The sequence below is a fragment of the Paenibacillus hubeiensis genome, assembly GCF_032334105.1.
Taxonomy (GTDB): domain Bacteria; phylum Bacillota; class Bacilli; order Paenibacillales; family Paenibacillaceae; genus Paenibacillus; species Paenibacillus hubeiensis.
The window spans coordinates 1-57671 of sequence record NZ_JAVYAE020000017.1 but is presented as its reverse complement, the minus strand read 5'-3'; the positions used below and the strand labels follow the sequence as shown (position 1 = coordinate 57671).

At 52.0% G+C, this 57671-nt stretch carries 49 protein-coding genes and 1 riboswitch; of the genes, 34 read left to right on the top strand and 15 right to left on the bottom strand.

Features of this window, described 5'->3' with window-relative positions:
* The first annotated feature begins 79 nt into the window (after window positions 1-79).
* Both RSX24_RS27915 and RSX24_RS27910 read left to right on the top strand, forming a co-directional pair.
* Window positions 80-499 (top strand): hypothetical protein, encoded by a 420-nt coding sequence (locus tag RSX24_RS27915; RefSeq protein WP_343262401.1) that lies wholly within the window; start codon window positions 80-82, stop codon window positions 497-499.
* A gap of 31 nt (window positions 500-530) precedes the next feature.
* Entirely contained in the window at window positions 531-845 is a 315-nt protein-coding gene (locus RSX24_RS27910) for a hypothetical protein (RefSeq protein WP_343262400.1), read from the top strand.
* A gap of 96 nt (window positions 846-941) precedes the next feature.
* Here RSX24_RS27910 and acnA read toward each other — a convergent pair whose 3' ends face one another.
* Entirely contained in the window at window positions 942-3656 is a 2715-nt protein-coding gene (gene acnA / locus RSX24_RS27905; RefSeq protein WP_236420804.1) for an aconitate hydratase AcnA, read from the bottom strand.
* A 362-nt stretch (window positions 3657-4018) separates the two neighbouring features.
* Between acnA and RSX24_RS27900 the strand changes: the two genes are divergently transcribed.
* From RSX24_RS27900 to RSX24_RS27835, 14 genes are all read left to right on the top strand, one after another.
* Complete coding sequence (locus RSX24_RS27900; RefSeq protein ID WP_236420805.1) at window positions 4019-5020, top strand: amidase domain-containing protein; 1002 nt, start codon at window positions 4019-4021, stop codon at window positions 5018-5020.
* 354 nt (window positions 5021-5374) lie between these two features.
* Window positions 5375-6475: a D-alanine--D-alanine ligase gene (locus RSX24_RS27895; protein WP_236420806.1), complete on the top strand. Its 1101-nt coding sequence runs from the start codon at window positions 5375-5377 to the stop codon at window positions 6473-6475.
* 26 nt (window positions 6476-6501) lie between these two features.
* Window positions 6502-6825 carry a hypothetical protein gene (locus tag RSX24_RS27890; RefSeq protein ID WP_236420807.1) on the top strand — a complete coding sequence of 108 codons (324 nt, stop codon included), beginning with the start codon at window positions 6502-6504 and terminating at the stop codon, window positions 6823-6825.
* A 147-nt stretch (window positions 6826-6972) separates the two neighbouring features.
* The gene (gene uvsE / locus RSX24_RS27885; RefSeq protein ID WP_236420808.1) at window positions 6973-7974 is read left to right on the top strand and encodes a UV DNA damage repair endonuclease UvsE; all 1002 of its coding nucleotides are present in this window, start codon (window positions 6973-6975) and stop codon (window positions 7972-7974) included.
* A 107-nt stretch (window positions 7975-8081) separates the two neighbouring features.
* Window positions 8082-8945, top strand: a complete 864-nt coding sequence (locus RSX24_RS27880; RefSeq protein WP_438286895.1) for an inositol monophosphatase family protein — start codon at window positions 8082-8084, stop codon at window positions 8943-8945.
* 32 nt (window positions 8946-8977) lie between these two features.
* On the top strand, window positions 8978-9262 hold the full coding sequence (locus tag RSX24_RS27875; RefSeq protein ID WP_343262399.1) for a hypothetical protein: 285 nt from the start codon (window positions 8978-8980) through the stop codon (window positions 9260-9262).
* A gap of 183 nt (window positions 9263-9445) precedes the next feature.
* The gene (locus RSX24_RS27870; protein WP_343262398.1) at window positions 9446-10759 is read left to right on the top strand and encodes an SGNH/GDSL hydrolase family protein; all 1314 of its coding nucleotides are present in this window, start codon (window positions 9446-9448) and stop codon (window positions 10757-10759) included.
* Window positions 10760-10992: 233 nt separating this feature from the next.
* On the top strand, window positions 10993-12777 hold the full coding sequence (locus RSX24_RS27865) for a sensor histidine kinase (RefSeq protein WP_343262397.1): 1785 nt from the start codon (window positions 10993-10995) through the stop codon (window positions 12775-12777).
* The gene (locus RSX24_RS27860; RefSeq protein ID WP_339276013.1) at window positions 12752-14305 is read left to right on the top strand and encodes a response regulator; all 1554 of its coding nucleotides are present in this window, start codon (window positions 12752-12754) and stop codon (window positions 14303-14305) included. Before RSX24_RS27865 ends, RSX24_RS27860 begins: the two co-directional genes overlap by 26 nt.
* Before the next feature lie 222 nt (window positions 14306-14527).
* On the top strand, window positions 14528-15820 hold the full coding sequence (locus RSX24_RS27855) for an ABC transporter substrate-binding protein (RefSeq protein WP_236420814.1): 1293 nt from the start codon (window positions 14528-14530) through the stop codon (window positions 15818-15820).
* Between the two features lie 141 nt (window positions 15821-15961).
* Window positions 15962-16867, top strand: a complete 906-nt coding sequence (locus RSX24_RS27850) for a carbohydrate ABC transporter permease (RefSeq protein WP_236420815.1) — start codon at window positions 15962-15964, stop codon at window positions 16865-16867.
* 2 nt (window positions 16868-16869) lie between these two features.
* Window positions 16870-17709, top strand: coding sequence for a carbohydrate ABC transporter permease (locus RSX24_RS27845; RefSeq protein WP_236420816.1), 840 nt, complete (start codon window positions 16870-16872; stop codon window positions 17707-17709).
* Between the two features lie 75 nt (window positions 17710-17784).
* Window positions 17785-18966, top strand: coding sequence for a rhamnogalacturonan acetylesterase (locus tag RSX24_RS27840; RefSeq protein WP_343262441.1), 1182 nt, complete (start codon window positions 17785-17787; stop codon window positions 18964-18966).
* Window positions 18967-19008: 42 nt separating this feature from the next.
* Entirely contained in the window at window positions 19009-19404 is a 396-nt protein-coding gene (locus RSX24_RS27835; RefSeq protein WP_343262396.1) for a sensory rhodopsin transducer, read from the top strand.
* 68 nt (window positions 19405-19472) lie between these two features.
* Here RSX24_RS27835 and RSX24_RS27830 read toward each other — a convergent pair whose 3' ends face one another.
* The 5 genes from RSX24_RS27830 to RSX24_RS27810 form a co-directional block, all read right to left on the bottom strand.
* Window positions 19473-20675 carry a Ger(x)C family spore germination protein gene (locus RSX24_RS27830; RefSeq protein WP_343262395.1) on the bottom strand — a complete coding sequence of 401 codons (1203 nt, stop codon included), beginning with the start codon at window positions 20673-20675 and terminating at the stop codon, window positions 19473-19475.
* Window positions 20672-22153 (bottom strand): spore germination protein, encoded by a 1482-nt coding sequence (locus RSX24_RS27825; protein ID WP_343262394.1) that lies wholly within the window; start codon window positions 22151-22153, stop codon window positions 20672-20674. The genes RSX24_RS27830 and RSX24_RS27825 overlap by 4 nt, the downstream gene beginning before the upstream one ends.
* Window positions 22122-22577 (bottom strand): hypothetical protein, encoded by a 456-nt coding sequence (locus RSX24_RS27820; protein ID WP_343262393.1) that lies wholly within the window; start codon window positions 22575-22577, stop codon window positions 22122-22124. The genes RSX24_RS27825 and RSX24_RS27820 overlap by 32 nt, the downstream gene beginning before the upstream one ends.
* Window positions 22578-22607: 30 nt before the next feature.
* A complete protein-coding gene (locus RSX24_RS27815) occupies window positions 22608-23240 on the bottom strand; it encodes a GerAB/ArcD/ProY family transporter (protein WP_343262392.1) in 633 nt (210 codons plus the stop codon).
* A 370-nt stretch (window positions 23241-23610) separates the two neighbouring features.
* On the bottom strand, window positions 23611-24582 hold the full coding sequence (locus tag RSX24_RS27810) for a DMT family transporter (protein ID WP_343262391.1): 972 nt from the start codon (window positions 24580-24582) through the stop codon (window positions 23611-23613).
* Between the two features lie 175 nt (window positions 24583-24757).
* On the opposite strand from RSX24_RS27810, the gene RSX24_RS27805 reads away from it, so the two are divergent.
* Window positions 24758-26152, top strand: coding sequence for an aminotransferase-like domain-containing protein (locus RSX24_RS27805; RefSeq protein ID WP_343262390.1), 1395 nt, complete (start codon window positions 24758-24760; stop codon window positions 26150-26152).
* A gap of 117 nt (window positions 26153-26269) precedes the next feature.
* Here the strand turns inward: RSX24_RS27805 and RSX24_RS27800 are convergent, their stop codons facing one another.
* Both RSX24_RS27800 and RSX24_RS27795 read right to left on the bottom strand, forming a co-directional pair.
* Complete coding sequence (locus RSX24_RS27800) at window positions 26270-27589, bottom strand: glutamate-1-semialdehyde 2,1-aminomutase (protein ID WP_343262389.1); 1320 nt, start codon at window positions 27587-27589, stop codon at window positions 26270-26272.
* Between the two features lie 300 nt (window positions 27590-27889).
* A complete protein-coding gene (locus RSX24_RS27795; protein ID WP_236420824.1) occupies window positions 27890-28933 on the bottom strand; it encodes an LCP family protein in 1044 nt (347 codons plus the stop codon).
* 210 nt (window positions 28934-29143) lie between these two features.
* Between RSX24_RS27795 and RSX24_RS27790 the strand changes: the two genes are divergently transcribed.
* From RSX24_RS27790 to bcp, 4 genes are read left to right on the top strand one after another with little or no spacing between them, the layout of a single operon-like run.
* Window positions 29144-30190: an ABC transporter ATP-binding protein gene (locus tag RSX24_RS27790; RefSeq protein WP_343262388.1), complete on the top strand. Its 1047-nt coding sequence runs from the start codon at window positions 29144-29146 to the stop codon at window positions 30188-30190.
* 1 nt (window position 30191) lies between these two features.
* Complete coding sequence (locus RSX24_RS27785; protein WP_236420826.1) at window positions 30192-30986, top strand: ABC transporter permease; 795 nt, start codon at window positions 30192-30194, stop codon at window positions 30984-30986.
* Window positions 30987-30990: 4 nt separating this feature from the next.
* Complete coding sequence (locus RSX24_RS27780) at window positions 30991-31776, top strand: ABC transporter permease (protein ID WP_236420827.1); 786 nt, start codon at window positions 30991-30993, stop codon at window positions 31774-31776.
* A 42-nt stretch (window positions 31777-31818) separates the two neighbouring features.
* On the top strand, window positions 31819-32283 hold the full coding sequence (bcp, locus tag RSX24_RS27775) for a thioredoxin-dependent thiol peroxidase (protein ID WP_339276025.1): 465 nt from the start codon (window positions 31819-31821) through the stop codon (window positions 32281-32283).
* Between the two features lie 107 nt (window positions 32284-32390).
* Here bcp and RSX24_RS27770 read toward each other — a convergent pair whose 3' ends face one another.
* From RSX24_RS27770 to RSX24_RS27750, 5 genes are read right to left on the bottom strand one after another with little or no spacing between them, the layout of a single operon-like run.
* On the bottom strand, window positions 32391-33518 hold the full coding sequence (locus tag RSX24_RS27770; RefSeq protein ID WP_343262387.1) for a GerAB/ArcD/ProY family transporter: 1128 nt from the start codon (window positions 33516-33518) through the stop codon (window positions 32391-32393).
* 43 nt (window positions 33519-33561) lie between these two features.
* Entirely contained in the window at window positions 33562-34656 is a 1095-nt protein-coding gene (locus RSX24_RS27765; protein WP_343262386.1) for a GerAB/ArcD/ProY family transporter, read from the bottom strand.
* A gap of 17 nt (window positions 34657-34673) precedes the next feature.
* Entirely contained in the window at window positions 34674-34910 is a 237-nt protein-coding gene (locus tag RSX24_RS27760) for a hypothetical protein (RefSeq protein WP_236420831.1), read from the bottom strand.
* Window positions 34911-34916: 6 nt separating this feature from the next.
* On the bottom strand, window positions 34917-36122 hold the full coding sequence (locus RSX24_RS27755; RefSeq protein ID WP_343262385.1) for a Ger(x)C family spore germination protein: 1206 nt from the start codon (window positions 36120-36122) through the stop codon (window positions 34917-34919).
* A gap of 20 nt (window positions 36123-36142) precedes the next feature.
* Entirely contained in the window at window positions 36143-37660 is a 1518-nt protein-coding gene (locus RSX24_RS27750) for a spore germination protein (protein WP_343262384.1), read from the bottom strand.
* A gap of 173 nt (window positions 37661-37833) precedes the next feature.
* Between RSX24_RS27750 and RSX24_RS27745 the strand changes: the two genes are divergently transcribed.
* Entirely contained in the window at window positions 37834-39084 is a 1251-nt protein-coding gene (locus RSX24_RS27745; RefSeq protein WP_343262383.1) for an MFS transporter, read from the top strand.
* Between the two features lie 59 nt (window positions 39085-39143).
* Here RSX24_RS27745 and RSX24_RS27740 read toward each other — a convergent pair whose 3' ends face one another.
* Window positions 39144-39800: a DedA family protein gene (locus tag RSX24_RS27740; protein WP_343262382.1), complete on the bottom strand. Its 657-nt coding sequence runs from the start codon at window positions 39798-39800 to the stop codon at window positions 39144-39146.
* Between the two features lie 336 nt (window positions 39801-40136).
* Here RSX24_RS27740 and RSX24_RS27735 point away from each other — a divergent pair, with 336 nt between their 5' ends.
* The 6 genes from RSX24_RS27735 (at window position 40137) to RSX24_RS27710 (ending at window position 48943) form a co-directional block, all read left to right on the top strand.
* Entirely contained in the window at window positions 40137-41345 is a 1209-nt protein-coding gene (locus tag RSX24_RS27735; protein ID WP_339276032.1) for a polysaccharide deacetylase family protein, read from the top strand.
* A gap of 93 nt (window positions 41346-41438) precedes the next feature.
* The gene (locus tag RSX24_RS27730; RefSeq protein WP_339276034.1) at window positions 41439-42431 is read left to right on the top strand and encodes an AAA family ATPase; all 993 of its coding nucleotides are present in this window, start codon (window positions 41439-41441) and stop codon (window positions 42429-42431) included.
* Entirely contained in the window at window positions 42428-43744 is a 1317-nt protein-coding gene (locus tag RSX24_RS27725) for a DUF58 domain-containing protein (protein ID WP_343262381.1), read from the top strand. The genes RSX24_RS27730 and RSX24_RS27725 overlap by 4 nt, the downstream gene beginning before the upstream one ends.
* Entirely contained in the window at window positions 43731-46058 is a 2328-nt protein-coding gene (locus RSX24_RS27720) for a DUF4129 domain-containing transglutaminase family protein (RefSeq protein WP_343262380.1), read from the top strand. Before RSX24_RS27725 ends, RSX24_RS27720 begins: the two co-directional genes overlap by 14 nt.
* A gap of 435 nt (window positions 46059-46493) precedes the next feature.
* Entirely contained in the window at window positions 46494-48032 is a 1539-nt protein-coding gene (gene guaA, locus RSX24_RS27715; RefSeq protein WP_236420840.1) for a glutamine-hydrolyzing GMP synthase, read from the top strand.
* A gap of 242 nt (window positions 48033-48274) precedes the next feature.
* Window positions 48275-48943 (top strand): hypothetical protein, encoded by a 669-nt coding sequence (locus RSX24_RS27710; RefSeq protein ID WP_343262379.1) that lies wholly within the window; start codon window positions 48275-48277, stop codon window positions 48941-48943.
* A 183-nt stretch (window positions 48944-49126) separates the two neighbouring features.
* Here the strand turns inward: RSX24_RS27710 and RSX24_RS27705 are convergent, their stop codons facing one another.
* Window positions 49127-50050 (bottom strand): ArsR/SmtB family transcription factor, encoded by a 924-nt coding sequence (locus RSX24_RS27705; RefSeq protein ID WP_236420842.1) that lies wholly within the window; start codon window positions 50048-50050, stop codon window positions 49127-49129.
* Between the two features lie 327 nt (window positions 50051-50377).
* On the opposite strand from RSX24_RS27705, the gene RSX24_RS27700 reads away from it, so the two are divergent.
* The 6 genes from RSX24_RS27700 (at window position 50378) to RSX24_RS27675 (ending at window position 57142) form a co-directional block, all read left to right on the top strand.
* Entirely contained in the window at window positions 50378-51361 is a 984-nt protein-coding gene (locus RSX24_RS27700) for a glycoside hydrolase family 43 protein (protein ID WP_343262378.1), read from the top strand.
* A gap of 317 nt (window positions 51362-51678) precedes the next feature.
* Window positions 51679-52893 (top strand): extracellular solute-binding protein, encoded by a 1215-nt coding sequence (locus RSX24_RS27695; protein ID WP_438286899.1) that lies wholly within the window; start codon window positions 51679-51681, stop codon window positions 52891-52893.
* Between the two features lie 112 nt (window positions 52894-53005).
* A complete protein-coding gene (locus RSX24_RS27690; RefSeq protein WP_236420845.1) occupies window positions 53006-53881 on the top strand; it encodes a carbohydrate ABC transporter permease in 876 nt (291 codons plus the stop codon).
* 45 nt (window positions 53882-53926) lie between these two features.
* Window positions 53927-54772 carry a carbohydrate ABC transporter permease gene (locus tag RSX24_RS27685; RefSeq protein WP_236420846.1) on the top strand — a complete coding sequence of 282 codons (846 nt, stop codon included), beginning with the start codon at window positions 53927-53929 and terminating at the stop codon, window positions 54770-54772.
* A gap of 167 nt (window positions 54773-54939) precedes the next feature.
* A riboswitch (purine riboswitch) is annotated at window positions 54940-55039 on the top strand.
* A 177-nt stretch (window positions 55040-55216) separates the two neighbouring features.
* The gene (locus tag RSX24_RS27680; RefSeq protein WP_236420847.1) at window positions 55217-56593 is read left to right on the top strand and encodes an NCS2 family permease; all 1377 of its coding nucleotides are present in this window, start codon (window positions 55217-55219) and stop codon (window positions 56591-56593) included.
* A gap of 192 nt (window positions 56594-56785) precedes the next feature.
* A complete protein-coding gene (locus RSX24_RS27675; protein WP_343262377.1) occupies window positions 56786-57142 on the top strand; it encodes an aldo-keto reductase family protein in 357 nt (118 codons plus the stop codon).
* The last annotated feature ends 529 nt before the right edge of the window (window positions 57143-57671 follow it).

The window sequence follows — 57671 nt, the reverse complement described above, 5'->3', positions numbered from 1 at the left end:
GCGTTTCAACATGATACATATTTATTTTTATCTGCCACCATTAGTAGGATCGTGGACAGAAGGGGAGTGATTGTTAGGAATGGCATCCAAAGGAGAAGCATTGTATTTGGTGGCACAACGTTGCGCCACGAAGATGAGAAATATCATCAGCATTGAACATGAAATTGCGGCAGCTGCGGGAGGTACGCCGGATAAAGAGACGGTGGATCGATTGGAAAATGAAAAAGATCAACTATTGCAATCCTCAACACTTGAAGAGTTAGTGGCCATGAGAACAGTAATGATTGTTGGGGAGTCCGAGAGAGGAAGACGTTTGTTCCCGGGAACGGACAACATCGAAATTATCCATCTGCCGATCGAATTATCAGAACATGAGCTTATGGAAAAATATTCACGCTATCTCGCATTCAAAACGAGGGAAGAGTTGTTTTACGTGCTTTCGCGGCGTACGGATATATCCATTTGTTTCCGAGAGGGCATGGACATATTGAAATTGTGATTACGCCAGATCAGCAGGGGAGGCCGACAAAGTGATCCTGAAAATTATCGTATATGGCATGCATTCGTACTACTATCATGTACCAGAACAATATGCGGAATATATCCCGGATTGGATATCTGAATTTCACAGTTTTCTAAATACCTTGGAATACAAGCATCAGTTCTCTGAGTATACGGAGATGGTTGAAGAGGACGGTAGCATTTCTTTTGCAGGATTCGTCCGAGTATATGGAGCCGAAGATTTTGTGGACTGGGCAAACGTTGAGAAGATCAATCAAAGAGGTTTATATTCCATAGAAGCTCCACCAAATGATGAGCATGTCGATTGGACCTTTCATTTTTGACTCGTCAAAGAAACATAAATAAGCTCCCCACTTCGTATGGTTGTACGAAATGGGGAGCTTTGTAATATTCATTACAAGCATGAATTTTTTACAGCATTAACCTTTTTTCATCATTTGACGCAGCACTGTTTGCAGGATGCCGCCGTTATGGTAGTAATCCACGTCAACCATGCTGTCGAGACGGGCAATTACGGTGAAGTGGAACTGGGTTCCGTCTTCGCGGGTTACGTTAACCGTCAGCTCTTCACCTGGTTTCACGTCATTGCTCAGGCCCGTGATGTCATATGTCTCACGTCCGTTCAGACCGAGGCTGGACCAGCTTTGGCCTTCTTGGAATTGCAGCGGCATTACGCCCATGCCCACCAGGTTGCTGCGGTGGATGCGCTCAAAGCTCTCGGCGATGACGGCTTTGACGCCGAGCAGGAAGGTACCTTTTGCCGCCCAGTCGCGGGAGCTTCCTGTACCGTACTCTTTACCTGCGATAACGATCAGGTTCTGTCCTTCGTCCTGATACTTCATGGAAGCATCGTAGATGGACATTTCCTCATCCGTAGGCAGGTATTTCGTAATACCGCCTTCCGTGCCAGGAGCAACCTGGTTGCGGATCCGGATGTTGGCGAACGTACCACGCATCATGACTTCATGGTTACCACGGCGGGAGCCGTAGGAGTTGAAGTCTTTGCGTTCCACGCCATGGTCTTTCAGATACAGTCCGGCCGGGCTGGATGGAGCGATATTCCCCGCAGGGGAGATGTGGTCCGTCGTTACGGAGTCACCGAGCAATGCCATAACGCGTGCGGAACGGATATCCGAAATGTCGGTCAGCGTATCGCCAAGATTTTGGAAGAACGGCGGGTTCTGGATGTACGTGGAGTTCGGGTCCCACTCGTACAATTCGCCTTCCGGTACGGAAATTCGGTTCCAGCGCTCGTTTGCCGTAAATACGTTCTCGTATTTGCTGCGGAACATATCGGCGTTCAGAGAGCTTGCGATCGCATCCTTGATTTCCTGGGAGCTAGGCCACAGGTCTTTCAGGAAGACCGGCTCGTTGTTTGTATCATAACCGATCGGATCGGTTTCGAAATCGATGTTCACCGTTCCGGCCAATGCGTAAGCTACAACAAGCGGCGGCGAAGCCAGATAGTTGGCTTTGACTTGAGCGTGAACGCGTCCTTCGAAGTTACGGTTACCGGACAATACCGCCGCTACCGTCATGTCGTTCTCGGCGATCGCTTCGCTGACTTCGTCCGGAAGCGGACCGGAGTTCCCGATGCAAGTTGCGCAGCCGTATCCGGCAACGTTGAATCCGAGCTTATCGAGGTACTCGATCAGGCCCGCTTTTTCCAGATACTCCGTTACGACGAGGGAGCCTGGCGTCAAGCTGCTTTTTACGTAACCTGGTTTGGTCAGGCCGCGTTCAACCGCTTTTTTCGCCAGCAATCCTGCACCGAGCATAACGCTAGGGTTGGATGTGTTCGTGCAGCTTGTGATCGCCGCGATAACCACCGCACCTGTAGTCAGCTCGCTGGAAGAACCGTCCGGATGTTTCACAGGTACCTTTTGCGCGATCTTCTCTTCGGTCAGGCCATATCCGCCTTTGTCGATCGGCGTGCGGATGATGCTGTTGAAGCCTTCCTTCATTTGAGTCAGCTCAATGCGGTCTTGCGGACGCTTAGGTCCGGCAAGGCTCGGCACGACGGAGGCAAGGTCGAGCTCGATGACATCGGTAAACACAGGATCAGCCGTGCTGTCCGTGCGGAACATGCCTTGAGCTTTGTAGTATGCTTCCACGAGTTCAACCTGTTCGTCGGAACGGCCCGTGCTGCGCAGGTAGTTCAGCGTTTCGCTGTCAACCGGGAAGAAACCGATCGTTGCGCCGTATTCCGGTGCCATGTTGGCTACCGTGGCACGGTCTGCAAGACTGATGTTGGCAAGACCAGGTCCGTAGAACTCGACGAATTTGCCGACAACGCCTTTTTTACGCAGCATTTGCGTTACGGTCAGTGCCAGATCCGTTGCCGTTGCGCCTTCGCTCAGGCTGCCTGTCAGTTTGAACCCGATAACGTCAGGTGTTACAAAGTAGAGCGGTTGGCCCAGCATGCCTGCCTCGGCCTCGATTCCGCCGACACCCCAACCAACAACGCCAAGCCCGTTGATCATGGTGGTGTGGGAATCCGTACCTACGAGGGAGTCAGGGAATACAAGCGTTTCGCCATCAACCGTTTTCGTTGCAGCTACGGATGCGAGATACTCCAGGTTGACCTGGTGAACGATCCCTGTGGATGGTGGGACGGCACGGAAGTTGTTGAATGCCGTTTGCGCCCAACGCAGGAAACGGTAACGCTCTTCGTTGCGCTCGAACTCGACTTTAATGTTGTAGTCCAGCGCGTCGTTCGTACCGAAAGCGTCAACCATGACGGAGTGGTCGATGACGAGGTCAACCGGAACGAGCGGGTTGATTTGTTTAGGGTCTCCGCCTGCTTTTTTCACGGTGTCGCGCATGGCTGCAAGATCCACGACCACCGGCACGCCGGTGAAGTCCTGCAGGACGATCCGTGCAGGGATGAAAGGGATTTCCTTATTATTGTCACGGCCTTCTGCCCAGCCGGTCAATTGTTTGACATGGTCTTCGGTAATGGCACGTCCATCGAATTGGCGAACGGCTGCTTCGAGCAGCACTTTAATGGAGAAAGGCAGCTTGGAAAGATCGCCGTGGCCATTTTCCTGAAGAGCATCGAGACTGTAGTAGCGGTAAGATTTGCCTCCGACCTCAAGACTGCGGGCGGCGGAGAAATGATTCTTGGCTGACATACATGTACCTCCTTCAAATGTGCGATGCGATGAAGTTGAACGTTCATTCAGCGGAAACAGGCCTTCATCCATCCATGCTTCCGGTTGGTAGTTTCATTAGATGAAACACAATTTCAAAATCGTAACTTTAGTTCTAAGTATACCGTTTTCACCTCTCCACGTAAAGGGCTTTTTGCCCGCAGCATCAGGTCCGCAAAAAGAATGTATGCGTTTTCCGCATGGAGGCTGGGAGCTTTGCCCATCGATGAATTCGCATTGATCCAAACATACAACGACACGTCCTTTCATATAGATGGAAGAAAGTATGTGTGCAAGCCGGGCGGTGCATATCCCGGAGCAGAACAGCCAAAGGGGGGCTAGGCTTGGAACGCGAATGGAAGAGTGCTTTATATGCTTACGTGAACGAATACAACCGCTGCGAGATCGATCACCGTGCCTTGAAAGGCGAGCAGGTCGTGATTGACGCGATATTTAGGGCGGAACGCGAAGAACGCATGGCCAGGCTGGAGGATTGGTATCGGACGCGCCGTGCCGTTCCTCTTCGCGGCGAAACCAGCGCCAAACTGGTGCGCACGGTGTCCGAGAGCCCGGAGGAGTCCGTGGTGGATGTGCAGCTGTACGTCAGGCTGTTTTATGCCAAAGAAGGCATTACCCATCGGGATGAACGGATCGAAAGGGAGAGGCTGACCTTTCAGCGGCATAACGGCAAGTGGGTAATTGCCCGCGTCGAACGGGAAGTTTCGGAACGCCATCCTGTCGGGGATAAGGTACCCTACCATCATGCCGATTTGCAGTCGCTCAATCTCCCCTTATTGAATCGGGAGGTGCTGGGACAAGGCAGAGGGGGCGTAACCAAACAGCGGGAGTATCGGAGGGATCTGGCCGTAGCCTATGCCGACCAATGGTGGAATTCAATCAATCCGGCTTATGAAGAGTTCGAGGTGGATTGCACCAATTATGTGTCCCAATGTCTCTTTGCAGGGGGAGCACCCATCAACTATACTGGTAAAAGGGAATCGGGCTGGTGGTACAAGGGCTATGTCAACGGCTCGGAAATGTGGAGCTACAGTTGGGCGGTATCGAACGCTTTGGAACGATATTTGACCCATAGCACGCGGGGGTTGACCGCAACGGTGGTCGAACGTCCCGAACAGCTGCAGCTCGGGGACGTCGTCCTTTATGATTGGGACGGCGACGGCCGTTACCAGCACAGCACCATCGTCACCGCATTTGACGCGGGCGGCATGCCGCTGGTCAATGCGCATACGGTTGCCAGCCGCCACCGTTTCTGGGATTACCGGGATTCCTACGCCTGGACCGAACGCACGACGTATCGGCTTTTCCATATTGACAGCGTATTTTAAGCAGGGAAAAGATGCTGCGGGTGCGGTGACGGAAACATCCAGGTCCGTTTAAAATTTCTATTATATAGGTTGAACTAGACATTTACACGATAACGGAGAGGGCAGAAAGAATCTGGAGAAGCGAAGCGGTCTAAAAGCTTTCTGAAAGAAAGCTGCATCGGAAGCATAGGCTTATCACCGGATTTTCCCTTTGAAAAAAGGGGATCAAAAAAATCTGGGGATAACAGTGATCGGAAGATGGTTCTGACCACGTAGTGACTCCGTGTAAAAATCATCGGTTCAACTTATATAGAATAACAACGATGCAGGGAATGCAAACTTAACGCATCGCGCACAGACAATCGGAGGTTACGCATGAGCATGGATAAATTGACAGTTGGCGTCGTTTACGGCGGAAAATCGGGAGAGCACGAGGTTTCGCTGCAGACGGCGTTTGCTGTAACGAACGCGTTTGATTATGAAAAATACGAGTTGGTTCCTTTCTATATTTCGAAGCAGGGATCATGGAAAAAAGGACCGGTGATGCACGCGCCTTTCAAACAAATCGAGGATCTGAAGCTGGAGGAGGCTGCGGGAGGAACGAAAGAAGCGCTGAACGCGCTGTTCGGACGCCTTTACGGAGGAGATGAGACTATAGACGTCATGTTCCCGCTGCTTCACGGAACGTATGGCGAAGACGGCACGATCCAGGGCATGTTCGAAATGGCGGATATGCCTTATGTGGGGGCTGGCGTGCTCGCTTCGGCGGGCGGCATGGACAAAGTGGTCATGAAAAAGCTGTTTGCGCAAGCCGGCATTGACCAATGTGCCTTTACCTATTTTAATGCAACGCAATGGAAACAGTCCGAGCATGAGATGATGCTGCAGGTCGAAGACCAGCTGGGTTATCCGTGCTTCGTCAAACCGGCGAACCTGGGTTCCAGCGTGGGCATCTCCAAAGCGCGCAGCCGCGATGAGCTGAAACAGGCGGTCGAACTTGCGCTGCGTTATGATACCAAAGTGGTGATCGAAGAGTTCGTAGATGCGCGCGAGGTAGAAGTCAGCGTGCTCGGAAATGACGAACCGATGGCATCCGTGCCAGGGGAAATCGTCTCTTCCGGCGAATATTATGACTATGCCGCCAAATACATCGACGGACAATCGCAGATGCTGATCCCGGCTCCGCTGGATCCGGAAGCTGCCGATCGTGTCCGCGAAGCGGCACTGCAGGCGTTCCGCGCCATCGAAGGCAGCGGCATCACCCGCGCGGACTTTTTCATCCGCCGATCGGACGGGGCGCTGCTGATCAATGAAGTCAACACCATGCCCGGATTCACGCCGTATAGCATGTATCCACTGTTATGGCGGGAGACCGGCGTTTCCTACGCCGAGCTGCTGGACCGCATGATCGAGCTTGCCCTTGAACGTTACAAGAACAGACAGGCGCTCCAATTCGAGAGCGGCGTGAACGCATAACCTCAACCGAAAAGGAGAAATGTGGGATGGGCTTCCAGACAGAATTCAATTCCGTATGCAAATTCAAAAGCGAGCAGGAGCTGTTCGAGCTGCTGGAATACGGCCGCGGCAAAATGGTGAAGCAGGGCTTCCGGGTATTTCCCACCGGACAGAAGGTCATCGCCTATACCCCCGATAACGTGGCCGTAGCCATCGTCAAAATTTTGGCTTCCATTGCCGAAATCAACTTTCAGGGCCAGGAAGTGACGGAAGTCGAAATGCAGCTGATCCGCAAACTGACCGAAGAGGAATCGCGTATCCAGACGGCACTTGCCGACGAGATGTTTTTCGGGGAGCACGCTCAGGACTAGCCGCAGATGAACTCCGTTTTTTCATCACCGTAAAAGGGAGAGATTAGCGTCCTCGTTTTAGGGTAAAACTTGGAGGTATACAGAGGAGGCATTGACGGCCTTCCATACCATGAGTTATTTACCCCTGAACGAGAGGAAGGACGCTGCATGCTTGTACGTTTTGGATATGTGGCCATGTCCGTCATCGTCGAGAATGCGTCCCCTTCCCGCACGATGACGATGGCCAGCTTCAACAAAATCGGGGACCGGGAAGCGGCGATTCGCAAACTGGAGCGCATTGCGGCCGAGAACCTTCACAATACGCTGCGTTTGCTCAGACACAACAAGGCAAGCCGTATTCATGTTTACCGCTTCTCCTCCAAGCTGATCCCGCTGGCCACCCATGAGGATTTGAGCGACTGGGACCCGTTTCCGGCGCTGACGCATGAGTTCTCTGCCATTGGAGAGTTTGTGAAGGAGAACGGCATGCGCGTATCCTTTCATCCGGATCATTTTACGGTGCTGAGCACGCCGCGCAAGGAAGTGCTTCGCAACTCCGTTCGCGATCTGCGCCATCATGTTCGGATGTTTGAGGCCATGGGATTGGATGCAACCGCCAAAAACAACATCCATATCGGCGGCGCTTACGGGGACAAACTTGCGTCGGCCGAGCGCTTTAAGCAGCATTTCATGGAGTTGGACCCGGACATCCGGCAGAGGATCACGCTTGAGAACGACGATAAAACGTTCAATGCTCCCGAGACACTTGCCGTTTGCCAAACGCTGGGCGTACCTATGGTGCTCGACATTCATCATCAATGGGTGAACAACCAGGGCGAGAAGCCTTGGGAGCTGTGGCCAGGCGTGTTGGAGACGTGGCAGACGCCGCTGGCTCAAGCAGATGCCCCGGCGGACCGGCCTTTGCCTCCCAAAATCCACGTGTCGAGTCCCAAGAGCGAGAGGGACCCGCGCGGCCATGCCGATGGCGTGGAGTTGGAGCCTTTGCTGACGTTTTTGCGCCATATTGCCGCACATACCCCTGCCCTTGACGTCATGATTGAAGCCAAACGCAAGGATGAAGCGCTGCTTCAACTGATGCAGAAGCTGGCAGCCCTTCAGGAAGAGGGGATCGAGTGGGTGGACGAGTCTACCGTCATCATACGTCCATAACGCGAAAAGAGGCCTGGGCGGCAAGAAACTTTGCGAACTGCGGGGCGTATACTTTTAACAAGACTATTATAGGTTTGCAGATTGATATAGAAAGTAGAGTGAACGCTTTGAATGAGAAGGAAAAAACGCCTTATGTCGTGACAAGCAAGAGCTATACTGCTGTGGCGATCAACGCCGCATCCAAGGCCGGAGAATGGATCAAGAGCCGTCTTGGCACGGTTGCCGAGCCTGGCACCAAATATTCACCGCAGGACTTGGTGACAGAGGTGGATAAAGGCGCAGAGCAGATGATTCGCCGGCTGATCCTGACGCACTTTCCCGATCATGCCATCTTGGGCGAGGAAGGTGTTGAACCGGGACCGGAGGCTTCGGCCAAAGCATTGAAAGAAGCGCAGGAGGAAGAATACCTGTGGATCGTCGACCCGGTGGACGGCACGACCAATTTCGTGCATGGTTTCCCGTTCTATTCGGTATCCATCGCCTTGGCCCATCGCGGAGAAGTGATCGTGGGAGTGATCTATGATCCCTCCCGTGACGAAATGTTTGTGGCGGAAAAAGGAAAAGGAGCCTACGTTCACGGTAACCGCATGAAAGTGTCGAATGAGCAGAACCTGGCCCAAAGTCTGATTGCCGTCGGCTTCCCGGCAGATCCTACATTTGCGCTGCCGCTGAACATGGCGGCAGTGCAGGCTCTTGCGCCTCAGGTACGCAACCTGCGCGCCGGCGGATCGGCCGCCCTGCATTTGGCATACGTTGCTGCAGGTCGTCTCAGCGCGTACACCGAAGTGGGGCTGAAACCGTGGGACATCGCGGCGGGGGCACTGCTCGTGGAAGAGTCCGGCGGCCGTGTGAGCGATACGATCGGAACGCCGTACCAGTTGTCCGTGAGTCATGTCGTGGCCAGCAATGGCGCCATTCACGATGCATTGACCGACGTGCTGAAGAAAGCACGCGCCACCGGTTTGGAATAATTAGACCGAATAAGAGAAAGGAGCGAAGAGCCATGGATGAATCCAAGGAGCTGGAGCAGCGATTGCGCGAGATGTTAACCGAAGGGGAGATGGAGGATTCCGACGATACGCGTGAGCGCGAGCGTCAGGTGCTTCCTCCCAAATATGAGGTTCGCATTCAGTTGGAACATGATCCGATCGTGGAAGAAACGTTGAAATATCGGAGCATTGCACGCGAAGTGGATGACCGCTACGATCGTTACCTGGAACGTGCGGATGGCAGCAAACGAAATTCCGCTCATAAAACCACATCGGGGGAGCCCAAGAAGGGTTCTTGAGCCTGGTTTAAAATGAAGCAACATGAAGGACAGACTTTCTCTTATGGGAAAGTCTGTTCTTTGGCGTGTTAAGCTTTTGGCGACAGGACTATTAAATAATGATAGAATCGATATATTGGAAAATGGGGCCATGATGGCCTCAACCTGGCACGTCTTTATTCTGAAAAGGAGTGGGATCCGAGAATGAAACATACACGTACATGGAGATACACGGCCGCCGGTATTACAGCGAGCATGCTGGCAGGGGTGCTGCTCTTCTCCTCTTCTTCCGCACCGGCATACGCTGCCGCTGCCAATGGGAACGGGAATGCATCCGGGCAGGCAGTAAGCGCAAAAAGCAGCACTGCTGCGGTCGCAGAAACTTTCCGCATCGTCACATTAGGGGATTCCATTACGGTAGGGTACGAACCTAATTTGAAAGACCTTCCATACGGTTACGTGGAACGTCTGCAAGAGCAAGGGTTGCTTCACGGACGTACGCAGACCGACAATTTCGGCATTGCCGGACTGAAGAGCACTGGACTGAAAAACTTCGTTGCCGCGATTCGCGCTGGCCAAACGATCACTTCGGAGGCGATTCAACCGAGCTTGGCTGATCCGCGCGCAGGACAGATCGGAGCCAACGTTTCTGCCATTCGCGAGAGTCTGGCACAAGCGGATCTCGTGGCCATTACGATTGGCGGCAATGACGTTTCCGAGCTGCTCGGAACGGCGGATAAGCTTGGCAACGAGGAATTGGAGGCCAAAGTAAAGGAGCTGCTTGCCGCGTATACCAGCAATGTGAATGCGGTAATTCAGGATATCCATGCGCTTAACCCGGATGTTCGCATCGTAATCGCGGATCAGTATCAGCCGATGCCCGAAATCGGGGGCAAAGCGTTGTATGCCAAACTGATGGAGGCGGCTGCCGGTTTTACGACGACCATTGATGGGATTGCGGCCCAATCCGTCAGCGATGGCATCGATGTCAAGGTGGCTCACGTCGCGAAGGAATTCGTCGGCGGTGAAGGCACGATGACACATATGATCAAAGATCGCGATTTCCATCCGAACCAGTTTGGCTATGAAGCCATTGCCAAAGTGTTCGCCGAAACGATCTGGGGCGATTACACCAAGCTGACCGCCCCGACGTCGGGTCAACCGATGAACATTATCGTGAGCGGCAAACTGCTGGATACCCCGTACAAACCGATCAATCGCGACGGCAAAAACTATGTGGCGATCCAGGATATTGTGAATGCCGTGGGAGCCGCTACCGTGTGGGACAACAAAACGTCAACCGCAACGATTACATATGGCGAACGTAAGGTGGCCGTAAAAATCGGCGCGAGCACCGTTCAGGTTAACGGAGCGGCCGTTGCGGTGGATACGCCTGCATTCCTGAACAAGGTAGGCAAGGAGTCCAAAACGTACGTGCCGCTGGCGATGGTTGCCGAAGGTCTTGGTTTTAACGTGCAATACGTAGCGAAGTTGAAAACGGTATTTGTGAACCCATAATCGGCCTCAGAGCAGGAAAATCCATGTTGATCTTAGAATCGACATGGATTTTTTGCTGTTGGTCTATTTTTCGACCACACAGAGAATAACGCGTTTTTGTACGCCAGACTCAAAAAGTTGATTATTTATGTCTTGTCATTCGCTCATGGATGTGTAAATATGAAAATAAATTACAGTAAAGCGGAAAACATGCCAGATCACTGCACCCTTCTCCAATCAAAGGAGCGCTTTGAATGAGACAAATGAAGAACGCTTTCACGGCACTGCCCATTCACCACAAAACGATTCTTCTCATCGGATGTTTGATGCTGGTCAGCTTCACCTTCTATGTATCCGTCCTGAGTTACGTATTCAACATTTATGACCGCCAGATCTACGAGAAATCGTCCCAGGTCCTGAACATGTCTTCGGTGGGGATCGAAAACCAGCTGCGCGAAATCGCCAATCTGTCCTTCAAAGTGATGTCGGATGAACAACTGCAGCAGTACCTTCTGCAACTGGACAAGGCGGATACCGTGTATGCCCGAAATACGCTGCGCAAAAAAATTACGAACCGGCTCGTCGCGTATGCGGGTTCGGAGAAATACGTCTATTCCATGCTGTTTATCGATAACGATAACAATATCATGGCGGCAGGAAACCGGGAGGGCATCTCCAAAGATATGCAAACGGAGCTTGTCAGCCTTGGGGACAAACACGCCGGCTCCAATGCCTGGTACACGGGGGGAGATCGCCAGGCGAGACTGCTGTCCGTACGACAGGTGAAGTCATTCACCGGCGGGTTTACGCTGGAGAAGCTGGGCACCCTGATCATTCGCGTGCGGTTGGACCGGATCGTGCAGGACCAGATGCAGCACCCGGCCGAAGACTCGCAGCTCATGATCACGGACGGCAAAGAGGCCATATATCCGACGGAATCCACGGTGAGCGAGGAAGAAATCGCCGCCGAGCTTAACCGCACGCAGCCCTACGGCATCGCGACGTTCGAGCAGGGAAGGCATTTTGTGGCCCGCGCGAACTCTTCCTATACGAACTGGGTGTATTTGTACATGACCCCGTACGATCAGATGTTCAAGCAGATCCAATTTATTAAACAGCTGGTTACCGTCATTTTTATCGTGATTATGCTGACTGCATTGTTGGTCGGCGCGAAATTTTCCCGAAGCATTACCCAACCGATCGCCCAGCTGATTAAAAAAATGCGGAACATCGAAAAAGGCGATCTGGATAAACTGGAGGAAGCCGCTCTGGGAAACGTCCCCTTGTCGCCTCAAAACGAGGTCGGGCTTCTGCACCGAACGTTCAAAATGATGCTGCAGCGCATCCGGGAACTGATCGAGGAGAATTATGCGAAGCAGCTGGTCATTCGCGAAACGGAATTGAAAGCGCTTCAGGCGCAGATCAATCCCCATTTTTTGTACAACACGCTGGAGTCCATCAACTGGATGGCAAAGGTGCAGAAACAGACGCAAATTTCCGAAATGGTCGAAGCGCTCGGCTTTTTGCTGCGCAGCTCGGTCAACATGTCGGAGAAGTGGATTGCCCTGGAGAAGGAGCTGGACATCGTTCGCAGCTACGTGACGATCCAGCAAACGCGATTTGAGGAAAGGCTCGATTTCGACATGGATATTGCACCCGAGGTGACCACGGCCCGGATCCCGAAGCTGACGCTGCAGCCACTGGTGGAAAACGCGATCCATTATGCGCTTGAGCCGAGCATTGATCCATGCCAAATCCGGATCAGGGCCAGGGCTGAAGGGGATAAGGTCGTGATCGAGGTGCAGGATGACGGACTGGGCATGACGCCGGAATTCATGGAACGGCTGCAGGAAGGACGAATCAAAACGAGAGGGCAGGGCATCGGATTATCCAACATTCAGGAACGGATCAGGCTGACCTTCGGGGACGAAGGCGAGATGATCGTGAGCAGCAGACCCGGCTCGGGAACCGTAGTATCGATCAGAATACCTTGGATTAGGGAGGACGATGACGATGTACAAAGTGATGCTCGTAGATGATGAACGCGTAATTCTGGAAGGCATTTCCCAGGTCGTGGACTGGGCTGCGGCCGGTACGGAGCTGGTGGGTACCGCCAGGAACGGAGTGGAGGCATTGGACAAAATCGGTCGATCCCAACCGGATATCGTCATTACGGACATTTCGATGCCGGGACTGGACGGTCTTGGACTGATTGAGAAGGCAGCAGAGGAGTATCCAGGGGTCAGATTCATTATGCTGTCAGGATACAAAGAATTTGAATATGCGCGCAAAGCGATGCAGTTCGGGGTGAAGCACTACCTGCTAAAGCCCTGCAACGAAAATCAAATCCATGATGCATTGACAGAGCTTCTCCAGGAGCATCAAGACGCCCGGGCCAAGGAGCATGTGGCCGGCCAGATGGAGCAGCGTCTGCAGCGCGTGCTGCCGCATGTGAAAGAGCAGTTTCTGCTGGAATTCATGACCAACCGCACTTATGGCCCGGTGGATCTGGAATATTATCAGGAGCTGTTCAATCTGAAGCTGGAAGACCAGCAAGTAAGGCTGCTGCTGTTCCGGATTGTGGATGAGCATGATTATAGCCATCTGTTCGCGATTAAAAACATCGCCAGCGACCTGCTGCCTCACGCACAGCTCAGCACAACGATTGAAGGCAAGCTGCTTCTGCTGCTGAAAGACTCCGAGGGACTGGAGGCATTGAAGGACAGCATCGAAGAAGTGCGTGCCGCCTTCAAAAGGTTATACAAATTGGAAGTGACAGCCGCGCTCAGCGGGGCCGATCGCATGATCGAGTCCCGCCGCCTGTTCCGCGAAGCGCTGCAATGCCTGAATCATCGCTTTTTTCTGGGGGAAGGCAAGCTGATTACGACGGATGACCTGCATTTGGCCGGTGAAGGCGACGGTCTGCACGTCGAACAGGATGCGGACCGATTGTGCCAGCTGATCAAGTCGGGCCATACCGAGGAAGTCCAGGCCGAGGTGGAGCGTCTGTTTGAACTGCTGGCCGGTCGCCAGCTCGAAATCGGCGTCACCCGATCTTACGTGCTGCAGCTGTATTCGGCCATGATCCATGTGTGCCCGCCGGAGGAAGCTGCAGAGTTTACCCAGCGCATGGCATCCTTGCCCGAAGTGGATACATTGTCCGGCCTGAAAGGGTTTGTAGCCGAAAGCGCGGCCAGGCTGACGAACGGTTATTATAAAAACCATATCTGCCGCCAATCTTCTGCCGTGGAAAAAATGATGGATATCGTAGACCGCCACTTCGGCGAAGCTGATCTGTCCCTGAACGGGGTGGCGCATCAGATGCTCTACATGAACCCGGATTATTTGGGCAAAATTTTCAAAAAAGTGACCGGAGAGAATTTCTCCAACTATGTGAACCGTCTGCGGATTGAACGGGCATGCGACCATATCCGCCGGGGCGGAGATGTGAAAGTATTCGAGCTGGCCGAACTGTTCGGCTTTGGCGGCAACTCGCAATATTTCAGCCAAGTGTTCAAAAAATGGACCGGCATGACTCCGACGGAATTTCGGAGAACTTGCATCTAACACGAGGCCAACAAACGAATGTAGGCCATTTGTGGGAGGACGGACAGCTCTGGAGGGAGCCGGACGTCCTCCTCTGTTTTTTGAACCAACAAGACGGTTTTGTGTATTCAACTCTGTTCGTACTTTTGGGAAAATGACTTTATCAAGTTGGTGAAAGCGTTATCAGATTGAGCGGGGTAACCGATTCACCTCATACAATTCAACACAAAAGGGGAGATTGGCATGGTGAAAAAGGCAATATTCCTGATGATGGCTGCGCTGCTTGTATTTACGGCTGCATGCAGCTCCGAAGGGGGAAGCTCATCGGGCGGCGCGTCTTCGGACGGCTCGGTGAACCTTCGAATCGCTTGGTGGGGCTCGGATGCGCGTCACGAGTATACGCAGAAGGTCATTGACCTGTACAAAGAAAAAAATCCGAACGTCAAAATCGACGTGGAATACGCCTCGTTCGACGATTATTGGAAAAAGCTCGCTCCACAGGCTGCCGCGAATCAGCTGCCTGACATCGTACAGATGGACATTTCCTACATCAGCCAGTACGCACAGAACGGACAGCTCGAAGATCTGGCCCCATACCTGGGCAACCAGATCAAAGTCGATGACGTTTCCGAAAACGTAATCAGTACGGGAGTCATCAACGGCAAGCAATATGGCGTGCCAGCGGGCGTGAACGTATTGGGCTTCCAATACGACCCGGCCTTGTTGAAAAAAGCGGGCGTAGATGCCCTGCCTGAAAACATGACGTGGCAGTCGTATGAAGAGCTTGGTAAACAAGTTGCGGCCAAAGGCATGTATCTGGACGGCGGCGTGGCTCCGGACATTTTCTTCCACTACTTCCTGCGTACCAAAGGGCTGTCCCTTTATAACGCCGAAGGAACCGGCCTTGGTTACGATGACGACAAGCTGTTCGTGGAATTTTTCGGATTGATGCGCCGCATGATCGAGCAAAAGGCTGCGCCTTCGCCGGACATCGCGAACCAAACGAAAGGTATTATCGAGGAATCCGACCTGGTTAAAGGTACAGGCATCGGTATTTGGCAGTGGTCCAACCAGTTCGTGGCGGTGCAGCAGGTCGCGAACCGTCCGCTGGAATTCGCGCCTATGCCGGGGCCGGACATGGAGAAAGGGCTTTACATGCAGCCAAGTATGTACTGGGCAGTAACGTCCAACTCCAAAGTGAAGGAAGAAGCAGCCAAATTCATTGATTTCTGGGTGAACGACGTTGAGGCCAACAAGCTGATCAAAGGGGAACGCGGTGTGCCGATTTCCGGCAACATCAAGGAAGCGATCGCTTCCGAGCTGAGCGAGCCGACGAAACAAGTATTCGACTTCGTGGCCGCGATGGAACCGAAGGCTTCTCCGATGAGTCCGCCGCCGCCGGTCGGATCGCCTGAAGTGATTGCTTCCCTTGCTGACGTTGTCGAGGAACTGAACTTCGGCAGAATTACGCCGGAGCAGGCAGCGCAGACGTTCCGCAGCAACGCAGAGTCCATTTTGGCCAACAACAAGAAGTAGTTGAACGATGTTTTGCCCGCACCCATCGCGGGGAGGATGGAATCGAAGGCTGCCCGCGAACTGCGGGGGCCTTTGCCCGTCCCAGTCGAGATTGAGATGCAGATGGGGACGGCAGGCAATCCATAAAGGAGGTTTGTTACGTTGAAGCGGTATACGTCGTTGCGCAATAACTTGACCGGATACGCGTTCATCAGCCCGTTCATTATCGGCTTTTTGGGCTTTACGCTGATTCCGATGTTCGTATCCCTGTACATGTCGTTTACGAGTTACAACCTGTTTACCTCTCCGCGCTGGATCGGCATGGACAATTTCACTAAGATGTTTTTCGATGACCCGAAATACTGGAACTCAGTGAAGGTCACCTTCCTGTACGTGTTCATCGGCGTGCCGCTGAGGTTGATATTCGCCCTCTTCGTGGCGATGATCCTGAATACGGGTTCCCGCATGGTCGGCACATACCGAACGTTGTATTATCTTCCTTCCATTATCGGGGGAAGCGTGGCCGTGTCCATCATGTGGCGCAACATTTACAGCAACGAGGGTGTCATTAACAGCGCATTGACGGCAATCGGGATCGGACCGATCAGTTGGTTTGGCGATCCGAATGCGGCGCTTGTGATGCTGATCTCCCTGTCCGTTTGGCAGTTTGGTTCCTCGATGCTGATCTTCCTGGCTGGATTGAAAAATATCTCGCCGGAGATGTACGAAGCAGCAAGCGTGGATGGGGCTAACCCCGTCAGAAAGTTTTTCCGGATTACGCTTCCGCTTCTGAGTCCCATCATCCTGTTCAACATGATCATGCAAACGATCAGCGCGTTTATGACGTTTGTGCCTGCATATATCATTTCCAAAGGCGAAGGCGGCCCGATGGACGGCACGATGCTGTACTCGCTGTATCTGTTCCGCCAGGCGTTCATGTTCAACAATATGGGATACGCTTCGGCCATGGCCTGGATGATGCTGCTCATGATCGGTGTACTGACGGCAATCCTGTTCATCACATCCAAGTATTGGGTCTTCTATGAGACCGAGGGAGGGAAGAAGTAACGATGGTATGGAGAAAAGTAAAGTGGCCGGTATATCACGTATTCGTTGCTGCCCTCGCCCTGTTGATGCTGTACCCGGTGCTGTGGATGCTGTTCAGTTCCTTCAAGGAAAGCCGCACGATCTTCGTGACCGCCGAATCATTGTTCCCGACCGAATGGATCTGGAGCAACTACGCGGACGGCTGGAAGGGAACGGCAGGCAGACCATTCATGCACTATATTACGAACTCGCTCGTTATCGTGGTGATTTCCACCATCGGTGCGGTGTTGTCGTCATCACTTATCGCTTTCGGATTCGCAAGGCTGAACTTCAGAGGCCGGGGCTTCTGGTTCGGAATCATGATGTTGACCTTGATGCTGCCGCATGACGTCGTGCTCGTGCCGCAATACATCATTTTCACGAAACTCGGTTGGCTGAACACGATTTTGCCGATCGTTGTCCCTACCTTTTTCGGGATGCCGTTCTTCATCTTCCTCATGGTACAGTTCATCCGCACCATTCCGAAGGAATTGGACGAAGCAGCCACGATTGACGGTTGCGGCAAGTTCAGGCTGTATTTGCAGATCATCATGCCATTGATCAAATCCTCGCTGGCAACCGCGGCGATCTTCTCCTTCTACTGGAGATGGGAAGACCTGCTCGGACCGGTGCTGTACCTGAATTCGCCGGATAAATACACGGTGTCGATGGCGCTCAAAATGTTCTTGGACAGCGAATCCGCCTCTAACTGGGGAGCGATGTTCGCCATGTCGATCGTCAGTCTGGTTCCGGTCGTTGCCGTATTTTTCATTTTCCAGAAACAGATTGTGCAGGGAATGAGCACCAGCGGGTTGAAAGGATAATGGTGAAAACGCAACCAATTTGATCAGAGGAGGTTGTTGCCATTGAATCAAACCGGAAGTGGCCAGAACGCTGCTGTGGCGACAGCGGCAGAAGGCGACAGCGGAAGGTCTGCCAGCTGGAAGTTCAACTTCGGCCCGGGTGCCGGCGTTAACGGGTATGTCAACGTTCGCGGCGATGCCCTGTATTCGGAAAAGGTAGGGTATGGCTTCGAACCGGGTTCGCTCGTTTACGAGAAGCGGCGAGTGCTGGAGAACGGGATAGGGACCGGTGGAGGACAAGGCACGGCAGGCCAACAGGCCGAGCTTCGTTCAGGCTTCTGCATCCCGCTCAAAGCCTCGTTTCTGGTGGATGTGCCGGATGGTACTTATCAGGTGCTATTGTTAACCGGGGATGCTGCCACGGAGACGATGACGAGGGTGAAAGCAGGAGAAGGCCGATTGATGCTGCCGACTGTTCGCACATTGTCCGGACAGTGCCAGGAGCTGCGCTTCTCCGTCGTTGTACGCGGCGGGCAGCTAAGGCTTTCATTTTCAGGTCCGGCTCCGCGTCTCAATGCATTGGAAATTACGCGGGCCGATCAGACGATGACGGTATTTCTGGCGGGGGATTCCACCGTCACGGACCAGCAGGAGAGCGGGTATCCGTATTGCGGATGGGGCCAATTGCTGCCCGCGCAGTTCAAGCATGACGTAGCCGTCGACAACCATGCCCATTCGGGGCGCAGCTCGCGCAGCTTTATCGACGAAGGGCGTTTGGACGCCATCCTTGAAAAGATCAAACCCAGCGATTTTCTGTTCATCCAATTCGGACATAACGATGAAAAGCCGGACCCCGCGCGGGGAACCGAACCTTTCACGACGTATAAGCAGTATTTGAAAAAGTACATCGATGCCGCACATGCGGCTCATGCCATCCCCGTACTCATTACGCCTGTTCATCGGCGCTACTTCGGGGAAGACGGGAAGCTTACCGATACGCATGGCGATTATATCGTAGCCGTACGGGAACTGGCGGCGGAGGAAAACGTGCCACTGATCGATCTCGCTGAGCGAAGCCGGATATTGTTCGAGCAGGCGGGCGTGGAGGGCAGCAAAGATGACTTTATGTGGGTGCTGCCCGGCGAGTATTTGAATTTCCCTGGAGGCGTAGAGGATAACACGCATTTTCAGGAACGCGGGGCGCAACGTCTTGCGCAGCAGGTGGCGGAAGCCATTCGCGAGCTCCGTTTGCAGCCGCTGCAGATGTATTTGCGGTAAACAAACGTTAGCTTAACCAGCCCAAAGGAGGCAGACCAAATCATGACAGATCATGCAGGGACGGCAGTTCATGACGCGAAGGGGCATGTGTTTTGGGTCATTCCCGATGGTTATATTCCGCCGGAGAGCAGCGGCTCGCTCGAAAGCCACGAGAGCATTTGCGTGCTGAATACGGGAAGCAAGGATGCAGAGCTGGAGATCACCATTTTTTTTGAAGATCGCGAGCCTCTGGAACACATCAAAGCCGTCGTCCCGGGACGACGAACCAAACATATTCGCACGGCTTCCCTTCAAGCGAACGACCAAACCATTCCGGCAGGCGTGCCCTATGCCATTACGGTATCCAGCACCGTGCCGATTATCGTGCAGTACAGCCGGTTGGATACAACGCAATCCGAATTGGCATTGATGAGCGTTGTTGCCTTTCCGATTGCATAAGCAGATTATCCCTGATGTACGAAGAAGGTTCCCATTCCGGATTTCCGGACAGGAACCTTCTTTTGCTTTCAGGAGGAGTTGTACTTGTACGTGCTCGCATTCATAATGTTTACCTGCACTTCAACCTTTCCCAATTTAAAATCGGTAACGGGATTTGCCCGGTTTCGGGCATGCTTCTTCCACAATTCCGGATTGTGGCGGTATAGATGCTCGGCTAGGCCGTAAGCGTCTACGTGGCGGGATTGGGCGATCTTGAATGTATGGCGGATATCCTTTTGAATCTGATGCGCAGCGAGCCGTTCCATTTCCCGAACGGAGCTTGGCTTCCCGTGATCTTCGATGATCGATCCGTTCACCAAAGTGGTAAGGTCAAAACGAATACCGTTCCCTTCCGGTACTGCTTTGACGATCGTGCGCGGATCGCGAAGCGAAAGCGAGAGGAGCGGTACTTTTTTGTCCTCGGCATATACGTATAAAGGGTACTGGTAGACTTTCCCGTATTTGACGTATCGGGCACCGAAAGCGTGCTGTTCCTCGATCCTTCCCTGATTATGTCCGCCTGAAACGACATAGAATCCATCCGTCTGAATCAGCGGAGGTTTTCGTTCCCCTTGGACCCATGTCGTATTCACGGAGGTGATCGAGGGAACGAGAATCGTTGAGGCAGGCTCGCGGAATCCGTCCAAAAGCTGGTGCAATCGTATAGGCTCAAAGGAAGAGTACTGCTTGTACAGCTTCATCGGCTCAAACAATTCGATGGTCTGCATGGACTGGTTCAAGAGAGCAGAGGGCGATAACACTTTGTTTATCTCTTCCTTTGTTCCATAAATCCATGGTGTATACCGTAACTGGCCCGAATGCAGCAGCGTGTCGAAAATATCGGTCAGTTTGCTGTTCAGCGCGTTCTCGCTCAGCACGATTGCTTTGACATGCGTCCATAATGTTTGCTGCTGCGAACTCCGATAGAGATCGTTGATAGCCATATTCAGCGTTGTTCCTTTGCCTTGCCCGATCCAGATTTCGCTATCCTCCCGCTGGCTTGGTCCCTCCTGCTTGGCTATGCTCGAAAAATCTATGACTTGTGCATATGCGATATAGTGATCCTCTGCATAATCGATACCGAGGGCCGTAATGAAATTGATGCTCTGCACTTCCTTGGAATCCCAGCATCCGGATAATGGAAGGACTGCCGCACATAGAAGTACCAGAACAAGCACTTTAGATTTCAAAGGTTCGAAGCGGTTTATGAAACGGAGCTGCGGCTGCATCATGAAGAATCCTCTCCTGTACGCGTCGAGTCCTGCGTACGCAGGGCAGCCGGGCGGTTTACCCGGTCTTTGGAAGGCAGCATCGACACCGATTGCGTGAAATCTCCCGGGATGTAAGGAGAGACCGGGGATAGATAGGCAACGCCGTAACATTCCAACGAAGCGAGATGGACAAGCAGCACAAATAATCCGATCATGAAACCGTACAGGCCAAGAGTGGTGGAAAAGAGGAGCAAAAAAATGCGAACTTGGGACGTTACCCCGCTCAGCACCGTATTCACCAGAATGTAACTGGAGATGACCGATATCGCCACCGTGACGATAATGGTGGGGGAAGTAATTCCGGCGCGGATCGCGGCATCCCCGATAATCAGCCCCCCGACGACGCTGACCGTTTGCCCAAGGGCTCTGGGGAGCCTTCGGCCGGCTTCATTGAACAGTTCGAACATAAATATCATCAAAAATGCCTCCAGCGTGACGGGCAAGGGCAGGCCCATCCGCGTACCCGCGATGGTTGCCAGCAGCGGCAGGGGAACCTGCTCCAGATTAAAGCTGGTCAGCCCGATATAAAACGACGGAAAAAAACAGGCAATCAGCAGTCCGGCGATCCGCAAAATCCGCTCAAACGTCACGATAAAAAAAGGAGTGCTCTCATCCTCAGGGGATTTAAGCTGGTTAAAGAGAGTGGTCGGTGCGATGGTGGCGACCGGGGAGCCATCGAACATTACAGCAAACCGGCCGTTGAGCAGCGAGCTGACCACGTAATCGGGCCGCTCCGTGCTGTCCGTCAGCGGAAAGATGGTTTTCACGCCTCCCATCACCCCCCTCTCGATGACAGACGTGCCCATGAGGCCGTCAATCTTGATATGGTTTACGTTTCGCCGGGCCTCTTCCAAAATATCCGGATTGATGACGTCCTTAATGTACAGCAGGGCCACGGAGGTCTGGGTACGCTCCCCTTGAACGAATTTTTCGTAACACATGGAGTCGCTTTTTAACCGTTTGCGGATGAGCGCGATATTTGTGCTGAGTTCCTCCGTAAAACCGTCCCGGGGACCTTTCACGGAGGTTTCGATCGCTGATTCTTCCGGCGAACGCCCCGGCACGGAGGCGATATCGAGACTGTATGCCGGTTGGCCGGAACCAAAGATCAGCAGTAACTGTCCGCTGAAGATGAGCCGGTTCATGTCCGGAATATTCCCGATATGAGCAATAGGGGTTAGAGCAAGTCCCAATTCAGTGGGCAGCGCCTTGCCGCTTTCCTGTGAAACATGCTCGATTCGTGGAACCACATACTGATTGATCTGTTTGAGGTCCGTCAGCCCTTCGCAATACACGAGGATCACGGGCCATTCAGGATGGAGTTCTCCCGAAGGATACCCTTGAACCACGACGTCCGCGCAGGCACGGAACGTTTCTTTCAGGGAACTGAGCAGGGATTCATGCGATTCAGCTTTTATCGTTTTCTGTTTCTGCTCCATGATGTTTCCTCCTTTGGGAACGTGAGCTGAACCAGGCAGTGATTGTGGCAAGAATGGCGAGGGTTCCGAGATACAGCATATTGGCAGGGAAAATATAGTGAACGAGCCAGGACTCGAACGTGATGTCATTAAAGGGAAGCAGCATGCTCATAAACATCAGGATCGTTATCGTGCTGATCAAGGCTACCCTTTTCCGAACGCTATTAATATGCCATATCTCCACCACGATATACATGGCGAGGGAGATTCGGGTGAAAGCTCCTGCGAGCCATTGGTAGATGGAGAAAAAATCGGTTTGGGCAATGTACTTTCCTAATGACGCGATTCTCCATTCTTCAAATGCCGGGTACCGCATCCGCGCAGCCTCAAAGGGGTCGAATTCGACGATGGCCCCGATGAGGGGGCCCAGCGTCAAACCTACCATGATGCAGGCCAGCAAGAGGTATTGCCACACTCAAATCCGCGATTTCAGATGCGGCTGGATGTACCAAATGAAGAGCAGTTCGAACAGACCCGCCAGACTATAGAGGGATCCTTTCAAAATAGGGGGCCATCCATTCTCCAACAAGGGAAGCAGACGGGAGTAGTCTTTGTATTGCATATTGACGATCGACACATAAAAACCGAGCAATACAACAAGCGGCAGCAGAAGGCCTGCCGTAAAGGCCATCGCGCGCATGCCTTTATAAGCGGTATACCCGCATGCTGCCATCAAGGCGATGCTTGTGGCGATTACGGGAGTGTCCTGCAAATAGTTGGTTTTGGCCCAGGTCGTTGTGTCATGAAGCGTGAAATAGATCACCGAGAGGAAAAACAGGCTATTGGTGATCTTCAATAGCAGGCCGACCGGTCTCCCGAGCCGGTCCGTAAACCATTCATGCAGCGTCTGATGCTGAAGATGGCGGGAGACGTAGGCCAACATAAGGACGAATAGCAAAAAAGGGCCTGCAGACACAAGCACCGATATCCATGCATCCCGCTTGGCTGCCGCCAGCAGGGCAGGGATGATCAGAACGTGGCTGATCAGGCCGACACTTAACATGATGAGCATCATGGCTTGCAAAAACGAAGGCTTCATCGGTTTCATGGGAGAGCACTCTTTTCCTGGATGAATGATATGCCGCTCTCAGCATTGTTAACGCGATGAAGCCATCTCATACCGCCAAACCGAATAAGAGAGGCGATTGCCTTCGGACCCCTGTTGCATTTCTTGCTATATAAACCACACTAAACAATCACACAGGGCACTCCGAGTGCAGTACCATCTTCCGATCTCTGTTATCCCCAGATTTCTTGGATTCCCCTTTTCTAAGGAAAAATCCGGTGAACAGCCTATGCTTCCGAAGCAGCTTTCTTTCAGAAAGCTGCTTCGCTTCTCCAGATCGGTTCTGCCCCTCCGTTAACGTGTGTATCTTTTTTGCGGTTTATATAGCATCCGGCTTGACGCTCAAGTCTATTCAGCTCTGTCCGCTTCGTTCGGCATGGAGCGGAGATTGATGATTTGACGTGTTTGACCGCCCTTGTTTTTTGCCGCTTAAATTGGTGCCGAGCACGCCCGCAATGATGAGCAAGGCTCCGATGACATGGTAACCGCTGACCGGTTCATGCAAGATCCATGCTCCTCCCGCAATGGACACCAATGTGGACAGATTGCTGAATACGCTCATTTTGGACGCTTCAAGATGGGTGAGCGCGAAGCTGGACAGCAGCGTCGAGAACATGGTAGACAGTATCGCCAAATAGGCCAGTGCCATGAGGTATGTTCCATTTCCCAAAGGCTGGACATACTCGGCCATCGTACCTAAGTAGGCATGACGGACAAGGGAAACCGCGTTAAAGGCAAGGCAGCCGATCATCAAGGTGACCCAAGTGAGCTCCAGCGGTTTGTATTTTCGGGTCAAAGGCCGGGCCAACACGCCATACCCGGCGAAGGAGACGGCGGAGAGCAGGAGCAGCAGGATTCCTTTCACATTGCCGATGGACATTGATGCCCCCTTCATAGCAAACAAAAAGACGACGCCGGATACGGACAGCAGCAGAAACAGTTTTTGCGCCAGTGTTGTTCGTTCTTTCAGAAAGAGCGAAGCGAGAACAAGCGTAAACACCGGGACCAGTGCTTGGATAATGCCCGCTTCAGAGGAATTGGACGTGACGAGCCCGAACGTCTGGAAAGCAAAAAACAGGACGGGAGACAGCAGACCTAGCGGAATGATTCGCCATAAATCCTTGGCAGACAAGCGGATGCGCACCATGCCGAGCGCGATCGGCATGCTGACAACGATCAGGGAAAGAGCAAAGCGATGGGCTAACACGTCGAGCGGATGAGCGACGGCCACCGTCATTTTGGCAAACATAAAGGATAAACCGATAATCATGGCATATAAAACGGCTGCAACGTAAGCGTAAGCCCGGGCAGACGTATGTTTCATGTGATTTCCTCCAATCGTGAGTGATTGCAGATCGGACAGCGAAGTGCAATGCCAAACAAACTTCCGTCATCTGCAAGAGCATCTGTTGTGTGATCGTTTTCAATATACGCCCTGACAAGGCGTGGTACAATGATGAAAAACATGGATTGTACCGGTACAGTTTAGGAGGATTTATGTGAAAAAATATGAAACCATTGCGCGATCGCTCGAACGATGGATGCAAGAGCAAACAGCACGGCAGGGACTGGGGAGTTGGAACGAGAGGGGCATCAAGCTGCCTCCCGTTCGATCGCTGGCCAAGCAGTATCAATGCAGCATCAGCACCGTGCTGCGTGCCTACGAATGGCTGGAGCGGCGCCATCTAGTGTATGCGGTCCCCCAATCGGGATATTATGCGGTGCCTAATGGTGGAGGGCCGGAAGAAGGGAAATGGGAAGGGCCGCTCGATTTCGCTTCGGCCGCGCCGGATTCGCGCGTATTTCCGTATGCCGATTTTCGCCATTGCGTGGACCAGGCGATGGAGAAGAAACAAGCTGAGCTGTTTCGTTACGGCACCGACCGCGGTTTGCCCTCATTGATTGAATTGTTGGCCAAACAGTTCGCCGATTATCAGGTGTTCGCGCAAGCCGGGCAGATGTTTATCACGTCAGGGGTACAGCAAGCGCTGGCGGTGCTTGCGCTCATGGATTTTCCGAACGGGAAGAGGCGGGTGCTGATCGAGCTTCCGGGCTATCACAACATGCCTCCCTTGCTGAAGGGGCTTAATGTGCCCTTTGCCGGGGTCAAGAGAACGGTGGACGGTCTGGATTGGGAAGACCTGGAGCGGAGTTTCAAGGAAGACGATATCAAGTTTTTCTATGTGATGCCTCGCTTTCATAATCCGCTGGGGACATCCTTAAACGCCAATGAAAAAAAGAGGCTGATCCGCCTTGCGCAAAAGCATGACGTATATTTGGTGGAGGACGATTTTCTCGCCGATCTGGAGAGCGATTCGAAGCAAGACCCGTTGTGGTCTGCCGATACGGAAGGGCGGGTCATTTATTTAAAGAGTTATTCCAAAATTCTGTTTCCCGGGCTGCGCCTTGGCGTCGCCGTGCTGCCGCATGAACTTGTTCCGCTGTTCGGGGCCCATAAGAGAATGCTGGACATCGATACTTCGCTGCTGTCGCAGGCGGCGCTCGAAATCTATATTCGAAGCGGCATGTTCGCCCATCATGGCAAAGTGATTCGTGGCAGGTATGCCGCGCGCATGCGCAAGGTGCATGAGCAGCTGGATCGCTTCCCCGATTTTGCTCCGTTTGCGGAGGCGCCGCGTACCGGAGGAGAACATACGGTGCTGCCTTTGCCTGAGCGCATGCCTTTGGCTGTGCTGGTATCGCGCTTGGAGAAACGCGGCGTATTGGTGGATACAACGGAACGGTATTATCCGGACGGTTTGCAGCAGCAGGATAAAATGCTGCGGCTCAACATTTCCAACGTGCCTGGCCAGCGGGTTGCGGAGGGCATGGACATCATTCGCGAGGAGATCATGAAGCTGGACGCTGCTGGACAAAGAACGTCGAAAGGTTAAGGTGGCAGCGGACAGCGGCTCCAACATGTGCTTCGCTCGCAAAAACAAAGGCGTATGAGCAAACTGGACAAGCCAGTGTTCATACGCCTTGTTTGCGTTCAATGGGTCCGTCGTTCTTTATGCCTGGGCCATCGCTTTAAACGAAGCTTCGGCGGCTTCGATCGTTTGCTGTACATCCTCATCCGTATGCGCGGTCGTCAGGAACCAAGCCTCGTATTTGGATGGGGCGAGGTTGATCCCGCGATCCAGCATGTTGCGGAAGAACGCGGCAAATTGCTCGCCGTCCGTGTCTTGGGCTTCATCGTAGTTCGTTACCGGATGGCTGCAGAAATGGGTGGAGAACGCACCGCGAATGCGGTTGATCGTCAGGGCAATGCCGTGGCGGTCCGCAGAAGCTTGCAGGCCGGCCGTAAGTTCAGTCGCCAGACGTTCCATCTCGTCATACACGCCCTCGCCCTGAAGAACCTCCAGGCAGGCGATGCCTGCGGAGATGGAAGCCGGATTGCCAGCCATCGTTCCTGCCTGATACGCAGGTCCGAGCGGCGCAACTTGCTCCATCACGTGTTTTTTGCCGCCATAGGCTCCGATCGGCAGGCCGCCGCCGATGATTTTGCCCAGGGCCGTCAGATCCGGTTCAATCTGTGCATGGTTTTCCAATCCGGCATACGTCTGGGTGGAGCCGTAGTGGAAACGGAATGCCGTGATAACCTCATCGTAAATGACGAGCGAGCCATTGGCTCTGGCCATGGCGCAAAGGCCTTCGAGGAAGCCCGGTTTCGGCATGACCATGCCGAAGTTGCCGACGATCGGCTCAACCATAACGGCGGCTACATCATCGCCCCAGCGTTCCAACGCTTCTTTCAGTCCGTCCAGGTCATTGTAAGGCACCGTAATGACCTCGTGCGCAATGCTCGTCGGAATGCCGGCACTGTCCGGAATGCCCAGCGTCGATGGGCCAGAGCCTGCAGCAACGAGCACCAGGTCGGAGTGGCCGTGGTAACATCCGGCAAACTTCACGATTTTGTTGCGTTTGGTGTAAGCGCGAGCGACGCGGATCGTGGTCATGACCGCTTCCGTTCCCGAGTTGACGAAGCGGACCTTGTCCATCGAAGGAATGGCTTCCTTCAGCATTTTGGCCAGCTTGATCTCCAATTCGGTCGGTGTGCCGTACAGCACGCCGTTGGCGGCCGCTTCCGCAATCGCTTGGGTAATATGCGGATGCGCATGCCCGGTGATAATCGGTCCGTAGGCTGCCAGGTAATCAATGTAGCGGTTGTCGTCCACATCCCAGAAGTGGGCGCCCTGAGCCTTTTTCATAAACACAGGCGAACCGCCGCCCACGGCTTTGAATGAGCGGGAAGGGCTGTTGACGCCTCCGACGATATGTTGAAGCGCTTCGTTGTATAAAACCTCGGAGCGGGAACGTGATGGATTCATGGAATAACTTCCTTTCGTGATATAGAAATATCGGTTTGCTTTTGATAAAAGTCATATATAACAATACCAGTTTGGCATGCAAGATCAAATGAAGATTTGCACAAAAATCAGGCGAAACCGGACAAAAACGTTTGTTGAAGCAGCCTCTGCGAAGGCAGAACGCTCCTAAGAAGTCGTTTCCACCTCCTTAGAATTCACCGATCCCGCGACAAACATGCTGAAACCAGGCGGAATACAGCGCAGCAAAAAAGGCAGCCGGATGGCTGCCTTTGGCAAAGCGTGATCATGCATGGTGAACTTTTATTGTGCAGGCTGCCCGGTATCCTGATCATCACCGCTGGCCGTCTTGTCATTGGCCGCATCCTGGCTGTCGTTCTGCTCCACAGGCGGATGGATGATATCCTGCACATGCTGCTTCAATTTCTCTTCGCTCGTTACGGTCAGAACCTGGGCGCCGCCTGGCGTGCGCTCTTCTTTCAGCAAGTCCATGGGCGGAACTTGCTCGCTGCCGTTCATGCTGCTCTGGTACCCGAGTCCGCCGAGCTTCCACATGTCGGAAAGAGTCAGGTTCGTATCGACGTAAGGGCTGACCTCCTCCAAAATGCTAGGCAGCTTGGCAATCGTTGTGGTCGATTGCATTTTCGCCGCAACGGCTTTCAGAAATTCGCGTTGGCGCTCCGAACGCGCAAAGTCGGACATGGCGTCATGACGGAAACGCACATACATCAGGGCCGTTTCGCCGTCCAGGTGCTGATAGCCCTTCTTCAGGTCGATATCATATTCGTTGTTGTCGGCTTTACTCGTATAGTGCATGTCCTTCTCGACATCGAAATCGACGCCTCCAACCGCATCCACCAGTTTGATGAATCCTTGGAAATCCGTATACACATAATATTGGACAGGGATGCCCAGTAGGTCGCTGACCGCATTCATGGCCACGTTCGGACCATGGGTGATGGCGGTATTGATTCGCTCTTTGCCGTACCCCTCAATATTTACATAGGTGTCCCGCAAAATGGAAAAGAGATTGATCTTTTTCGTAAGCGGGTCAAGCGATACAACCATCATGCTGTCGGAACGGGGGACTTCGCCTTTCTTTAGTCCGCGCGCATCAACGCCCATCACGAGAATATTTACGGTATCCGTACCCTCCCATTTTGGCGGATCCGGCGTATTTACTTTTTCGACATTTTCAATGCCGGCAAACGGAGATTCGTCGCCTTCCTTTTGCAAGCCATTCAATTGATTCAGAATAGAACCGAAATAAAATGCCGCCGCTCCGCCAACAAGCAGGATGAAGGCGGCAAGAGAAATCCATATGGTTCTCTTCGTCTTTCTGGTCATGCTAGCTCTCCTTTGTATTCAAAATGAAAGAACAAAATAAGTCCAAACGCTGAATCAGACCGAGGTCTTCCGTTCAGTTCCCCTTCACGACAAATGCGAAAAGAGTGAAAACCTCGCAGATGATTAAAGCTTGCTGAATTTTGACTGATACCATTATAATTTCTTTTTGGGCTACAAGCAATTTCAACAAAATCCAAGTGAGGTATAAACATGCTGGCGATTGATGTCAAAGATTTGCGCAAGTCATTCAGCGTGCAGAAGAGCCGCGGCGGGCTCAAGGGCGCGTTTCAGGATCTGTTTGCACGTCAATACCAGGAAGTGTTGGCTGTAAACGATATCTCGTTTCAAATTCCGCAGGGCGAAATCTGCGGTTATATCGGAGAGAACGGTGCCGGGAAATCAACGACGATCAAAATGTTGACCGGCATTTTGGTGCCTACTTCGGGACACATCTCGGTGGGCGGATACGTTCCCTATCAGGAACGCGAAAAATTCGTGCAGAACATCGGCGTTGTGTTCGGACAGCGAAGCCAGTTGTGGTGGGATATCGGGGTCATCGAGTCGTTCCATCTGCTGCGGAAGGTGTATAAAGTCGGAGAAGCCGATTTCCGCAAACGGTTGGACGAATTGGTTGAGCGATTGCAGCTGCAGGAACTGCTGAACCGTCCGGTTCGCAAATTGAGCCTCGGCCAACGGATGCGCTGCGAGCTGGTGGCTGCCCTGCTGCACAACCCGGAGATCGTCTTTTTGGACGAACCGACCATCGGCCTCGATATCGTCGTCAAGTCGGAAATCCGCGAGTTTTTGAAAGACATGAACAGAGAACATGGCACAACGATTCTGCTGACGACACATGACTTGCAGGATATTGAAGCATTGTGCTCCAGAGTGATCATGCTGGATGCGGGCAATATCATTTATGATGGCGGGCTTGATCATCTGAAGTCTCAGTGGGGGACGGAGCGCGAAATTCGCTTCAAATTCGGAAAGGCCTATCCGCTAAGCCGCATGCAGGAATGGACTGCCGAACTGCCTGTGCGCTGGACGGCGGAGAATGAATTGTCGGCTTCGGTTTGGATTCCGCTGGAGCTCAACGTGTCCGACGTGCTGGCCCGGGTAGTGGGACAAGCGGACATTACGGATATTCAAATCATCGAAACCAATACGGATGAGATTGTGCGCAGCATCTACCAATCCGGTTCTGCGGATCGCCCTGAAATCGCAGGCGCCGAGAACGAAGCGGCAGGTGTATCCTGAAATGAACGGCGCTTATCTTGATTTTATACGCATTCGTTTTCTGACCATGCTGGCCTACCGGGTCAATTATTATTCCGGTATTCTGATATATACGCTTAACATCGGCGTGTATTACTTCACCTGGCAAGCTATCTATGGAAGCAGCGGCGAGCTTGGCGGTTTCACGGCAGCTCAGATGACGACCTATGTGGCCGTATCCTGGATGGCCCGGGCGTTTTACTTCAACAATCTGGACCGCGAGATCGCTGCGGACATCCGGGACGGCACGATTGCGATCCAATTCATACGACCGATCAACTATGTCATGGTCAAAATGATGCAGGGGCTCGGCGAAGGCGTATTCCGTTTTCTGCTGTTCATGATTCCGGGGATGCTGATTGCAATCCTGCTGTTCCCGGTTGAACTTCCGACCGCACCGTCGGCATGGATCGGATTTCTGGTCATGCTGTTCTTCAGCTTCCTGATCAACTCCCAGATCAACGTCATTACGGGGCTGGCCGCGTTTTTCGTCGAAAACAACGAAGGCATGATGCGCATGAAACGCGTAGTCGTCGATTTGTTTTCCGGCCTGATCGTGCCAATCAGCCTGTATCCGGGCTGGCTGGCGGCCGTGATGAAGGTGCTGCCCTTCCAGGCTATTACCTATTTGCCAGGCTCCGTGTTTACCGGACGGGTGGAAGGCACGGGAATCTGGAACGTACTGGGCCTGCAAGTATTATGGTTCGTCGTGCTGTTGATTCCGATGGTGCTGATCTGGCGCCAGGCGCGCAAGCGTCTGTTCGTGCAAGGAGGGTGACGGAATGTACTATTTGGGACTTGTATGGGAATATTTGAAAAATTACATGAAAACAAGGCTGACTTATCGGGCCGACTTCTGGGTTGAAATCATATCCGATCTGCTCTTTCAGGCCACGAACCTGATTTTTATCTTTGTGGTGTTCCGCCACACCGATAATCTGGGCGGCTGGAGCGAAAGCGAGGTCCTGTTCGTCTACGGTTATTTCATGGTGCCTTACGGCATTTTCAGCTGTTTCATCAACATGTGGGGGTTCAGCGAGCGTTATATCGTCAAGGGCGAGATGGACCGCATTTTGACAAGGCCGGCTCACAATTTGTTTCAAATCCTGCTGGAGAACGTGGACCCGCCCGCACTGGTGGGATCGTTCATCGGACTTGTCATCATGGTTCTCAGCGGAGCCGAAATGGGACTGGTGCTGGAGTGGTGGCATATTCCGGCGCTTGCCATCCTCGCGATCAGCTCGGTGCTGATCTATGCCGGGATTTATACGGCTCTGACGTCGCTGTCCTTTTATTCGGATGCGCCTACGGGCATTTTGCCATTGATGTACAACATTCAGGGATACGGGCGTTATCCCGTAACCATCTACAATCGCGCCATTCAGGTGCTGCTCACCTGGATCATTCCATTTGCGTTCGTGGGCATTTATCCGGCGGCCTTGTTCCTGGACCGGGCCGAAATGCATCGGATGGCCTTGCTTACGCCTGTCATGGGAATCGTTTTTGGGGCCATCGGACTGACATTATGGAATTTTGGCGTGAAACGATATCGCGGCGCAGGTTCGTAACATGACACTGTCCGCATAAACGGATTGAAGGAGGAATGCAGAATGACAGTAACGGAAGGCATGCAGGTTCCCGATTTCGAGCTGCCGTCCAGCTCGGGCGAACGTGTGAAGTTATCCGATTATCGCGGACAACGCGTGCTGCTCTATTTTTATCCCAAGGACTTAACCTCTGCCTGCTCGCAGCAGGCCTGCGATTTTCGCGATCGACATGAGGAATTCCAGGGGATGAACACGGTGATTCTGGGCATCAGCACAGATCCGATGAAACAGCATGACAAATTCATCGCCAAATATGGGCTTCCATTTGTCCTGTTGTCGGATGAGGAGCACAGCGTGGCCGAACAATTCGGAGTGTGGCAGCTTAAAAAGATGTACGGCCGGGAGTACATGGGCATCGTCCGTTCTACTTTTCTGATTGACGAAGAGGGGAAGCTGTTGAAGCAATGGTCCAAGGTGCGCGTTAAAGGGCATATCGAAGAGGCGCTCGAGGCGGTAAAGGCGCTGTAGTCACATATCTTAAGTGAATCCAAAGGTCGTGGTTGCGGATCATTCCGTAAATGCGGCCTTTTTGGCATGCACATCTTTCCAAGTGTTCTAGGAGCCGCAGATGGTATTTATCTGTCATAGCTTCCTTCAGAGCGCGGTGGTTTGCCAGAAATCTTTTTTCTGAACCGATGAATGAGCAGCAGGAATAGAGGAATGACCGTGCTTACGGTAATGTCCAATTCGAACCAGGCAGGCATGATCGTGAGCGTGTAAAATATGATGTTTGGCGCAATCAGCACGCCCATAGCAAAGAAAAGCAGCATGGACGGAAGAATCAGCGGCTTGTAATCCTGCATTTTGAAGAGCTGCGCGGTTCCCGCGATGAATGCGAAGATATGCAGCATGCTTTTGAAATACGTGGAGATCAGCCAAGCGATTGCCATCAATGCTTCGATCCGTTGGAAAAAACGGCCTATGTCAATCTTTTGGGCGAGGATGTAGGAAACGTAGATGTTATGCTGCGTTAGCATGGGGCCAAGCACCAGCAGGGACACCAGCAGCAGCATGCTTAGAAGAATGCCGCCGAACAATGCGGAGGTTAACATGTCCCTTTGAAGGTGAGGCCCTTTCGAGATATAGGGAAACAGCATGGATAGTACGATCAATTCGCCATAGGAAGTAAAGGCCCCCCGAATAATTCCATCTACGAAAGAGAGCCAGGGAATGCCGAAATAGGGCTTTAAATGGGAAGCATCGGCTTGAGGGAGCAAGGCCAGGATTAAAATCAGCATGCCCATAACGACAAACGGCGCCAACAGTTCCGCGCTTTTGCCGATCGGTCCAAGCCCCTTGAGCATCCCCCAGGTCAGCGAAGCGATGAGCAGGATGATAATGGCCCGAATCGGGGTCTTGAGATAAATCTGGGTGGTCAAGAAATCGCCGACTTCCCGGATGCATATGGCTGCTCCGACGAGAAAGTAAAACAGGTAACAGACAGCCAAAGCGAACCCGAACCAGCGACCGAGTGCGATGTAACAAATTTCGATCAGCGTCTTCCCGGGATAAGCCTTGTACAATTTGAACATCAGCCATAGAATGCAACAACCGACGGGCTGGGCCAGCAGCGAGCAGATCCAGCCGTCTTGCTGTCCTGGATACGTAACCAAGGTCGGATAGATCAGGATCATGTCTCCGATCATGACCATAAAGGTAAGCACGGCAAACTGCCGAATGGTCAGCTTCTCTTTCATTTGCATGGGCCGTACAATCCTTTCGTTAAGCAAGGGTCAATGATAGGGTCTATGAATTTTTTCGCGATCTGCCCAGGTGAACCAGCAGAAGAAGGCCCGGCAAAAGGATGCCGATGGTTGTATCCCAGTCTACCCAGTAGGGAACGATGCTGATAACAATATACGTAATGCCGGGGGCGATCAGATTCGCCAAGCCGAAGATCAGCAGGGAGGATGGAAGGATGAGAAACCGGTACTGCTTCATTTTAAATATTTCCGCAATGCCTACCGTAAAGGCATAAAGGTAGACCATCGTTTTGAAATAGGTCGATACTAACCAAGATGAAGCCATAAGTGCTTCTATTCTTTGAAAAAAGTCGCCGATGTTTATTTTTTGCGACAAAACAAAGGAAGTATAAATGTTATGCTGCGTAAGGAATGCACCCAGCACAAGCATGGCGATGGTAACCAATAGAGCAAGTACGATATTGCCCATGCCTGCCGCCACAATCAGATCCCTCGTCCGGTTCGGTGCTGCGGCTGAGTACGGCAACAACATCAACACCGGGATCGTTTCGCCAACCGGATAAATGATGCTTACCAAGATCCCTTGGGCAAAAGATACGGCATTCGTATCCTGAAACGCTTTTAAATTGCTGGTATCGGATTTCGGCAGCAAGCAGAAGGTGAGCACCAATATAAAAACGATGACGATGGGAATCAGCAGCTCGCTGGTGCGCCCCATCGTCTCCAATCCGTTATACACTCCCCAGCCGATGGCGACGACAAACATAAGAATGACGACACGAATCGGCGTGTATTGAAAAATCTGGGTGGTCATGAAGTCGCCGACCTCCCGGGTGTAGGTGGAAGCGCCGAGGATAAAAAAGAACATGTAAAAACAGGAAATGAGCGTTCCCGGCCAGAATCCCAGCACACTGCGGCATATGCCAACCAAGTTCTGGTCAGGATAGGCCCTGCCGAGTTTGAGGAACATGGCCATCAGAGCCATGCTGATAGGGACGCCAATCAAGGCACAGATCCAGGCATCTTGTTTAGCATAAGAGGTCATGACCGAAGGGTAGATCATCATCATGTCGCCCACAACCATCATGAACACAAGGGTTGCCAATTGTCTTGTTCCAAGCCGTCCCCGTTCAAGCATTTTTCTCCCCCTCTTAGCTAGGTCCCGGTTAAGCGGGCCAACAACTGATTCACAGGCTCGTAGATCCAAATAACGATATTTAGCGGGCTGGGAAACTCCCACAAGTTGACGGCAATGACGGTGAATACGGTCGCCAGCAGCAGCATGACGCTGTAGACCGCTGTTTCCTTCCATTGTTTTTGTTTGATCAGCTTGGGAAGGTCAATCCATCCTATGATGCCTGCGGCAAGGATGGCAGATAATGAAAGGAGCATGTTTTCTCAGTCCTTTATTTCGTTTTTGAACGAGTTATCCAAAGCACCTACGCGTTTGATTTGTACATTCGATTCGAATTTCACCTCAAGATTTTCGAAGTATTTGTCCCAATCCTTTTCGATTTTTTGAAAATATTTGGGATTGGCATGGTAAACTTCCTGGCCGAATCCAAAAATGTCCACGTGGTATTTTCGACGAACCGAATTGACCGAGGTTTGCATAAGCTCCACGAGGCTCTCCTGGGATTGCTTCTCCAATGCCCGAATGGCCGCCATGGCACCGATCGACATGCCGCAATCGACCGAAGCGATGGACGAAATCGTTTTGACCTTGATATGGATAACCGGTTCACCCCCGACAATTTTAGCTTTGCGTTTGGTCTTGGAGCGCAGCGTTTTCAACGTTACGACGCCCTGGCTCGACGGGCAATCGACATGGCCGACCGTTGCCACAACGTTGTCGCGGATGTAATTGTACCCTTTGGATTCTTCTTCCGTTAACCACCCAATCAGCTTATCCCCTTTGAAAATGCCTAGTCCTGTTGAACTTAGCCGCGCGGGTGATCGAATGAATGAAATATTATCCTTACTGCCGCTATTTTCGCTATTGCCTATAACCTCAATCCCCGTAATGACGGGTTGTATGCCCGGGGAAATCATGGAGTCCATGAGTTTATCCCCTGTTACCGTCGTGGTAGGAGCCCAGGTTTTGGCGGACACGTCCAGCGAGCTGAATATTTTTTCAGCCGGGATATTATCCAAAGGGGTCAGCAGATCGAGAACTTTGGTTGCGGTCGTGTTTCTTGCGATCAAAACGTAGTAATCCGGTCGCACGGACGGTTCACGCATCAAAGCCTCTGTGACATCGTAGATCCCCTGTTTTCGAGCGTACTCTTCTCCAAATACGAGTACACGTATGTGAGACATGAAAGTTTGCCTTGGACTTATCTCCGTAAGCTTCTGTATCGCTTCGAACAACGTTTTCGCAGTGGCTTGATATTGAGTCACAGGGGTACCTTTGGCACCGCCGGATTTGTTGGAAATTTCGTTCGGTACGACAACCTGAGCGCTGACCTTGATGAGCTCGCCTTCCATGTCGACGCCCAGCCCCAGCATAATGCCGAGTTCGTTGAGCTCCTGCCGATCCCAGCAGCCCGTGAGGAGAGGGAGCAGGACCACAAAGGAAAGAATCATACGCAAGCATTTGTTCATACGCCGATCTCCTGACTGAGTTATCGCTTCGTTGGTTTAGAAGATTCTCGTGTCACGTTTGACGTGCCTGTAGAAATAGGCCGGGTTTTCATACGGGACCAGGGAACACGAAAAATGGTATCCTTCAGGTCTTTCTGGACAAACGGCGCAAACGGGGACATGTACGGAACGCCAAATGAACGCAGGCTGCACAGATGGGTAACCGTAATAAGCAGCACGATCAGGATGCCGTAGAATCCGAAAGCTGCCGCGAACATCATCAGAACGAAGCGCAAAATGCGAACCGAGATCGATAACCCGTTCTCGGGAATAACGTAACTTGAAATCGCCGTGATGGACACGATGATGACCATGGCTGCCGAAACCACCCCTGCGTCTACGGCAGCCTGTCCGATTACGAGCGTACCTACGATGGATACGGCTTGCCCGACCGTCTTGGGGATGCGAATGCCGGCCTCGCGCAAAATTTCGTAGGTCAGCTCCATCAAAAGAGCCTCGATGAAAGCAGGGAAGGGAACCCCCTCACGTTGGGCAGCCAGGCTGATCAACAGATTGGTAGGCAGCATTTCCTGGTGGAAGGTCGAGATGGCAATGTAAAACGACGGTGCAAGCAAGGCGATAAAAAAAGCCAGATAACGAATCATGCGAATGAGCGTACTGATGTCCGCTCGCTGGTAATAATCTTCTGCCGATTGAAAGAAGTGCACAAACAAAGCAGGGACAAGCAGAACGAAGGGGGTCCCGTCGACAATGATGGCAACCCGGCCCTCGAGAAGAGCAGCCGATACGGTATCTGGACGCTCACTGTTATATAAGGTGGGAAATAGCGTCCTCGTTTTATCCTGAACCAATTCTTCGATATAACCGCCTTCCAGAATGCCGTCAATATCGATTTGATCGAGCCTGCTGCGCAGTTCTTTCACGACTTCCTGATCGACGGTATGCTCCAGGTAGAGGACGGCCACACGTGTTCTGGTCACCCGGCCAATCTCGCGTTCCTCGATCCATAGTTGCGGATCGCGGATTCGTTTGCGGATCAGGGCCGTGTTGGTACGCAGATTTTCCGTAAATCCCTCCATCGGTCCACGTACGACGGACTGGGAAATGGGTTCGCCGACAGAACGGTCTTCCCAGCCTGCGGCAGCGATTCTCAATCCGCGTGTGGACCCTTCCAACAGCAGGATGGCACTGCCTGCCAGCAGTGCTTTCAGAACGTCATCCATGCTATCGATGAACAAGACGGTGCTTGCGGTTAGCACGTCGTTCTGAAGATAAGTCAGATGTTCGTCATCCTTGGAAAATGAGGGCAGATCCCGCATTTGAAGCAGTGATTCCAGGATGGCGAGGTTAAGCACTTGCACATCCACAAGTCCATCGATGTATAGCAAGACGGAAGGCCATTTGTGCAAACTCTGCAATGGTCGGATCATTAAGTCGTTGCTGTGTCCCATGATGGTTTTGCAGTACTCCATATTTTCGCTCAAATTCCTGGAAATCGGGTGTGGGTCTTTTTCAGGGTTTTGCTTTGTGCCCCCCATTCCGTCCCTCCTCCCATACATCCTATATTTGCAAGTAGTATGACCGGGAATATTTCGAATTATGACAAAAAAAAGGATGAACGGCGTTGGTGGAGGAGGGGATTGCCTTAATTATTAATTTAGAATAATATCTAATTAGATAATTATCTATTTAATTTATTGAGGTGAAAAACATGTTGTTCCGCATTTCTGCAATTCGTCTGTTGCGGGATGAACCGATGTATCGGCGCCTGTTCTTGGCCGGATTGTTGACGGGAATAGGCGACCGGTTCTGTCAAGTGGCCATGCTTGCCATAATTATTCGGATCACAGGTTCAGGAGTTATGCTCGGGGGCGCCTTGGCACTGCGCGTACTGCCATTTTTATTGCTTGCTCCGGTCGGTGGTTGGCTGACGAAGTATTTTTCCCGCAGAAATATCATGCTGACCATCAATTGCATAAGGGTTCCCCTTGCTCTAGGGTACCTGCTGGTGCGTCAAGCAGAGGATTTGTGGATCCTCTATGTCGCAACGGCGCTGTTGGCTTGTGCAGAAGCTGTATATGCACCCGTACGCAAATCTGGAATTCCGCTGTTTGTTAGGTCGGAAAATTTACTAAGGGTTAATGCTTTGGAGCAGGTATTAAATGGTGTGGTATTGATCGTGGGCGCTCTTCTGGGCGGCATTGTCTCGACTGTTTTTGGCCCACAATCCGCCTTTGTGGCAAATGCAGCAGCATTCATGCTTGCATCAGGTTTGGTTCGCCGGCTGGATGATTCATCCGGATCAAAGCCAAATGAAGGCAGGGTATTGGAGGATACGAATGTTCAAAAAAGAAATGGCTCGACTTCCGCGATCTGGCCGTTGATCCGTATGTCGATTCCGCTGCAGGTCATTATTGGGTTTGAATTGCTGGTTCCCGTAATTAATGGCATCGACAACGTCCTTATCTCGGTTTATGCAATCCAAGTGTTTGGGCTTGGTGATTGGGGAGTGGGGATGTTCTATTCTTCACTTGGCTTGGGGCTGGTACTAAGCAGTTTGTGTTCTCGATATGTCAGAGGAAGGTTGCTTGCAGGGGTTGTCATATGTTTGCTCATTGAAGGAAGCCTGCTCATGGTGCTGAGCGGGGCCCCGGGTCCAATAAGCGCCGTCATCATCTATCTATCGCTCGCTTTCATGTCAGGAATTGGGAATATATGCCTGGACACATTGCTTATGATCAAAGTCCCGAAGAAACATAGGGGAGTGATCTACGGTGTGGTGACGGCATGGAGCGGCAGCGTGCTTGGGCTCTCCATGTTCGGTGCAGGTGTTTTGCTGGAAAGGATGGACCCGCGCCAATTGGGTTTTGCGGGGGGACTCGGGTTTGCCGTGCTCGCGCTATTTTTGAGTGCGTATGCATGGATCCGGGATCGCCGGGTTTTTGGCAGGAATGAAGCGTAACGAAAAGGAGCCCGCACAGCATCTGGCGGCTCCTTTTACGGAACGGCACACAGCGATGCCTATTCCGCGTTTTGTTTTTGTCTTTGGCTGACGGGAACGGATTTCCGCGCGAAGCGTTGCCCCAAAGCTTTGCGGTAACGGTAAAGCACGGCAGCGATCAGGACAAGACCGATGGCTGCGACAATATAAGCGGTGTACTGATGCGCCAGCTTGAATACGGCACTCCATCCAGGTCCGAACAATTTGCCGATGCCGAGGAAAAGGACGACCCAGAATAATGCACCAGTATATGCATAGAGAGCGAACTTACGGAAAGAGATGGCCGCTATGCCGGAGAAATAACCGGTAAAGTGGCGGACTCCCGGGATGAAATATCCGATAAAGATCAATCCGTTGCCGTATTTGGAAAACCATTTTTGCGTTTTATCCAACTTGTCGGGTTTAAGGAAAAACCATTTTCCGTATTTCATTATAAAAGGCAATCCGGCCTTTGCCCCGATAAAATACGTGATTGTCATACCGATGGTCGTGCCGAGAAACGCAAGGATGGCGAGTATGCCGAAATCAAGCTGCCCTTTGTAAGACAAATAACCGGCATAGGCCATCGTTGTTTCTCCCGGGAAGGGAAGGGCGACGAACTCGAGCAACAGACCGAAAAACAAGACGCTGTATCCGTAGGATCCAAATAATTGCTGGATCTTATCAAGCAATTCCAATAGAGTTCACTCTCCTGAGATTCATATGAATCATGCTGCGGGGCGATCAGGCAACGATGGTTAGCAATAACTATATTTCATGCTACCGAATCTGCCGGCGAGAATCAAATACAGCTGCCAGGCTGCTGAAAATAAGTTTCATTTTTACGTCTTTTTTAGAAGCAGCCTCCATATAATTCTAACAAATCTGCTGAAGTCTAGCAGTAAAATTTCAATAGAATGCTGGAGGTTGATTCGATAATGGCGCATAGATCAAAAGAGGCAAAGATTCAAGAAGCGCGATTTCTCTATAATGCAGTACTTCTACATAAATCGGAAAGGTCCGGGTGGCGCCGAATGTTCTTTCGGTTAGTCATGACAATATGCATGGTTGCCTTAGGCGGAACGATGGGCGCATCATTCGTTTCTGCGGCTAAAGACAGCGATAGGGATAAAGTCGTCTATCTGAGTTTTGACGATGGCCCAGGCAAACATACTCCCGAAGTGCTGGATATTTTACGAAAGGAGAACGTGCCTGCCACGTTTTTTGTATTGGGGGAACAAGCGGAGCTCCATCCGAAACAGATTCGCAGAATATTGAAAGAAGGACATGCCTTGGGCAATCATACGTATAATCATCGATATAACGAACTGTACCGCGATTTTCAAACGTTCTGGGCACAGATCAAGCGTACGGAGGAAGTGATTCATGACATCACGGGAATCCGTCCTGATCTGGTTCGGGCACCAGGCGGTACTTACGGGCATTTTGACCAGAACTATTTCGATTTGTTGAAAAGAGGCGGGTATACCGTTATGGACTGGAATGTCGATAGCGGGGATTCCAAACGCAAAAACGTACCTGCCAAGGAAATTTTGCGCAATGCCACCCATGTCACAGCCGGGACAAACTCGGTGGTTGTGCTGATGCATGACGGTGGGGCGCATGCCGAGACCGTAAAGGCGCTGCCAGGCATCATCCAATTTTATAGGGATCACGGCTATCGTTTTGACGTCATGAGTTCTTCCGATCAGGAGCCTGTGCAATTTCGCGTGCATCCTAGCGAAAAATACAAGTCTCGCCAAGCTCCGAGCAAAACCTGGATTGCGCAGCATGTTGATCCGAATCGCCAATTGTGGACGACAGCGAAGAAGGAATTGAAGGTAGAAATCGGATTACTGACCGCTGAGCTCGGCCAGGATGAATTCCGCATGAGCGATCGGCAGATTATGGTTCCTCTGCGGCACTTTTTGAAAACGATCGGAGGCACCGCGAGTTGGGATGCGAAGTCCAGAACGGCAACGGTGTTATGGAAGAATCGAATGGTTCAAGTGGACCCCTCGGGCGGATGGATGACGACCAAACGATGGCATGATTCGGAGGAGCGCGCCGTCCAGGCTAAAGTCGAAATCCATGGAGGCACGATCTGGGTGCCGCTGCGCGAACTGCTGGAGCAGATGGGAGCCTCGATCCATTCCACGCAATCAACGGCTTCGGAGTGGGTGATCAAGGCGAGCCCGCCGCTCACTTCCATAGCATATTGGCGGTTCTACGACGTGATCTGAAGAATCCGGTTTATCCTTTCTACTTCCGGGCAACAATGAATCATAGATTACTATGGTTCAGAAATGCCAGTGGCAAGAAAGGTGGGAGAGGGCATGTCAACGATCCGGATGGAACATGATCATGCGGTGGAACTGCTGAATAGGGTGATGAAACGGATTGAGCAAGTCATTATTGGGAAAAGGAAGGAAATCGGGTACATTCTGACCGCCATGCTTAGCGATGGCCATGTTCTTCTGGAGGATGTGCCCGGCACGGGGAAAACGATGCTTGTGCGTGCCGTAGCATCTTCGTTGGGCTGTTCCATGGGACGCATACAGTTCACCGCGGATGTCATGCCTGCCGACGTTACGGGAGTTTCCATCTATCATTCTGCGACCGGGGAGTTCCGCTTTCGTCCCGGCCCGGTGATGTCACACATCGTTTTGGCCGACGAAATTAACCGCGCGGCACCGCGAACGCAGTCCGCCCTTCTGGAGGCGATGGAGGAGCGCTGCGTTACCGTCGATGGTACAACTCATGCGCTTCCCCGACCTTTTTTGCTGCTCGCGACACAGAATCCGCTTCAGTTCGAAGGAACATATCGATTACCTGAAGCACAGCTGGACCGTTTCATGATGAGGATCGGTCTTGGTTATCCGGAGCCGGAGCAGGAAGTGGAGCTTTTGTCCAGGGAGCGGAGCAGGGAACGGGTGGAGGGAATGAAGCCCGTCCTGCTGGCCGAAGAGGTGGTTGCGATGCAGCGCGAGGTAAGGCATGTACACGTGGATGCCGTCATTAAGCAATATCTTGTTGCCGTGGCCGTAGCTACCCGAAGCCATGCCGCCGTCAGGCTTGGAATCAGTCCGCGAGGAACGCTGGCGTGGATGACCGCGGTACAGGCACATGCTTATTTGCACGGAAGAAGTTATGTCGTTCCGGACGACGTGAAGGCAATGGCCGTGCCCGTCCTCTCGCATCGCATCCAACTGAAATCGCAGAACAGGACCGACGGAAGCAACGCCCAAGAGCAGGTCATTCGCGATGTGCTTTCAACGGTTCCCGTTCCCGTTCAGATGGCGGCGCAAGGAAGGGGACGGCGGTCATGACCGGGATTGGAGGGCGGCTGGTTCATGCGATGCTGGCAACTGCGTTGGTTGCCTTATATGTATGGCATGGCGGGAGATCGACTCTTTTTCTGGCTGCGATGGCGGTCATCATGTGGGTATATGGACTGCTGCTTCACATGCTTGGGCCACGTCGCATCCGTATTCGCAGGCATCTCCATTCCGACCGGATTGCCGTGGGGGACGTTGTCAGGGTGCGGGTTGAATTGGCATTCGATTGTCCCATCCCCCTGTTATGGATCGTTGTTTCTGACAATACGCCTGCCGGCATGCATCGAAAATGGTTCTTCCCTGGTATGAAAAGACATTTTTCATACGAGTATGAACTAAACGGGCTTCGCAGAGGGGTTCACTCATGGTCCCCCGGACGGCTTTACTGGGGCGATGCGTTCGGCTGGAACACGGCTTCTTCTGTAACGAAAGGAAGCGAACCGATCGTGGTTACGCCTGCGGTTGGAGACGGGACGGAGATTGAAGCAGGCAGCGGCTGGGCCGGTTCGGAAGATGGAACGGCGCACGATCCCCATACTACGGATAGCAGCGGTTTCGAGCTCCGCGAGTATCGGGAAGGCGATCCCCTCAGCCGGATTCATTGGAAAAGCTCGGCCAGAACAGGCAAACTGCATACATTCCTGCCGGAAACTTCGCCATGCGCTTCACTAGCTGTGCTTTTATATGAAGGAAGGACGGGATATCAGGCCCAAAACCGTGATCAGCACGATCATCCAGGGTTCGAACGGGCGGTGCAAATGGCTGCGCGCCGAATCCACGATGCCGACATGGGCCATATCCCGTTAAGGCTGTGGCTGGAGGGGAAGGAGCCCGGCATAGACGATGGTGATCGGCCATTCCCAAGGCACGCGGAGAGCGCTGAAGACAGTCTGGAACGCGCTTTGTACAGATTGGCCCATGCTCGCCTGGGTCGTTCGCCTGCCGGCCCTGACAGGCTGGAAACAAGGATGCTGGAAGACTTGCCTCAAGGTTCGGACATTGTTGTGTTTGCCGGCAAACCGGACCAAGCTCTTGTCGAATGGATTCATAGGGCGGCCGATGACGGATTTCGCGTGGAGCTGCATCTGACCGAGCACATGGCGGGAAACGTTTCTATTGGGCCGAATGAAGGTATCCGGGAAGTGAAACCAGGCCATGCAGACCCGTTAAAAGAAAATGCGAAATCCACCGAAACCTGGCTGGAACAGCTTAGGCTGTGCGGCGTTCGTATTGTTGCCGGGCCTGCCGTCAGCGGCAGCTTGTCTTTACCGGGAAAGGCGGTGGTCGTCGATGTGGGTGCGTGAACGAAAGAGCTCTGTTCTGCCATCATTCCCGGTTGGGGAGGTCGCTTGGCAAACGACCGGGGCCCGTCCGGAGCTTCCGATGGTCGCCTCGATCCTCTGGGCGTTCAGGCTGCCGATATCCGCTCTGGTGTTGATCCTTTCCATGGAGTGGATTCATCCGGTCACCTCCTCCGGACAGGAGGGGAGCGAGCGTTTTTTGAGCGTCATGTTCGGCATGTCGGCCGTGCTTCTCATGATGGGTTTGCTGCGTACGAGCTTGATGACGGGCATCGTGCTGCGAATTCCGGTTGTGCTGGTCTCGTTATCCCTGATGTATGGAGGGAATCACCCTGCAGAATGGGCATGGTCATATCCGGCAACGCTGAATGCGGATTTGGGCGCATGGATGGGAAGCGGCCGATTTAGCGCGATGAGCACGGAAACGAAAGGTTTGCTCATGCTCTGTGGATGGAGCATGCTGCTGGCTTCCGTGCAGTATCTCGTTTTGATGCGACGCAGCGTCATGCTGTTTGGCATGGGCACGATGCTGTATTTGCTATTGCTCGAAGCATTGGTGGGGTTCGATGCCTTTGGTTCCATCGTGCGGTCCGTCTTATGGTTGTTGAGCATTCAAGGTTTGCTGCAATTTTTGCGCATTACCGGCGGAGGGGGGACATACCGCCGGCGGGCCAGAACATACGGTGCATGGTGCGGCATAGCGATGGGGTCCGCAGCGTTTCTTATCCTGGTATCAACGCTTCCCATCCAGTTGGGAACGGTGGCTCCGGCCGAACGGATCTCCTTGAGCCGAATGGCCGAAAGCCTGGCCAAATGGGCAGGATATGCTCAATCGGGAAGCATTCCTGCCTCCTTGTCCGTCACCGGATATGGTACGGTGGATGCACCGATGGGCGCGCCGTTAACCCAAGGAGAAGAGATTGTGTTCACGGCTCGAAGCCCTAAGGCAACCTATTGGCGGGGGGAGACCCGTTCCTTTTATAACGGAAATTCCTGGAGCGATGCGGAGCAGCGCTTCAAGCATGCCGATCCCTCAGGTCTGCTGCGGGTTGATGGCTGGGAAAATCAGGCTTACTGGACCCGTATTCGGCAAACGATCACCATGCAGCGGGAGTGGCGGGGGTCGAGCCCGCTTTTTACGGGAGGTGTTCCGGTTCGTTTTACCTTTCTGGATCGCAACAGCGGGCACGAACCGAGTGGCCGGGAATTGCTCTCTAATGAAGATACAGGAACGTTATGGCTGGCAGGGGCTGCCGGAAGTGCGGGCGGAGTGCAGGCATATACGGTGGATGTCATGATACCATCCGCTGCACCGGAACAGCTTCGGTCGCTTGCCGCCATGCCTGGGAGCGGCGATCCTGCGCCAGTTCGCAGAACGTATCTTCAACTGCCGGACACGCTTCCGCAGCGCGTGCGTGACCTTGCATCCGACATCGTTCGGGAAAGCGAGACCCGGTATGATGCCGTTCAGGCGGTGAAAACGTATCTCGGTCAGCATGCGTCATACACGCTGGATACCCGCATGCCTCCGCGTGGAACGGATTTCGTAGACGATTTCCTGTTCGTGACTCATGCCGGGTATTGCAACCATTTCTCTACGGCGATGGTTGTGCTGCTGCGTGCGGAAGGTATTCCCGCGCGGTGGGTGAAAGGTTTTGCCCCCGGAGAACCGGATCCGCAGGTTCCGGATCGTTATGTTATCACCCAGGGGGATGCCCATTCCTGGGTGGAGGTGTATTTTCCCGGCGCGGGCTGGATTCCGTTTGAAGCAACGCCGGGATTCGGGCCGGCGCCAGGCGCTGATGCGGGCGCTGCGGCGGCCGCCGGGCAGCAGCCCGGCGAGGTTGCCCCGCCGCCGCAGGAGCATGGCGGCGGCATGGGCAGTGCGGGCGCGTGGCTGCACGCACGCGCCCGGGAGCTTGCCGCGGACCCGTGGCCCGCGGCAGCCCTTGCGGCAGCGGCGCTGCTGCTCGCCGCCGGCGCGTTCCGCATGCGGCGGCTTCGCCCCGCGCTGCGGCTGTGGCTGCTGCTGGCGTGGCCGCGCAGCAGCTTTCCGGACCGCGAGCGGCTGCTGCGCGCCGCCGCTCCGGTCTGGGCCGCGCTCGCGCGCCGGTACGGCCCGCGGCCGGAGGGCATGACGCTGCGGGAGTATGCAGCGTCTGCCCCCGTGGCCGCGGGCGCGGACAGCGCGGACGTCGCGCGGTTCGCAGCCGACTGGGAGCGGCTGCTGTACGGGCCTGAGCGTCCGCTGCGCGCGGACAGCCTCGATTTCCTGCGCCGGGCGCTGCGCCTGGCCCGGCACCACCGGGCCTCCTGACGGGCAGGCGGCGCCAACCCGCCCCGGCCGCTCACATAGACCAAGCCGATCTCAGGCACACGTGGGGTCGGATGCGTAACACCTTAGGGGCGAAAGAGAGTTCGTGGTGTTTGTCACAGTCGTGAGCGTATATATGGTAAAACCGCAGCCTTAAGCGGTATTTGCGCTTTGCTGCCGAGTTCAGTTGAAGATTAGGTTTCTGGACGCCTTGTGTCGCGTTTTGGCGCGAATGGGGCGTTTTTCCACGCAAGGATGAACAGGAGGAAGGACAAGCGTGTCCATCGCAAAAATGTCCTTATCCAGTGGAGGTTTGTCCGTCCTGACGTTGCACGGCATACATACGCAAAAATGTCGAATAAAGGAGCTTCTCCTTTCCTTGACGGTATGTTTTGTCGTTGCGTATAATTAGTTTCATTAATTGAGGGAGGCACGGTAATGAACAAGCAAAATGAAATTGTGGTTGTCCTTGACTTCGGGGGCCAGTACAACCAATTGATCGCCAGAAGAATCCGGGATCTGGGCGTGTACAGCGAGCTTTTGCCGTACAACACACCGGCTGAGAAAATTGCGGAATTGTCGCCGAAAGGGATCGTATTCTCCGGAGGTCCATCCAGCGTGTACGCAGAGAATGCGCCGCACGTCGATCCGGCCGTTTACGATCTGGGACTTCCGATCTTCGGGATCTGCTACGGCATGCAGCTTATGGCGCAGCAGCTCGAAGGTAAAGTGGAGCGCGCCGAGAAACGCGAGTATGGTAAAGCAGACCTGGCATTTGCTCCGGGCGCTGCCCTGGCTAAAGGCATCGAAGGCGAGCACACGGTATGGATGAGCCATGGAGACCACGTCGTTACGCTTCCTCCAGGATTCAAACTGGATGCAGGTACGGAAAGTGCGCCAATCGCGGCGATGAGCAATGACGAGCGCAAATTGTATGCAGTCCAGTTCCACCCGGAAGTACAGCACTCCGTGCGCGGTAATGAAATGATTCGCAACTTCCTGTACGAAATTTGCGGTTGCGAAGGCAACTGGAGCATGGAAACGTTCATCGAGGATACCGTTAACGATATTCGCGAAAAAGTGGGCGACGGCAAAGTGCTCTGCGCGCTCAGCGGCGGCGTGGATTCTTCCGTTGTAGCTGCGTTGATCCACAGAGCGATCGGCGACCAACTGACATGTATGTTCATCGATCACGGTTTGCTGCGCAAAGGCGAAGCCGAAAGCGTTATGGAGACCTTTGTTGGCAAGTTTGACATGAAAGTGGTCAAAATCGACGCACAGGAACGTTTCCTGTCCAAATTGGCGGGCGTTGACGATCCGGAACAAAAACGCAAAATCATCGGTAACGAATTCATCTACGTCTTTGACGAAGAGTCCAAAAAATTCGATGATTTCGAATTCCTGGCTCAAGGTACGCTGTACACGGATATCGTAGAGAGCGGCACGGCTACGGCTCAAACGATCAAGTCTCACCATAACGTGGGCGGTTTGCCTGAAGACATGAACTTCAAATTGATTGAGCCATTGAGCGCTCTGTTCAAGGACGAAGTTCGCAAAGTGGGAACAGAATGCGGTCTGCCGGACGAAATCGTATGGCGTCAGCCGTTCCCGGGCCCGGGTCTTGCGATCCGCGTGCTTGGCGAAGTTACGGAAGAAAAGCTGAAAATCGTACGGGATTCCGATTACATCCTGCGTGAAGAAATCATTAAGGCCGGACTGGGCCGCGAAATCTGGCAGTACTTTACGGCGCTGCCTAACATGAAGAGCGTTGGCGTTATGGGTGACGCACGTACGTATTCCTACACCGTAGGTATTCGTGCGGTGACTTCCATCGACGGCATGACGGCGGACTGGGCACGTATCCCTTGGGACGTGCTGGAGAAAATCTCCGTGCGCATCGTCAACGAAGTGGACAACGTCAACCGAATCGTGTATGACGTAACGTCCAAGCCGCCAGCAACGATCGAGTGGGAATAGGTCATTAACTATTCATGTTGTTAAGTTCGGGACAAGCCCTGGTGCTCCAGGGCTTGTTTCATGGACTAACATCGTTATTTCAGCCATAACGGCAACAATAAAGCGAAAAAGACTCTCTTTTATCTGCGTAATTTCAGCAGGATCGAAGGGAGTTTTTTTATTTTACTTTCAGATCCATTTAAGGTGGGGCATGTACACTAAGTACATCAACAACGAAAGTTGCTGAAAGGGGAACGACTCATATGAAGAACAAAAACAAAATGAACAAATGGACGATGGGTTTAAGCAGCGCAATGTTAGTGGTTATGTTGGCAGGCTGCGGAACGGCGGCACAAAATACAGAAACGGCATCAACGGACATATCGGCGACTGCGGCAGGGGCGTCTGCGGCGGACAGTTCCATCGGAGCAGAGCAGACCTCGGAAGCGAGCGAGGGACAAACCGGACAAGAGGCGGCAACGGAGGTTCCAGGAACCATGCTGATGGGTAAAATCAAGTCCATCGATGGTCAAGCCATCACGTTGTACAAGTCTTCCCAGCAGCCCGGCGAAGGCGGCCCGATGAATGAGGGAAAACAACCGCCTCAAGATGCACAGTCAGGAAACGCTCCGGCAGAAGGCGAAGAACCGCCAGCGGCGCCGGAAGGTGGGGAGGGACAAGGACTACCCCCGGGTGAGATGAACACGGAGGGTATGTTCACCGATGAGACGGTTGAAGTTGCCTTGACCGATTCGACAAAAATCGTTTCGATGACACAGGGAGAACAGGGCGGAACCGAAAGTGAGATCAGCCCCGCCGATCTGAAGGAAGGGGACATCGTGAATGTCACCTTGGATGGAGACACCTGGAATGCTTTGGAGGTTCGAGTCGGCGGCGGATTCAGCGGGGGAATGCAGCCACCGGGTGCCTGATGGAAGATATTGCTCTGCAAGAAGGAAGTCCAAACTTAAGGAACATGATTTTTCCTAGGTATGTTATGTTTAACTAACTGAGCCTAATCAACCAGCAAAGGCCCTGACCACCGTTCTTGACGGAGGCAGGGCCTTGTGTGATTAATTAATGCGGTTTCTATATCATCTATTTCCCAAGAAGTATTACTCCGGTTTTTCCTCTTGCTGCGTGTAATACAGGCGGAAAATGATGTCCTGATTATGATTGCCGAAGCCTTGTCCGAAGAGGGTGACGCCGCCGATATGCTCGGCATCTTCCTTAACGGCGATGCGCAAGGACCAATAGCTGTTGCGTATACCGATATCGTCGATGCTCACGTCGGATAATTTGACGCCATCCATAAAGGTGCCTTCTTTTTTGATGATCAAATGTTTCAGCAGCCCGTACTGGTTGACGCTTTCGAACCACCATGGCGGGTTCAGCTTGCCTTTGCCTCCGAAATCCCCAGGGCTAGTCCACATGCCCACTTCGACCCCGTTCACGATAAACGTAATGTCCGAAGGCCAGTTATTGTTGGTCAGCGGGGCCTCCGAGGAAATTTCCATCGAAATTTCAAGCTCCTCCGGATTTTCATCCCCCATCAAATAATTCGGGATCTTGTATTCGATATAACCTTGGCCGAACCACAGGATTTTGGCTTTGAGCCGATCCGGGTCCAGGAAGTAGCGCGGATCGTCAAAGATGCCGATGATGGAATCCCGCGTGCATATGCCGCAAGTGGGTTTGATCTGCAAATCGGTGAAGTGGCCGACCGAAATTTCGGTTTTGCGGATCTCCCGCGGAATGACGTCTTTGGTCGGGAATGCGATTTCAAGAGTATCCATGTTAAGGGAGCAAACCTTTTGCGCGGCTCCTCCTTTGCCGGGGGCCATCGCTGACTCGACGACGCCGGCCTTTTCGAGTTTCTTGATATGCATGGTCATGATGGCGCTGCTGAGGCCGAGAGCTTCGGCCAGTTCTTTTATATTCATCGATTTTTTGGACAGCAGGTGCACGATTTGGATGCGCACGTTGCTGGAGAGTGCTTCAAAAATATGCAGGTTTTTTTCGTTCAGGTCGATTTTCAATGTTATTCCTCCGAACAGAAATGAACTATTAACATTATTGTGAATGTTAAACGTAGAATTTAATAATATCGGATTTCGAAAGCAATCACAAGAAAAGTTGAACGGTCTCTTTAAAGAAATATACCAAATATGTTGAAAAAAAACAAAAATTAATCAGAATGATTCGGAAAAATGTAAACAAATTCAAATCATTGGAGAGATTTTACCGTTAAGGCAATTGACACATCTTAGGATTGTATTTTAGTATTTAAGTGAATTAATCAATGTAAATGTGAATTAATAAACAAAAATGTGAATGGGTCTATTCACAGAACAGGGGATGACACGATGAGTACCGTACCGACAGAAACATCGTTTATTAATCCGATTATACCGCAGAGAGCCGATCCATGGGTATACAAACATACCGACGGATATTATTATTTTACCGGCTCCGTGCCGGAATACGACCGGATTGAAGTGAGGAGAGCCCGCACGATTCAGGAATTGGGCGAGGCCGAGCCTGTTGTGGCATGGCGCAAGTATGACAAAGGGCCGATGAGTGCCAACATTTGGGCGCCGGAAATCCATTTCGTGCAAGGCAAATGGTATATCTATTTTGCTGCAGCCCGCACCACAGAAACGGTTGAAGGCCTCTTCGACCATCGCATGTTCGTGTTGGAAAACGCCTCGGCCAATCCGCTTGAAGGCGAATGGGTCGAGAAGGGACAGATCAAAACCAAATGGGAAAGCTTTGCCCTTGATGCCACTTCATTTGAGCATAAAGGCGTGCAATATCTTGTATGGGCACAGAAGGACCCTGACATTGTCGGGAATTCCAATCTGTACATCGCTTCCATGGAAAACCCGTGGACCCTTGGTTCGGAACAAGTGATGATTGCCGAGCCGACGCATGATTGGGAAAAGATTGGCTTTCTGGTGAATGAGGGAGCAGCGGTATTGAAGCGCAACGGAAAGATATTCATTGCGTTCTCTGCGAGCGCGACCGATCACAATTATTGCATGGGACTTCTTTATGCCGACGAGGACAGCGATCTTCTGGCGGCGGAAAGCTGGGTCAAGCTTCCGGAGCCCGTGTTCCAGACGAACGAGGAAGTGGGGCAATACGGACCGGGGCACAACAGTTTTACCGTATCCCCGGATGGAAGCCAGGATATTATCGTTTATCACGCACGCAACTACAAAGAGATCGAGGGCGATCCGCTGTATGATCCGAATCGGCATGCCCGCGCTCAAGTATTCGGGTGGGACGATGCAGGTTTCCCCGTATTCGGCATTCCTGTGCCGGACGGCCGTTCTTTTGAAGTGTAACGACAAACACAGCAAGATTTATTCCAGTAAAGTGGAACAAAGTGGTTGACAATGAAAGCGCTATGAATTACGATAAATTCATAAAAACATTAATCATTAATTTAAAGATTAATGTTTGGGTGGTCGGAGGGAGCACTCCTAGGCAAGCTTCCTCCATCCAGTTTCCAACGATAATGCAGGGTTATGTTTCAAGGGATTCCGATTGGATACACGCCCTGCCATATTCGTATGATATTTGAATGCGTTTACAGTTAAACATTTGGGATTGATCATTCTAGGGGGGTTCTTGTGTGAAACGTAAAAAAGGTTTAGTATCCATGGCATTTGTCTTGTTAATGGCTGTTGTGCTCGCAGGCTGCGGCTCGAACGACAAAAATACGATTACGTTCTGGACGCCATTGACGGGTGAAGATGGAGCGTACATGGATCAACTGGTCAAAGAATATAATGCCACCGAACCGGAAATCAAAGTAAAACATGTAGTCACTTCTGACATGTACACGAAACTGTCCACTGTAATCAACTCCGGCAAAGGTATTCCGGATCTGACAATTATCCACGCTGACCGCGTGCCTGGATACGTTAAGCAAAACGTACTGGAACCGATGACGAACGTGCTTGCCGGACAGCCGGAGATCAAGGAAGAAAATTACTTGCCGCAAGCTTGGTCCACGGGTAACATCGATGGCACGCAATATACCGTTCCTCTCGATATTCATAGCAACGTCATGTATTACAACAAAGACTTGTTGAAGAAATACGGCGTCGAATCTTTCCTGGACGACAACGTTGTGACCATCGACGAAATGCTTTCCCTGCAAGGGAAGCTGGATGAGGGCGACTATGTCGTCAATGATGCCCTGTTTGGTTGGGTTGTTCTGGGCCAATTGCAGAACGTCGGCGGAGACGTACAGAAAGACGGTAAACCTTCGATCAATACACCGGAAATGAAACAGGTTTACGAAAGCATCAAGAAAGTTGCCGATGCCGGCCTGATGACCCCATTCGGCGAAGATGGGTACTTGATGTTCCAATCCGGCAACGTACTGTTCTCTACGGACGGCACATGGAGCTCCACGGCGCATGCGGCCGTTGAAGGTTTGAACTTTGGTGTAACGAATGTGTACTCAACGACTGCCGATAAGTTTACGAACCGTTCTTCTTCCCACTTGTTCGCCATGATGAAGAATGAAGCAAGAACCGATGAGAAAGAGCAAGGCATCGGCAAGTTCCTGGAGTTCATCCGTCAGAATTCGATGGAGTGGGCGAAAGCCGGACAGACCGTAGCAAGTAAACAGGTCATTGAGAATCCCGAATACAAAAACTACATGCAATCGTTCTTCACATCTAACGATAAAGAAATCGAATCCCTTTACATTTACACGTATGAGTATTATCCATATATTGCAGAAGTCGTGGATAAATATTCCGTAGACATCGTTCGAGGCAATGTCGACCTCGATGAAACGCTGCAGACGATGCAAAAGGAAGTTGAAGACAAGATCGCGCAAGGCAGCAGCGGAGCCCAATGATGCCGGAACGACACAAATGGATGTGTGATGCGCACCCCGCCATTTAATTGCATTAAAAGCAATGTGCCACCTGGTTGGCGCATTGCTTTTCCCAAAGGAGAAATGAAAGGATATGAATAAACGATCTTTTGCACCGTTTCTGTTCGTTGGCCCTCACTTGATCCTGTTCCTGATGTTCATTTTGCTGCCGACGATTTACGGTATTTATGCTTCTTTCACGAAATGGAACCTGATCAACGATCCGGTATGGGTTGGATTGGATAACTATAAAACCATTTTATTCGATACCGAGTCCTCTTTCCACTTCCAGTTTTATAACGGTTTGAAGAACACATTGATCTTTGTGGTGTTAAGTGTGCCGCCTCTCATTATCATTCCGCTTCTGGTTGCGGTTGCCCTTGAGCATAAGAAGGTCAAGTTCAAAGGTTTCATGCAGGCCATTATCTACATTCCGGGTCTGATCTCCATTTCGGCGGCGGCCCTGATCTGGTCCCTTATTTTCAACAAGCAGTTGGGTATTACCGGGAATGTGTTCGGATCGGAAATATCCTGGGCGGCGAATCAGCCTTATGCATGGATTATTATTATCGTGATTTCAGTCTGGGGTGCCGTTGGTGGAAACATGATTATTTATCGTGCCTCAATCAATGGCGTTCCGGGTGATTTGTACGAGGCCGCCGAGATGGACGGTGCAGGGCCTGTGCGCAGATTTTTCAGCATTACGCTCCCTTCCATTCGTTTTCCGCTGATTTTCACGTTTGTCATGACGACAGCAGGGGCGTTTAACGTCTTCGGACAGCCTTTGATGATGACTAAAGGTGGACCGCAGCAGAGCACTCACGTGCTGATGATGTACATTCGGCAGCTGGCCTTTGGCTCCGGCGAATCGGTAGCCGGGATGGCTTCCGCGATGGCCGTGTTGCTTGGTTTGGTCATTCTGGTGATCTCCGCGCTGCAGTATTACGTGATGAACCGGAATGCCAATTAGATTGGCGGAATCGAACGTGGATAGGGAAGGAGCAGGTACAATACAATGGCGAAAAAAATAAGCATATCCAAATATATATCGTATCTCTTTTTGATCAGTATTTGCATCGTATGGGCTGTGCCCGTCATTTTCGGCATCACAACATCATTTCGTTCGCAGTCAGAGGTCGTATCGGCAGGTTTTAGTCTGCTTCCTAAAGAGTGGGACTTCGGCAACTATCTTGCCGTCTTGCAGAACACTTCAACCGCACCGATATTAAGATGGCTGGTGAACTCGCTTGTCATTGCCATTTCGCATACGGCGCTGGTCGTTTTGATCATTTCCCTTACGGGTTACGGTTATACGCGTCTCAAGTTTAAGGGAAGAGATGCCCTCTTCTTCACGCTGCTCGGCATTTCGTTTTTCCCTGGTGTCGTCAATCTGATTCCTTCATATAAAGTGATCGAAGCGCTGGGCTGGGTTAATACCGCCTGGGCGATGATCATCCCGGGGCTTGCGGGTATGGGGAATATCTTCCTCGTTCGTCAGTTCATGAAAGGCATTCCGCATGAATTGGACGAATCCGCCAAAGTGGATGGAGCAGGTGAGTTCAGAATTTACTATTCCATTATTTTGCCGCTCGTGAAACCGGTACTGATCGTCTGTGGTCTGTTCTCGTTTATCGGGTCTTGGAACGACTTCCTCTGGCCTGTTATCGTGTACACGGATGTCGAAAAAATGCCGATCACGGCAGGATTGCTGCTGCTGCAGGATATCTACGGAAACTACCGGATGATCGGACAATTGATGGGGTCTGCGATTTTGGCCATCATTCCGACATTGCTTCTGTTTATTTTTGCCCAAAAATATTTCCTTCAATCCATTAACCTCAATTCCGGGATTAAAGGGTAATGAAGCGATAACATTCATGCTTGGCTGTCGTGATTTACGGCAGCCTTTTTGGTGTTCTGTTCATATTTTTTGCTTGAACACGAACATTTGGTTTCGGTTTCAGTTTTAACATTCGTTTTTGTCATTGACAAATAGGGGACACCGCTTCTAAAATAGTGATGGAAAACAAACAAATCGCGCATACTGTTCGTATAATCCCGGGAATGGGCTCGGGAGTCTCTACGAGATCACCCTAATGATCCTGCTACGAAGAGGAGAAGATGCGGCACCATGAATTCTGCATGCAATGCGTTACCATGCGCACATGGGAATTCTTTTTTGTCTCTTCATTAGAAGAGGAGTGCCGGTCTGACCAATCGGAACCCTGGGTGCTTAATCATATGCTCAGGGTCATTTGTCGTTTTCGAAATGGCTTCATTTACTCTAAGGAGGAGTTAGTAAAACATGGATCGGTTCTTTAAATTAAAAGAAAACGGAACGACCGTCAGAACGGAGGTTGTTGCGGGACTTACCACATTCATGACGATGGCGTACATCCTGTTCGTCAATACGTTGTTCCTTGGACAAGCTGGTGCCGGCATGTCGGACAATGCGGTATTTTTTGCGACTGCCGTCGGGGCGGGTTTGATGACCATTATTATGGGGCTGTTCGTTAACATCCCGATCGCGCTTGCGCCGGGTATGGGGCTGAATGCGTACTTCATGACTGTGGTTCTCAGTTCAAATGGAGCGATTACCTGGCAGGCTGCACTCGGTGCCGTCTTTATCTCGGGTATCGTATTCATTATTCTCACTGTGACACGCATTCGCCAGATGCTGCTTGTTGCCGTGCCGCAAACGTTGAAGATTGCCATCACGGTCGGTATCGGTCTTTTCATTACAATTGTTGGTTTCAAATTGGCCAACCTGGTTGCAGTGACGGTAAACGTTGCGCCGGATGCTGACCTGAGCAAGCCTATTCCGGGCAGCAGTTTCAATTTGTCGCTGGGTAACTTCATCACGCATCATGATGCGCTGCTGGCATTGATCGGTCTTTTGCTGATTGCCGTATTAATGGTTATGCGGGTCAAAGGTGCGCTGCTCATCGGTATCGTGGCTACTACGCTGATCGGTATCCCGATGGGGGTGACCAACCTTGATGGTTTGTCCACTGCCAGCTGGTTGCCTAACTTCAGTGATCTGGCAGTGGGTCAGCTTGATCTGAAAGGCGCGATTAGCCTTGGACTGTTTGAGATCATTTTCATTTTTACATTTGTAGAACTGTTTGACACGTTCGGGACGATGGTGGGTACCGCGACACGGATGGGCATCATGAAAGACAAGAAAAAAGGCGAGAAAACGATCGGTAAAGCGATGCTCGTTGATGCTGTCGGTGTCAGCGCGGGTGCTGCGCTGGGGACGAGCACGATTACGGCGTTCGTGGAAAGTGCTTCGGGCGTAGAGGCTGGTGGGCGTACAGGCCTTACCTCGGTAACGACAGGTCTGTTGTTTATTCTTTCCTTGTTCATCGCGCCTCTTGCGCTGGTCGTACCGTCCGCTGCAACGGCTCCTGCCCTGATTATCGTGGGTGTGCTGATGATGAGCCAAGTGCGCGAAATTGAGTGGAATGATTTTCTGCAGGCGTTTCCGGCATTTCTGACCATCGTACTCATGCCTTTCACGGGCGGGATTGCGAACGGGATCTCGGCGGGGATTGTATCCTATGTCGTATTGGCAGTGTTCGGTAACCTGGTTACCGAACGCAAGGTGAAGATTCACTGGTTAATGTGGATATTAGCGATCATTGTGATTTGTCGCTTTGTATTTATGGGCGGGGAATAAAGATAATGAATTGAAGAAAGCGGAAGCGTCCGGGTGACCCGGGCTTTCGCTTTTTTTTGTTGCTTTGCAGCTTAATGCAGGATGTGCAGCGAGGAACTAAGCGCGGGGTTAGAGCCAGAGACACTTTGGGAGGTCATGACGAAATAGTATCTTCTATATAATAAGTAGGCATTTTCAGTAAGGAGGCAAAGTATGAGTTACGATTTGATGGTATTTGATACGAAAGCTGCCCCGCAGAGCAGAGAGGGATTTCTCGCATGGTATGATAAACAAACAGAGTGGAGCGAAGGTCATACATACAAAGATATCACTGTAAGTGCTGAACGACTTCAGCGTTTTTATGAAGATATGGTTCAAGTATTTCCGTCCATGGATGTGGATGACGAAACGTTTGAAGCGATGGAGGAGGAAGGGACGGACAATCGTTTAACCGAATACTCGATCGGCAGGCATATCATATATGTGGCATTTGCCTGGTCGAGGCAGAAGAGGCATATGAGACAGTGCGAGCGCTGGCAGCCAAACACCAAATCGGCTTTTTTGATGTAAGTGCTCGGAGGGGGGGCATTATCAGGCTGTAGTTTGGGGAATGGCATAACAGTACGTAGAAGCTGTGTTTCTTGAGCGTTTGGATAGAAGGGAACTTTTGCGTCACTTTCATTACAGAGAAGGGGCAGGACAATCGGCATTGGTTTGATAATTAGGTTTGAGCTAAGGGGACATCTGATAAAAAGTTTAAAAAAACACTTGCATAATATTTATGTACATGGTATATTCTAATTCCGGCCAAGAAAACACCGAGAAATATGGTGCGGCAAGCAAAGCAAATAAGCTTCGAAAAAAGAAACTTAAAAAAATGCTTGCAAAGTTGGTTCGGATGTGATAAGATATAAGAGTTGCTAAGGACAACAACCTAGTAACGAAAACGAAGTTTGATCTTTGAAAACTGAACAACGAGTGAGTAATGCGAGGGTTTTTGGTACATGTCGTATGACTGTATAAAAACCGGAGCGACATTGAGATATTTTATCTCGTCAGATTCAAAATGAGCTAATCGCTCTTTTCAATACCTCAGATG

What these genes read in the sequence shown, in the direction of transcription:
- RSX24_RS27700 (WP_343262378.1), top strand. Translation starts at nt 50,378, where the DNA reads ATGAGTACCGTACCGACAGAAACATCGTTTATTAATCCGATTATACCG.
- RSX24_RS27750 (WP_343262384.1), bottom strand. Translation starts at nt 37,660, where the DNA reads ATGGGGGGCACAAAGCAAAACCCTGAAAAAGACCCACACCCGATTTCC.
- RSX24_RS27720 (WP_343262380.1), top strand. Translation starts at nt 43,731, where the DNA reads ATGTGGGTGCGTGAACGAAAGAGCTCTGTTCTGCCATCATTCCCGGTT.
- RSX24_RS27810 (WP_343262391.1), bottom strand. Translation starts at nt 24,582, where the DNA reads ATGAAACATACGTCTGCCCGGGCTTACGCTTACGTTGCAGCCGTTTTA.
- RSX24_RS27735 (WP_339276032.1), top strand. Translation starts at nt 40,137, where the DNA reads ATGTTCTTTCGGTTAGTCATGACAATATGCATGGTTGCCTTAGGCGGA.
- RSX24_RS27685 (WP_236420846.1), top strand. Translation starts at nt 53,927, where the DNA reads ATGGCGAAAAAAATAAGCATATCCAAATATATATCGTATCTCTTTTTG.
- RSX24_RS27815 (WP_343262392.1), bottom strand. Translation starts at nt 23,240, where the DNA reads ATGAAACCGATGAAGCCTTCGTTTTTGCAAGCCATGATGCTCATCATG.
- RSX24_RS27760 (WP_236420831.1), bottom strand. Translation starts at nt 34,910, where the DNA reads ATGCTCCTTTCATTATCTGCCATCCTTGCCGCAGGCATCATAGGATGG.
- RSX24_RS27770 (WP_343262387.1), bottom strand. Translation starts at nt 33,518, where the DNA reads ATGCAAATGAAAGAGAAGCTGACCATTCGGCAGTTTGCCGTGCTTACC.
- guaA (WP_236420840.1), top strand. Translation starts at nt 46,494, where the DNA reads ATGAACAAGCAAAATGAAATTGTGGTTGTCCTTGACTTCGGGGGCCAG.
- RSX24_RS27845 (WP_236420816.1), top strand. Translation starts at nt 16,870, where the DNA reads ATGGTATGGAGAAAAGTAAAGTGGCCGGTATATCACGTATTCGTTGCT.
- RSX24_RS27825 (WP_343262394.1), bottom strand. Translation starts at nt 22,153, where the DNA reads ATGGAGCAGAAACAGAAAACGATAAAAGCTGAATCGCATGAATCCCTG.
- RSX24_RS27835 (WP_343262396.1), top strand. Translation starts at nt 19,009, where the DNA reads ATGACAGATCATGCAGGGACGGCAGTTCATGACGCGAAGGGGCATGTG.
- RSX24_RS27730 (WP_339276034.1), top strand. Translation starts at nt 41,439, where the DNA reads ATGTCAACGATCCGGATGGAACATGATCATGCGGTGGAACTGCTGAAT.
- RSX24_RS27755 (WP_343262385.1), bottom strand. Translation starts at nt 36,122, where the DNA reads ATGAACAAATGCTTGCGTATGATTCTTTCCTTTGTGGTCCTGCTCCCT.
- RSX24_RS27785 (WP_236420826.1), top strand. Translation starts at nt 30,192, where the DNA reads ATGAACGGCGCTTATCTTGATTTTATACGCATTCGTTTTCTGACCATG.
- RSX24_RS27795 (WP_236420824.1), bottom strand. Translation starts at nt 28,933, where the DNA reads ATGACCAGAAAGACGAAGAGAACCATATGGATTTCTCTTGCCGCCTTC.
- RSX24_RS27915 (WP_343262401.1), top strand. Translation starts at nt 80, where the DNA reads ATGGCATCCAAAGGAGAAGCATTGTATTTGGTGGCACAACGTTGCGCC.
- RSX24_RS27745 (WP_343262383.1), top strand. Translation starts at nt 37,834, where the DNA reads ATGTTGTTCCGCATTTCTGCAATTCGTCTGTTGCGGGATGAACCGATG.
- RSX24_RS27680 (WP_236420847.1), top strand. Translation starts at nt 55,217, where the DNA reads ATGGATCGGTTCTTTAAATTAAAAGAAAACGGAACGACCGTCAGAACG.
- uvsE (WP_236420808.1), top strand. Translation starts at nt 6,973, where the DNA reads ATGCTTGTACGTTTTGGATATGTGGCCATGTCCGTCATCGTCGAGAAT.
- RSX24_RS27865 (WP_343262397.1), top strand. Translation starts at nt 10,993, where the DNA reads ATGAGACAAATGAAGAACGCTTTCACGGCACTGCCCATTCACCACAAA.
- RSX24_RS27765 (WP_343262386.1), bottom strand. Translation starts at nt 34,656, where the DNA reads ATGCTTGAACGGGGACGGCTTGGAACAAGACAATTGGCAACCCTTGTG.
- RSX24_RS27690 (WP_236420845.1), top strand. Translation starts at nt 53,006, where the DNA reads ATGAATAAACGATCTTTTGCACCGTTTCTGTTCGTTGGCCCTCACTTG.
- RSX24_RS27780 (WP_236420827.1), top strand. Translation starts at nt 30,991, where the DNA reads ATGTACTATTTGGGACTTGTATGGGAATATTTGAAAAATTACATGAAA.
- RSX24_RS27895 (WP_236420806.1), top strand. Translation starts at nt 5,375, where the DNA reads ATGAGCATGGATAAATTGACAGTTGGCGTCGTTTACGGCGGAAAATCG.
- RSX24_RS27830 (WP_343262395.1), bottom strand. Translation starts at nt 20,675, where the DNA reads ATGATGCAGCCGCAGCTCCGTTTCATAAACCGCTTCGAACCTTTGAAA.
- RSX24_RS27675 (WP_343262377.1), top strand. Translation starts at nt 56,786, where the DNA reads ATGAGTTACGATTTGATGGTATTTGATACGAAAGCTGCCCCGCAGAGC.
- RSX24_RS27800 (WP_343262389.1), bottom strand. Translation starts at nt 27,589, where the DNA reads ATGAATCCATCACGTTCCCGCTCCGAGGTTTTATACAACGAAGCGCTT.
- RSX24_RS27725 (WP_343262381.1), top strand. Translation starts at nt 42,428, where the DNA reads ATGACCGGGATTGGAGGGCGGCTGGTTCATGCGATGCTGGCAACTGCG.
- RSX24_RS27860 (WP_339276013.1), top strand. Translation starts at nt 12,752, where the DNA reads ATGTACAAAGTGATGCTCGTAGATGATGAACGCGTAATTCTGGAAGGC.
- RSX24_RS27695 (WP_438286899.1), top strand. Translation starts at nt 51,679, where the DNA reads ATGGCATTTGTCTTGTTAATGGCTGTTGTGCTCGCAGGCTGCGGCTCG.
- bcp (WP_339276025.1), top strand. Translation starts at nt 31,819, where the DNA reads ATGACAGTAACGGAAGGCATGCAGGTTCCCGATTTCGAGCTGCCGTCC.
- acnA (WP_236420804.1), bottom strand. Translation starts at nt 3,656, where the DNA reads ATGTCAGCCAAGAATCATTTCTCCGCCGCCCGCAGTCTTGAGGTCGGA.
- RSX24_RS27710 (WP_343262379.1), top strand. Translation starts at nt 48,275, where the DNA reads ATGAAGAACAAAAACAAAATGAACAAATGGACGATGGGTTTAAGCAGC.
- RSX24_RS27875 (WP_343262399.1), top strand. Translation starts at nt 8,978, where the DNA reads ATGGATGAATCCAAGGAGCTGGAGCAGCGATTGCGCGAGATGTTAACC.
- RSX24_RS27790 (WP_343262388.1), top strand. Translation starts at nt 29,144, where the DNA reads ATGCTGGCGATTGATGTCAAAGATTTGCGCAAGTCATTCAGCGTGCAG.
- RSX24_RS27820 (WP_343262393.1), bottom strand. Translation starts at nt 22,577, where the DNA reads ATGGTAGGTTTGACGCTGGGCCCCCTCATCGGGGCCATCGTCGAATTC.
- RSX24_RS27890 (WP_236420807.1), top strand. Translation starts at nt 6,502, where the DNA reads ATGGGCTTCCAGACAGAATTCAATTCCGTATGCAAATTCAAAAGCGAG.
- RSX24_RS27855 (WP_236420814.1), top strand. Translation starts at nt 14,528, where the DNA reads ATGGTGAAAAAGGCAATATTCCTGATGATGGCTGCGCTGCTTGTATTT.
- RSX24_RS27870 (WP_343262398.1), top strand. Translation starts at nt 9,446, where the DNA reads ATGAAACATACACGTACATGGAGATACACGGCCGCCGGTATTACAGCG.